This is a genomic window from Leisingera aquaemixtae (genome assembly GCF_019801145.1).
GTDB classification, from domain to species: Bacteria; Pseudomonadota; Alphaproteobacteria; order Rhodobacterales; family Rhodobacteraceae; genus Leisingera; species Leisingera aquaemixtae_A.
The window spans coordinates 1-55,639 of sequence record NZ_JAHVJQ010000015.1; the positions used below are offsets into that span (position 1 = coordinate 1).

At 62.8% G+C, this 55,639-nt stretch carries 52 protein-coding genes and 3 pseudogenes (1 of these 55 cut by a window edge); 34 read left to right on the plus strand and 21 right to left on the minus strand.

Annotation, left to right across the window (positions count from 1 at the left end):
* Positions 1-350 precede the first annotated feature (350 nt).
* The 8 genes from repA to KUW17_RS21800 all read left to right on the plus strand — a co-directional run bounded on the left by repA (position 351) and on the right by KUW17_RS21800 (position 7,307).
* Positions 351-1,538: a plasmid partitioning protein RepA gene (gene repA, locus KUW17_RS21765; protein ID WP_222482412.1), complete on the plus strand. Its 1,188-nt coding sequence runs from the start codon at positions 351-353 to the stop codon at positions 1,536-1,538.
* The gene (repB, locus tag KUW17_RS21770) at positions 1,535-2,554 is read left to right on the plus strand and encodes a plasmid partitioning protein RepB (RefSeq protein WP_222482413.1); all 1,020 of its coding nucleotides are present in this window, start codon (positions 1,535-1,537) and stop codon (positions 2,552-2,554) included. The genes repA and repB overlap by 4 nt, the downstream gene beginning before the upstream one ends.
* Positions 2,555-2,734: 180 nt before the next feature.
* On the plus strand, positions 2,735-3,979 hold the full coding sequence (repC, locus tag KUW17_RS21775; RefSeq protein WP_315899420.1) for a plasmid replication protein RepC: 1,245 nt from the start codon (positions 2,735-2,737) through the stop codon (positions 3,977-3,979).
* A 95-nt stretch (positions 3,980-4,074) separates the two neighbouring features.
* A complete protein-coding gene (locus tag KUW17_RS21780; RefSeq protein ID WP_222482415.1) occupies positions 4,075-5,019 on the plus strand; it encodes a zinc-dependent alcohol dehydrogenase family protein in 945 nt (314 codons plus the stop codon).
* A 15-nt stretch (positions 5,020-5,034) separates the two neighbouring features.
* Positions 5,035-5,298 carry a hypothetical protein gene (locus KUW17_RS21785; protein WP_222482416.1) on the plus strand — a complete coding sequence of 88 codons (264 nt, stop codon included), beginning with the start codon at positions 5,035-5,037 and terminating at the stop codon, positions 5,296-5,298.
* A 116-nt stretch (positions 5,299-5,414) separates the two neighbouring features.
* Entirely contained in the window at positions 5,415-5,924 is a 510-nt protein-coding gene (locus KUW17_RS21790; RefSeq protein WP_222482417.1) for a hydrolase, read from the plus strand.
* A gap of 24 nt (positions 5,925-5,948) precedes the next feature.
* Positions 5,949-6,320: a hypothetical protein gene (locus tag KUW17_RS21795; RefSeq protein ID WP_222482418.1), complete on the plus strand. Its 372-nt coding sequence runs from the start codon at positions 5,949-5,951 to the stop codon at positions 6,318-6,320.
* A gap of 39 nt (positions 6,321-6,359) precedes the next feature.
* Positions 6,360-7,307: a 1-phosphofructokinase family hexose kinase gene (locus tag KUW17_RS21800; protein ID WP_222482419.1), complete on the plus strand. Its 948-nt coding sequence runs from the start codon at positions 6,360-6,362 to the stop codon at positions 7,305-7,307.
* On the opposite strand, the gene ppsA is transcribed toward KUW17_RS21800, so the two are convergent.
* Entirely contained in the window at positions 7,304-9,685 is a 2,382-nt protein-coding gene (ppsA, locus tag KUW17_RS21805; RefSeq protein ID WP_222482420.1) for a phosphoenolpyruvate synthase, read from the minus strand. The genes KUW17_RS21800 and ppsA overlap by 4 nt on opposite strands.
* Positions 9,686-9,886: 201 nt before the next feature.
* Here ppsA and KUW17_RS21810 point away from each other — a divergent pair, with 201 nt between their 5' ends.
* Genes KUW17_RS21810 through KUW17_RS21820 form a run of 3 tightly spaced genes read left to right on the plus strand, consistent with a single transcriptional unit; the run spans position 9,887 to position 11,060 of the window.
* Positions 9,887-10,252, plus strand: coding sequence for a GerW family sporulation protein (locus KUW17_RS21810; protein ID WP_222482421.1), 366 nt, complete (start codon positions 9,887-9,889; stop codon positions 10,250-10,252).
* Positions 10,253-10,254: 2 nt separating this feature from the next.
* Complete coding sequence (locus tag KUW17_RS21815) at positions 10,255-10,794, plus strand: DUF2953 domain-containing protein (protein WP_222482422.1); 540 nt, start codon at positions 10,255-10,257, stop codon at positions 10,792-10,794.
* A complete protein-coding gene (locus KUW17_RS21820; protein ID WP_222482423.1) occupies positions 10,767-11,060 on the plus strand; it encodes a hypothetical protein in 294 nt (97 codons plus the stop codon). The genes KUW17_RS21815 and KUW17_RS21820 overlap by 28 nt, the downstream gene beginning before the upstream one ends.
* 169 nt (positions 11,061-11,229) lie before the next feature.
* Here the strand turns inward: KUW17_RS21820 and KUW17_RS21825 are convergent, their stop codons facing one another.
* Positions 11,230-12,855, minus strand: coding sequence for a Na/Pi cotransporter family protein (locus KUW17_RS21825; RefSeq protein WP_261397352.1), 1,626 nt, complete (start codon positions 12,853-12,855; stop codon positions 11,230-11,232).
* Between the two features lie 140 nt (positions 12,856-12,995).
* Between KUW17_RS21825 and acsA the strand changes: the two genes are divergently transcribed.
* From acsA to KUW17_RS21845, 4 genes are read left to right on the plus strand one after another with little or no spacing between them, the layout of a single operon-like run.
* Positions 12,996-14,726, plus strand: coding sequence for an acetate--CoA ligase (acsA, locus tag KUW17_RS21830; protein ID WP_315899418.1), 1,731 nt, complete (start codon positions 12,996-12,998; stop codon positions 14,724-14,726).
* Entirely contained in the window at positions 14,723-16,720 is a 1,998-nt protein-coding gene (gene pdhA / locus KUW17_RS21835) for a pyruvate dehydrogenase (acetyl-transferring) E1 component subunit alpha (RefSeq protein ID WP_222482425.1), read from the plus strand. The genes acsA and pdhA overlap by 4 nt, the downstream gene beginning before the upstream one ends.
* Before the next feature lies 1 nt (position 16,721).
* Positions 16,722-17,909 carry a dihydrolipoamide acetyltransferase family protein gene (locus KUW17_RS21840; protein ID WP_222482426.1) on the plus strand — a complete coding sequence of 396 codons (1,188 nt, stop codon included), beginning with the start codon at positions 16,722-16,724 and terminating at the stop codon, positions 17,907-17,909.
* Positions 17,906-18,157, plus strand: a complete 252-nt coding sequence (locus tag KUW17_RS21845) for an acyl carrier protein (protein ID WP_222482427.1) — start codon at positions 17,906-17,908, stop codon at positions 18,155-18,157. Before KUW17_RS21840 ends, KUW17_RS21845 begins: the two co-directional genes overlap by 4 nt.
* On the opposite strand, the gene KUW17_RS21850 is transcribed toward KUW17_RS21845, so the two are convergent.
* Together KUW17_RS21850 and KUW17_RS21855 are read right to left on the minus strand one after the other, a co-directional pair.
* A complete protein-coding gene (locus KUW17_RS21850; protein ID WP_222482428.1) occupies positions 18,127-19,125 on the minus strand; it encodes a sodium/calcium exchanger protein in 999 nt (332 codons plus the stop codon). The genes KUW17_RS21845 and KUW17_RS21850 overlap by 31 nt on opposite strands.
* Before the next feature lie 11 nt (positions 19,126-19,136).
* The gene (locus tag KUW17_RS21855) at positions 19,137-19,979 is read right to left on the minus strand and encodes a universal stress protein (protein WP_222482429.1); all 843 of its coding nucleotides are present in this window, start codon (positions 19,977-19,979) and stop codon (positions 19,137-19,139) included.
* Between the two features lie 283 nt (positions 19,980-20,262).
* Here KUW17_RS21855 and KUW17_RS21860 point away from each other — a divergent pair, with 283 nt between their 5' ends.
* A complete protein-coding gene (locus KUW17_RS21860; protein WP_261397353.1) occupies positions 20,263-20,685 on the plus strand; it encodes a CBS domain-containing protein in 423 nt (140 codons plus the stop codon).
* 10 nt (positions 20,686-20,695) lie between these two features.
* Here the strand turns inward: KUW17_RS21860 and KUW17_RS21865 are convergent, their stop codons facing one another.
* Both KUW17_RS21865 and KUW17_RS21870 read right to left on the minus strand, forming a co-directional pair.
* Entirely contained in the window at positions 20,696-21,448 is a 753-nt protein-coding gene (locus KUW17_RS21865) for a Crp/Fnr family transcriptional regulator (RefSeq protein ID WP_222482430.1), read from the minus strand.
* Positions 21,449-21,683: 235 nt separating this feature from the next.
* Complete coding sequence (locus KUW17_RS21870; RefSeq protein ID WP_261397354.1) at positions 21,684-22,508, minus strand: class II glutamine amidotransferase; 825 nt, start codon at positions 22,506-22,508, stop codon at positions 21,684-21,686.
* An 82-nt stretch (positions 22,509-22,590) separates the two neighbouring features.
* Here KUW17_RS21870 and KUW17_RS21875 point away from each other — a divergent pair, with 82 nt between their 5' ends.
* Together KUW17_RS21875 and KUW17_RS21880 are read left to right on the plus strand one after the other, a co-directional pair.
* The gene (locus KUW17_RS21875; protein WP_222482432.1) at positions 22,591-24,015 is read left to right on the plus strand and encodes a hypothetical protein; all 1,425 of its coding nucleotides are present in this window, start codon (positions 22,591-22,593) and stop codon (positions 24,013-24,015) included.
* A gap of 145 nt (positions 24,016-24,160) precedes the next feature.
* Positions 24,161-24,586, plus strand: a complete 426-nt coding sequence (locus KUW17_RS21880) for a DUF2267 domain-containing protein (protein ID WP_222482433.1) — start codon at positions 24,161-24,163, stop codon at positions 24,584-24,586.
* Positions 24,587-24,687: 101 nt separating this feature from the next.
* On the opposite strand, the gene KUW17_RS21885 is transcribed toward KUW17_RS21880, so the two are convergent.
* A complete protein-coding gene (locus KUW17_RS21885; RefSeq protein ID WP_222482434.1) occupies positions 24,688-24,942 on the minus strand; it encodes a hypothetical protein in 255 nt (84 codons plus the stop codon).
* Positions 24,943-24,986: 44 nt separating this feature from the next.
* Positions 24,987-25,514, minus strand: a complete 528-nt coding sequence (locus KUW17_RS21890; RefSeq protein WP_222482435.1) for a universal stress protein — start codon at positions 25,512-25,514, stop codon at positions 24,987-24,989.
* 250 nt (positions 25,515-25,764) lie between these two features.
* On the opposite strand from KUW17_RS21890, the gene KUW17_RS21895 reads away from it, so the two are divergent.
* The 3 genes and pseudogenes from KUW17_RS21895 to KUW17_RS21905 form a co-directional block, all read left to right on the plus strand.
* Positions 25,765-26,205, plus strand: a complete 441-nt coding sequence (locus tag KUW17_RS21895; RefSeq protein WP_222482436.1) for a YeeE/YedE family protein — start codon at positions 25,765-25,767, stop codon at positions 26,203-26,205.
* A 3-nt stretch (positions 26,206-26,208) separates the two neighbouring features.
* Positions 26,209-26,661, plus strand: coding sequence for a DUF6691 family protein (locus tag KUW17_RS21900; protein ID WP_222482437.1), 453 nt, complete (start codon positions 26,209-26,211; stop codon positions 26,659-26,661).
* A 4-nt stretch (positions 26,662-26,665) separates the two neighbouring features.
* Positions 26,666-27,220, plus strand: a pseudogene (locus KUW17_RS21905) (MBL fold metallo-hydrolase); the annotation flags it as partial.
* Between the two features lie 118 nt (positions 27,221-27,338).
* Here the strand turns inward: KUW17_RS21905 and KUW17_RS21910 are convergent.
* The 5 genes from KUW17_RS21910 to KUW17_RS21930 form a co-directional block, all read right to left on the minus strand.
* A complete protein-coding gene (locus KUW17_RS21910; RefSeq protein WP_222482438.1) occupies positions 27,339-28,721 on the minus strand; it encodes an MBL fold metallo-hydrolase RNA specificity domain-containing protein in 1,383 nt (460 codons plus the stop codon).
* Between the two features lie 24 nt (positions 28,722-28,745).
* The gene (locus tag KUW17_RS21915; RefSeq protein ID WP_222482439.1) at positions 28,746-29,576 is read right to left on the minus strand and encodes a universal stress protein; all 831 of its coding nucleotides are present in this window, start codon (positions 29,574-29,576) and stop codon (positions 28,746-28,748) included.
* A gap of 28 nt (positions 29,577-29,604) precedes the next feature.
* On the minus strand, positions 29,605-29,964 hold the full coding sequence (locus tag KUW17_RS21920) for an aldehyde dehydrogenase (protein WP_222482440.1): 360 nt from the start codon (positions 29,962-29,964) through the stop codon (positions 29,605-29,607).
* Complete coding sequence (locus KUW17_RS21925) at positions 29,964-31,235, minus strand: sulfite oxidase (protein WP_261397355.1); 1,272 nt, start codon at positions 31,233-31,235, stop codon at positions 29,964-29,966. Before KUW17_RS21925 ends, KUW17_RS21920 begins: the two co-directional genes overlap by 1 nt.
* A 134-nt stretch (positions 31,236-31,369) precedes the next feature.
* Entirely contained in the window at positions 31,370-32,269 is a 900-nt protein-coding gene (locus tag KUW17_RS21930; RefSeq protein WP_222482442.1) for a DNA-binding protein, read from the minus strand.
* Positions 32,270-32,400: 131 nt separating this feature from the next.
* Here KUW17_RS21930 and KUW17_RS21935 point away from each other — a divergent pair, with 131 nt between their 5' ends.
* The 3 genes from KUW17_RS21935 (at position 32,401) to KUW17_RS21945 (ending at position 35,648) form a co-directional block, all read left to right on the plus strand.
* The gene (locus tag KUW17_RS21935; RefSeq protein WP_222482443.1) at positions 32,401-32,808 is read left to right on the plus strand and encodes an Hsp20/alpha crystallin family protein; all 408 of its coding nucleotides are present in this window, start codon (positions 32,401-32,403) and stop codon (positions 32,806-32,808) included.
* On the plus strand, positions 32,801-35,209 hold the full coding sequence (lon, locus tag KUW17_RS21940; protein ID WP_222482444.1) for an endopeptidase La: 2,409 nt from the start codon (positions 32,801-32,803) through the stop codon (positions 35,207-35,209). Before KUW17_RS21935 ends, lon begins: the two co-directional genes overlap by 8 nt.
* An 82-nt stretch (positions 35,210-35,291) precedes the next feature.
* On the plus strand, positions 35,292-35,648 hold the full coding sequence (locus tag KUW17_RS21945) for an SPW repeat protein (protein ID WP_222482445.1): 357 nt from the start codon (positions 35,292-35,294) through the stop codon (positions 35,646-35,648).
* An 87-nt stretch (positions 35,649-35,735) separates the two neighbouring features.
* Here the strand turns inward: KUW17_RS21945 and KUW17_RS21950 are convergent, their stop codons facing one another.
* From KUW17_RS21950 to KUW17_RS21960, 3 genes and pseudogenes are all read right to left on the minus strand, one after another.
* Positions 35,736-36,038: an SHOCT domain-containing protein gene (locus KUW17_RS21950; protein ID WP_222482446.1), complete on the minus strand. Its 303-nt coding sequence runs from the start codon at positions 36,036-36,038 to the stop codon at positions 35,736-35,738.
* 409 nt (positions 36,039-36,447) lie between these two features.
* Positions 36,448-36,666: pseudogene (locus KUW17_RS21955) on the minus strand (DUF3775 domain-containing protein); the annotation flags it as partial.
* 27 nt (positions 36,667-36,693) lie between these two features.
* Positions 36,694-36,873 carry a hypothetical protein gene (locus KUW17_RS21960; RefSeq protein WP_222482448.1) on the minus strand — a complete coding sequence of 60 codons (180 nt, stop codon included), beginning with the start codon at positions 36,871-36,873 and terminating at the stop codon, positions 36,694-36,696.
* Positions 36,874-37,078: 205 nt separating this feature from the next.
* On the opposite strand from KUW17_RS21960, the gene KUW17_RS21965 reads away from it, so the two are divergent.
* From KUW17_RS21965 to KUW17_RS21980, 4 genes are all read left to right on the plus strand, one after another.
* Positions 37,079-37,498, plus strand: coding sequence for a CBS domain-containing protein (locus tag KUW17_RS21965; protein WP_222482449.1), 420 nt, complete (start codon positions 37,079-37,081; stop codon positions 37,496-37,498).
* 9 nt (positions 37,499-37,507) lie between these two features.
* Positions 37,508-37,966, plus strand: a complete 459-nt coding sequence (locus tag KUW17_RS21970) for a host attachment protein (protein WP_226431203.1) — start codon at positions 37,508-37,510, stop codon at positions 37,964-37,966.
* A 181-nt stretch (positions 37,967-38,147) separates the two neighbouring features.
* Positions 38,148-38,669 (plus strand): Hsp20/alpha crystallin family protein, encoded by a 522-nt coding sequence (locus KUW17_RS21975; protein WP_222482451.1) that lies wholly within the window; start codon positions 38,148-38,150, stop codon positions 38,667-38,669.
* 177 nt (positions 38,670-38,846) lie between these two features.
* The gene (locus KUW17_RS21980; RefSeq protein WP_222482452.1) at positions 38,847-39,560 is read left to right on the plus strand and encodes a response regulator transcription factor; all 714 of its coding nucleotides are present in this window, start codon (positions 38,847-38,849) and stop codon (positions 39,558-39,560) included.
* Here the strand turns inward: KUW17_RS21980 and KUW17_RS21985 are convergent.
* A complete protein-coding gene (locus tag KUW17_RS21985; RefSeq protein ID WP_261397356.1) occupies positions 39,535-41,478 on the minus strand; it encodes an ATP-binding protein in 1,944 nt (647 codons plus the stop codon). The genes KUW17_RS21980 and KUW17_RS21985 overlap by 26 nt on opposite strands.
* Positions 41,479-41,729: 251 nt before the next feature.
* Between KUW17_RS21985 and KUW17_RS21990 the strand changes: the two genes are divergently transcribed.
* Positions 41,730-42,530: a Crp/Fnr family transcriptional regulator gene (locus KUW17_RS21990; protein WP_222482454.1), complete on the plus strand. Its 801-nt coding sequence runs from the start codon at positions 41,730-41,732 to the stop codon at positions 42,528-42,530.
* Between the two features lie 290 nt (positions 42,531-42,820).
* Here the strand turns inward: KUW17_RS21990 and KUW17_RS21995 are convergent, their stop codons facing one another.
* Together KUW17_RS21995 and KUW17_RS22000 are read right to left on the minus strand one after the other, a co-directional pair.
* Positions 42,821-43,471 (minus strand): BON domain-containing protein, encoded by a 651-nt coding sequence (locus KUW17_RS21995; RefSeq protein ID WP_222482455.1) that lies wholly within the window; start codon positions 43,469-43,471, stop codon positions 42,821-42,823.
* Positions 43,472-44,103: 632 nt separating this feature from the next.
* On the minus strand, positions 44,104-45,903 hold the full coding sequence (locus KUW17_RS22000; protein WP_222482456.1) for a PHA/PHB synthase family protein: 1,800 nt from the start codon (positions 45,901-45,903) through the stop codon (positions 44,104-44,106).
* 569 nt (positions 45,904-46,472) lie between these two features.
* Between KUW17_RS22000 and KUW17_RS22005 the strand changes: the two genes are divergently transcribed.
* On the plus strand, positions 46,473-48,239 hold the full coding sequence (locus tag KUW17_RS22005; RefSeq protein WP_222482457.1) for an SLC13 family permease: 1,767 nt from the start codon (positions 46,473-46,475) through the stop codon (positions 48,237-48,239).
* Positions 48,240-48,703: 464 nt separating this feature from the next.
* Here the strand turns inward: KUW17_RS22005 and KUW17_RS22010 are convergent, their stop codons facing one another.
* Positions 48,704-49,261, minus strand: a complete 558-nt coding sequence (locus tag KUW17_RS22010) for an HPF/RaiA family ribosome-associated protein (protein WP_222482458.1) — start codon at positions 49,259-49,261, stop codon at positions 48,704-48,706.
* A gap of 53 nt (positions 49,262-49,314) precedes the next feature.
* Positions 49,315-49,593: a glycine zipper 2TM domain-containing protein gene (locus KUW17_RS22015; protein WP_222482459.1), complete on the minus strand. Its 279-nt coding sequence runs from the start codon at positions 49,591-49,593 to the stop codon at positions 49,315-49,317.
* Positions 49,594-50,066: 473 nt separating this feature from the next.
* Here KUW17_RS22015 and groL point away from each other — a divergent pair.
* From groL to KUW17_RS22035, 4 genes and pseudogenes are all read left to right on the plus strand, one after another.
* Positions 50,067-51,690, plus strand: a pseudogene (groL, locus tag KUW17_RS22020) (chaperonin GroEL).
* Between the two features lie 218 nt (positions 51,691-51,908).
* Positions 51,909-52,409, plus strand: coding sequence for a c-type cytochrome (locus KUW17_RS22025; protein WP_222482460.1), 501 nt, complete (start codon positions 51,909-51,911; stop codon positions 52,407-52,409).
* A gap of 49 nt (positions 52,410-52,458) precedes the next feature.
* Entirely contained in the window at positions 52,459-53,610 is a 1,152-nt protein-coding gene (locus tag KUW17_RS22030) for a cation:proton antiporter (RefSeq protein ID WP_222482461.1), read from the plus strand.
* Positions 53,611-54,061: 451 nt separating this feature from the next.
* A protein-coding gene (locus KUW17_RS22035) for a thymidine phosphorylase family protein (protein WP_261397359.1) crosses the window boundary here: on the plus strand, positions 54,062-55,639 show its 5' portion. The gene runs 63 nt beyond the window's last position; only the first 1,578 of its 1,641 coding nucleotides appear in the window; it begins with the start codon at positions 54,062-54,064; its stop codon lies off the right edge, out of view.

Consider the following 55,639-nt stretch of genomic DNA (forward strand, 5'->3'; position numbering starts at 1 on the left):
GCAGCTCGTTCCAGCCAAACGTCCGCCGCGCCGCCTCAGCCTGCTGCCGCGTCAGCCCGCAAAGCGGCCCGCCGCCGCGCTCCTCAACAGGCTCTCCCATGCTCCGACCTCCGCTGACCAGATGCCCCCGCCGCACCGCCGTGACGGCCAACTGTATCTGCCAACTATAGAAAACACTTGCACGAATCCCGCTCTTTGGCCAATAGTCACGGAAAAGAGGCGGCAAACGCCAAATTCCGTGAACACGGACCGGGCAGGACACACGGTCGGATGCATCCGCACAGCACCGCCCCCGGACCAAACCGCGGAGCATAAAGGCAGAGCGGCGCAGATGGCAGGCACAAGGGCAGATGGATCATACATACACACCTGAGGATCTCAATGCGGTGATCCGGCAGCATTCCGAATGGATTGCGGCGCAGCTGCACGCGCAGCGCGAAAGCCTGTTCCCGCCGAATGCCTCCAAGACCATGCGCAAATTCACCTCCGGCGAGGCCGCGGCCCTGCTCGGGGTGAATGATTCCTACCTGCGCAAGCTGCATCTGGACGGCAAGGGCCCCTCGCCCGAGCTCACTGCCGGCAACCGCCGCCAGTACTCCGCCGAGGACATCCAGGAACTGCGCGAGCTGCTGGAGAAAACCGCCCGCAAGCCCGGCGACTACCTGCCCGGCCGCCGCGAAGATGATCACATGCAGATCATCGGCGTGATGAATTTCAAGGGCGGCTCCGGCAAGACCACCACCTCCGCCCACCTCGCGCAGCGCCTGGCGCTCAAGGGCTACCGGGTGCTGGCGATCGACCTCGATCCGCAGGCCTCCTTGACGGCGCTGCACGGCGTCCAGCCGGAGTTCGACCTCAAGGACGGCGGCACGCTTTACGATGCCATCCGCTATGACGACCCGGCGCCGATCCAGTCGGTGATCCGCAAGACCTACATCCCCAACCTCGACCTCATCCCCGGCAACCTCGAACTGATGGAGTTCGAGCACGACACCCCCCGGGCGCTGGCCCAGGGCAGCGCCGGGCTGTTCTTCTTCCGGGTCAAAGAGGCTCTGACACAGGTCGATTCCGACTATGACGTGGTGGTGATCGACTGCCCGCCGCAATTGGGCTTCCTCACCATGTCAGCGCTGTCCGCCGCCACCGGCGTGCTGGTGACGATCCACCCGGAAATGCTCGACGTGATGTCGATGTCGCAATTCCTGCGCATGACCGCCGACCTGATGGACGTGATCGCGCAGTCCGGCGCCGACATGAGCCACGACTGGATGCGCTACCTGCTCACCCGCTACGAGCCGTCGGACGCGCCGCAGAACCGCATCGTCGCCTTCCTGCGCACCATGTACGGCGACAAGGTGCTGAACGCTCCGATGCTGAAATCCACCGCGATTTCCGATGCCGGCCTTACCAAGCAGACCCTGTACGAGGTCGAACGCAGCGCCTTCACCCGCTCCACCTATGACCGCGCGGTCGAAAGCCTGAACGCGGTCAACGACGAAATCAGCCAGCTCATTCAGGAAACCTGGGGGCGCACATGACCAGCAGCAAGAAATCCCGCCTCTCGATGCTCGACAGCCTGGCCGCGGCCGGCGCGCCGGTGGCCTCCCCTGCCCCGGCGGCGTCGATGATGTCCAGCAACCGCGCCCTGCGCTCCGCCCGCGACGCGGTGGATTCGCACCGGGTCTGGGATCTGGAGCCGCACCAGATCGAGGACACCAGGATTCACGACCGGCTCGACCCGGAAGACGTCCTCGACCTGCGCGACGCGATCGAGGCAAACGGCCAGACCGTGCCGATCCTGGTGCGCCGCCATCCCTCTGAGGCCGACCGCTACCTGCTGGTCTACGGCCGCCGCCGGCTGGAGGCGATCCGCTCCTCGGACAAGGTAACCAAGGTCCGGGCGCTGGTCGCCAATCTGGATGAGGACGCTGCCGTGCGCGCCCAGATTTCGGAAAACATGGCCCGGCGCGACCTGTCCTTCATCGAAAAGGCGCTGTTCGCGCAGGAGCTGGTGGAAAACGGCTTCGGCAACCAGTCACAGGTCGCCGAGGTGCTGACCGTCACCAAATCCTCCGTCTCCATGGCCATCGCCATTGCCGAGGCCATCGGAGGCGACCTGATTCGCGCCATCGGCCCGGCCCAGGGCATCGGCCGCCCGCGCTGGGATGCGCTGGCCAAGGCAATCTCGGAAACCGGCGCCGACCGTGAAGCGCTCATCCGAATTGCCGAGAAGGAATATACCAATTTCGCCGTCGATTCGGTGACCGAAGGCTCAGACGCCGCGCCCGCCGACCCCTCGGTGCTGGCGTTTGAGGCGGTTTTCAAGGCCGCGGTCCCCTCCCCTGCCCCGCAGAAGGGCACGCGGGAGCGCAAGGCCCGGACGCTGGCGCAGCCGCTGACCGTCGGCGGCCGCCGCAGCGGCACCTTGCGGCGCACCGCCAAGGGGGTGAGTCTTGAACTCCCCGGCGGCGGCTTTGCCGACTGGCTGGAGTCCGAGGCCCAAACACTGATCGAAGAGCTTCACGCGCGCTGGCAGTCGCGCGGCGAAGGTTAATATATAACAATAACTTAGGAGGCACAGAGCAGGCAAAAAAGAAGGCCCCGCAAAACCGAAGCTCCACGAGACCAACTTGTTTCTAGCACCCTCAAGTTAGTGGCCGGAGCCTGAAACCGCAAGTCGAAAGCGATTCGCGGGCCGCTCTTTTTTGTCTTTCGTGATGATGACATGGGATATATGCCCCTCACGCCTTTTGGGCGAACGGTGGATGCTGTCCTGCTGAAACATCAGCAGGCCGCCGCCGGCCACTCCCCTATGCACAGCGCCGTCAGCAAATGGGACGCCCTGCGCGAGCTTGCCGCCGCGCGTAAGACCCACGGCCTCAGCGACCGCGACCTCTCGGTGCTGCAGGCGCTGCTCAGCTTCCTGCCCGGCAAGGAGATCAAGCCGGAGCCCGGCGCGACCGTGGTGCATCCCTCCAACCGGGCGATCTGCGAACGGCTGAACGGCATGCCAAACTCCACCATGCGCCGCCACATGGCCAAGCTGGTTGCCGCGGGCATCCTGATCCGCCGCGACAGCCCCAACGGCAAACGCTACGTGCGCCGTTATCAGGGCGAACGGGTGGCCTACGGGTTCGACCTCTCCCCCCTCGCCCGCCGCTTCGCCGAATTCGCGGACGCGGCTGAAGCCGAGCGCGCCCTGGAGGCCCGGATCAAGCAGCTGCGAGAAACCGTCAGCCTGATGCGCCGCGACCTCCTGAACCTGGCGCTCCTCGGCGCCGCAGAGCGTCCTGAACTCTCCGTCTGGGACCAATTCCACGACCTCGCCCATCTGACCGCCCGCGACCTGCGCCGCAAGCTGGGCCTGGCGGAACTGGCAGAGATCCAGGCCCGTCTCGCCGCTGCACTGGACGACACTAAACAGCATTTAGAGCCTGCAATTACAGAAGATCCGAGCACCAACGGCGCTCAAAATGAGCACCACTATCAGAATTCAAAGAAAGACTCTTTTGAATCTGAACAGGCCGTTAAGGCAGCGCACGCACCGGAAACGGAATCGAAAGACGAAACCGGGTATGCTGAGAAACCTTCAGCCGAAAGGCCAGCGCACCGAGAAACACCGCCCCAACCGCCTGAGGCCCCTGCCCCCAGCGGCCCAAGCCTGCCGCTCCGCCTGATCCTCTCCGCCTGCGGCGAGATTCACGGCTATGCCGATGGCGCCATCCGCCACTGGACCGATCTTCTGCGCGCCGCTGACACCGTGCGCCCGATGATGGGGATTTCCGCCGCCGTCTGGGAAGAAGCCAAAACCGCCATGGGCGCGGCAGAAGCCGCAACCGTGGTCGCCGCGATGCTCGAGCGGTTCTCCGATATCCGCTCTCCCGGCGGATACCTCCGGCATCTCAGCGCCAAGGCCAGGATCGAGAATTTCTCCAGCGCCCCGATGGTCATGGCCCTCGCCCGCAAGGCCGCGGCGTAGAAGTTCACAGCTGTGAACTCCACCCCTTTCCTGGGTGATCAGGATCAACCCGGGAGCCGCGGGTTTGGGGTATGCTGAACCACGGGAGTCGCAAGATGCGTGCCATGGTGTTCCGCAAAGCAGGTGAGTCGCTCCGGCTGGAGCACATTGCCCGGCCGGACCCGGGGCCTTGGGACGTGCTGATCCGGGTCGAGGCCTGCGGCGTGTGCCGCACCGATCTCCATATCGCTGATGGCGACCTGACCGAGGCGGCGGTGCCGCTGATCCCGGGGCATGAGGTTGTCGGCCGCATCGTCGCGGTGGGCAGCAAGGTGGAGGGGCTGGAGACCGGCCAGCGGGTGGGCGTGCCCTGGCTGGGCGCCACCTGCCGCCGCTGCCGCTATTGCCGGGAGGCGCAGGAGAACCTCTGCGATGCGCCGGTGTTCACCGGCTACACCCGCAACGGCGGCTTTGCCGAATTCTGCCTGGCCGACGGGCGCTACGTGTTCCGGCTCGACGGGGATGCCGGCCCGGTGCAGCTGGCGCCGCTGCTGTGCGCCGGGCTGATCGGCTACCGCAGCTACCGGATGGCGGGCGAGGCTGCCAGTCTCGGTCTTTACGGCTTTGGGGCGGCGGCGCATATCCTGACCCAGCTGGCGGTCTGGCAGGGCCGCAAGGTGTTTGCGCTGACCCGGCCCGGAGACACCGCGGCGCAGGAGTTTGCCCGCAGCCTGGGCGCGGTTTGGGCGGGCGGCTCTGATGAGAGGCCGCCGGAGGCGCTGGACGCGGCCATTCTCTTTGCGCCGGTGGGCGGCAGGGTGGTTTGCGGCGGCATTCACATGAGTGACATTCCGGGCTTTCCCTATGCCGACCTGTGGGGCGAGCGGCATATCCTGTCGGTGGCCAATCTGACCCGGCAGGACGGCGAAGAGTTCCTGCCGCTGGCGGCTGAGGCCGGTATTGCCACGCAGGGCCGCAGATACGCGCTGGAAGAGGCCAATCAGGCGCTTGCGGACATGCGGCAGGGGCGTTTGCAGGGCGCCGCGGTGCTGGTTCCCTGATGTTGAGAGGATAAAATGATTGAAAAACAAAAGCTTAACGAGTTGAAGGCGGTCCAGCTGCGGCCTGTGCTGCCATCTGAGGGGCTGAATTTCGCGCTGACGGACGAGTTGGACGGCGATCCCGGCTGGCTGGGGCAGGACCGGGCGGTGGATGCGATCCGAATGGGGGCGCTGGCCGCTCATGAGGATATTTCAGGTGCGCATGAAAGCGAGATGGCCGAGGTCTTTGAGGACGCCCGCACGGCGCTGGAGGCAGCGTGCTGTCCGCTGGTGATTTAAAGCTGGGGCTGAGGCGGAGGGGCCGCGGGTCGGCGGGCGGGATTGATGGAGATCATTTCGACCTGCGGCAGCAGGCGTAGACTGACAGCATCTGGGGAGACCGCGAGGGTAGGGGCATGGACACCAACTGCCTGCCAAAAATGGACATGACGGACAACACGACCGGCTGCTGCCCCAAGTTTAACCCGGCAGGATGGGATGGCCGCAATCTGCATTTCGAAAACAAGCCGTTTGTCCGGGCGAAAACACGCAGTCTTCTGCATTTTCCGCTGAACATGGGAAAAGTCATTTCGCGGGTGCAGAGGCATATCGAAGACGCCGGCGTGCAGGATCCGGAAGGGTATCTGGTCCTCAGCCGGGATCTGTCCCACGCGGAAGCAGAGCATTTCTTTGCGGTGACCGGCGGGGTGCCTAATGAAGAAATGACGGAGATTACCGGCGACTTTATCACCCGGGTGTTCGAAGGCCCCTACCGCAGGGCCAAGGACTGGATGCATGACATGGAGGTTGCCGCCGAAGCCAGCGGCAAAAACGCGGGGCGCATTTTCATGTTCTATACGACCTGTCCGAAATGTGTCCGGGCGTACGGCAAGAACTATGTCATCGGAGTTGCCGAAGTCAGTTAACGATTCACTCTGCAGGAGGTGGCTATGCAAGACCCGGAACTGGAAATTCTCATTGACCGGCTGGAAAATGAGGCGGATCTCACCCTGGCGGATTTTGACGGTGTGCTGCATGCGCTGGCCTATTTGCTGCCGGGAGCGGCGCCGGATGACGAACACGCCGCGCAGCACATCGGCACCGCGGATGGGGCCATGCATGTGGCCGACGCGGCTTTCCCGGACTGGGACGTGCATATCCGGGGGCGGGCCTATGGCAAGCATGGCCGCTGGCATTGCACCCTGCGGGAGAACGACAATCTCGACAATGATGCGGCGATCGGCCTGGGACAGTCGCCGGTTTTGGGGCAGGCGATCCTGGCGGCGGTTTTGCGGCTGGCGATGATCCTGAAAAAGGACTGAACAGGTGCGGCCCGGAGGGGCAGCGGGGAAGGAAGGCTGATGTCCAGAATTTTGACAATCACACTGAACCCCGCTGTCGACCTGGCGACGTCGATCGAACGGGTGGCGGCAGGCCCCAAGCTCTATTGCAAGGCGCCGCGGGTGGACCCCGGCGGCGGCGGGGTGAATGCGGCGCGTGCGATCCGCAAGCTGGGCGGCCAGGTGACGGCGCTGGTGGCAGTGGGCGGCGCCATGGGGGAGCAGCTGCTGCAGCTGCTGGCGGCTGAGGACGTGCTGGCGCTGGCAGTCCATGTGGCCGGCGAAACCCGGCAGAGCTTTGCGGTGACGGATGAGACCACCGGCGAGCAGTTCCGCTTCAGCGTTCCCGGTGAGACCATGGACAGCGCCGACGGCGCCCGCCTGCTGAGCGCGATCGCGCAGGCCGCGCCGCGGGACGGCTATGCGGTGCTGAGCGGCGGCGTCACGCCTGGGCTGGACGACGATTTCCCGCAGCAGGTGCTGGCGGCCGTTGTGCCGCGCCGGTGCAAGCTGGTCGTCGATACCTCCAAGGCGGCGCTGGCGCATCTGCTGGCCGCGCCCGGCAAGCCGGTGCATGTGCTGCGGCTGGACCAGCGGGAGGCGGAACAGGCGGCGGGGCACGAACTGGCCACGGTGGCGGACAGCCTGGCGTTTGCCCAGGACCTGATTGCACGCGGCGTGGCGGATATTGTGGCTGGCGGGCGCGGTGCGGAAGGGTCGGTTCTGGCCACCAGGGACCAGCGGTTTTTCTGCCGCGCGCCTTATGTTGAAGTGCAGAGCAAGATCGGGGCAGGGGATGCCTTTACCGGCGCGCTGACGCTGGCGCTGTCGCGCGGCGAGGCACTGGATCAGGCGCTGCGCTGGGGTGTTGCCGCGGCCAGTGCCACGGTTGGCACCGAAGGCACGGCGCTGTTCGGGCGCGGCGAGGTGGAGGCACTGCTGCCGCAGTGCGAGGTAGCGGCGGCCTAGCTTGCCTTTTCGGCCTCGGCGGCGTTGCGCAGGACCTGCAGGAAACTGTCTGGCGTGACGGAGATGCTGTCGATGCCAAACTCCACCAGGCGGCGGGCATAACCCGGGTTGTTGCTGGGCGCTTGGCCGCAAAATCCGACCTTGGACTCTGCCTTGTGCGCCTCGCGGATCACCGTTTCGATCATCCACAGCACCGCCGGGTCATCCTCGCGGAACAGTTCTGCCAGCGCGTCGGAGTCGCGGTCGATGCCGAGCGTCAGCTGGGTGAGGTCATTGGAGCCGATGGAAAAGCCGTCGAAGCGTTCGGCAAATTCCGCCGCGCGCAGAACGTTGGAGGGGATTTCGCACATGACGTAGACCTCCAGCCCGTCCTGGCCGCGTTTCAGGCCGTGCTCTGCCATCACCGCCAGCACCTTGTCGGCCTCCTCGGGCGTGCGGCAGAAGGGGATCATCACGATCACGTTCTTGAAGCCCATCTGGCCGCGCAGCCGGGCAATCGCCTGGCATTCCAGTGCAAAGCCGTCGCGGTAATCCTCCGAGTAGTAGCGGGAGGCGCCGCGGAAGCCGATCATCGGGTTTTCCTCAGCAGGTTCAAAGACTTGCCCGCCCAAGAGGTCGGCGTATTCGTTGGTCTTGAAATCGCTCATCCGGATGATCACCGGCTTGGGGTGGCAGAAGGCGGCGATCCGCGACAGGCCGCGTGCGAGGCGGTCAACGAAGTATTCGGTCTTGGGGTCATAACCTGCGGTCAGCGCCTCGATTGCGGCGCGGGTTTTTGGGTCGGGCACCTGATCGAAGCGCGCCAGCGCCATCGGGTGGACGCGCACCGCGTTGCTGATCACGAATTCCATCCGCGCCAGGCCGACTCCGTCCACCGGCAGCCGCCACCAGCGCAGCGCAGCGCCGGGGTTGGCGAGGTTGAGCATGATCTGGGTCTTGGGGCGGGGCAGGTCCGAAAGGCTGTCTTCGGTCACGGCGATCTGCGACAGGCCCGCGGTCACGACGCCCTGTTCGCCGCCTGCGCAGGAGACCGTGACGTCCTGCTGGTCGTGCAGAACCGCGGTGGCATTGCCGCAGCCGACGATGGCGGGCAGGCCCAGCTCGCGGCTGATGATCGCCGCGTGCGAGGTGCGGCCGCCGTGGTCGGTGACGATGGCGGCCGCCCGTTTCATGACTGGCACCCAGTCGGGGTCGGTGGTGCCGGTCACCAGCACCGAGCCGTCCACGAAGCGGCTGATGTCCTTGGCGCTTTCTATGATCGACACCCGGCCCGCGACGGCGCCGCTGCCGACGCTGAGCCCGGTCAGCAGCAACGGGCCGGGATCCGTCACCGCATAGGACCGGAGGGTGCTGATGGCGGCGCGCGACTGGACGGTTTCCGGGCGGGCCTGCACGATATAGATCCTGCCGCCGGCCCCGTCCCGGGCCCATTCCATGTCCATCGGGCAGCCATAGTGGTCTTCGATCACCTTGGCCTGGCGGGCCAGCATCAGGATCTCCGCGTCGCTGAGGACGTATTGCGCCCGCTCGGCTTTGGAAGCGGGGACGTTGCGCGGGCTGCCGTCCCGGTCCTGGATCATCTTGACGGCCTTGGCGCCCAGCCGCTTTTCCAGGATCGGCGTCAGGCCTGGGGTATCGAGGAAGGGTTTGAAGACCTGGTATTCATCCGGGTCCACGGCACCCTGCACCACGTTTTCGCCCAGCCCCCAGGCGGCATTGATCAGGACGGCATCGGGAAAGCCGGATTCGGTGTCGATCGAGAACATCACGCCGGCGCCGCCGGTGTCGGCGCGCACCATCTGCTGCACCCCGACCGACAGCGCTACCTTCATATGGTCGAAGCCGTGGATCCGGCGGTAGGAGATCGCCCGGTCGGTGAACAGCGAGGCATAGCATTTCCGGCAGGCCTCCAGCAGCGCCTGCCCGCCGCTGACGTTCAGGAAGGTCTCCTGCTGACCGGCAAAGCTCGCCTCCGGCAGGTCCTCGGCAGTGGCGCTGGAGCGCACCGCGACGGGCACATCCGGCTGTCCTGCCGCGGTGCTGAGGCTGCGGTAATGGGCAAGGATCGCCTGCGCGGTCTTTGCAGGCCAGTCTCCGGCCAGGATCATGGAGCGGATCGCCTTGCCCGCTTTTTGCAGCGTCGTCCGCCCTGCGGCCAGCGCGTCCAGTTCCTGGTGAATCCGTGCTTCGAGCTTATTGGCGGACAAGTAGCCGCGGTAGGCATCGGCGGTGGTGGCAAAGCCCGGCGGCACGTGGATCCCCTTGGAGCCAAGCGCCCTGATCATTTCTCCCAGAGAGGCGTTCTTGCCGCCGACCAGGCCGGTATCGGCGCGTTTCACCTTGTCGAAGCTGATGACGGGCGGGGTGGAATGGGCCATGTCCGGTCTCCGGTCCTGCAGGGGTAAACCCATAATGGCAGGAATCCGGCGTTGGCCATTGATGCAGATCAGTGGCCCGGTCCGGCCGCCCCGGGGGCGGCAGCATGGGCGCAGGCGCGGATTGAGCGGCATCAATTCACGCAGGAGGGCGGGCTGATAGGCTCGCCCCGTTGACTGTTGCTTTTATGAAAGGTGAGCGGGATGGAAAACGTCGAACGTCTGCTGAAAGGCACTGTGGAGGAACTGGACCGGCTGCTGAACGCCAAGAACGTGCTGGGGGATCCGATCGAGAAGGGCGATGCGACGGTCATTCCGATTGTCAGCTACGGGTTCGGCTTCGGGGCCGGCGGCGGTGCGGATGCCAAGACCGGCGAAGGTGCGGGCACCGGGGCGGGCGGCGGCATCAAGCCGCTGGGGGCCATCATCATCGACCAGCGCGGCGCGCGGGTGGAATCTGTGCAGGGGGCGATGACGACGCTGGCGGCGGTGCTGGGCGACGCAGCCGGAAAGGCCATTGAAACGGCGGCGCAGACTGGGGGCGCGAAGGGCAGGAAAGGGCAGGGCTGATCATGGCGGGCCTTGGCGCAGCCCTTGCCGCGCTGCTGGCGGTGCTGTTTGCCCTGATTGTTCTGGTGCTGGTTTCGCCGCTCAGGATCGAGCTGGTGCTGCGCAAGGAGGCGGGGCTGGCCTATTCGGCGGCGCTGCGCCCGCTGGGCGGGTTCGGGCCGCGGATCAGGCTCTCCGGCAGGCGGCAACCGCACCCTGCGGCCAAAAAGCCAGGCCGCAGGCGGCAGTTCGATGCACGCAGGTTTATCCCTGCGGCAGCACGGCTGGCAGTTGCAATACTGCGCCGCATCCGCATCCGCGCCCTGATCCTTGACGCGGAATTCGGATCCGGCGATCCGGCGGAGACGGGGCAGATGTTCGGGATGCTGGCGCCGCTGGCATACGCAACCCTTCCGGCCCGGAGGCTGCAGGTCAGCCTGCAGCCGGTCTTTGACCGTGCGGTGCTGTCCGGTCGGGCAGAGCTGGACGTTTCCCTGGTTCCGGCGGCGCTGATCGGGCCGGCGGTGCGGTTCGGATGGGACGCCTTCAGGCCGGTGCGGTGAGCTGGGTGGTCGACCCTCCGGTCCGGGCCGGAGCGCGGGCCTTTGCGGCGGTGTGCCGGGTTGAGCGGTCGCACCACTGCGGCGCGGCAGCAGCCGCCTGCTCCGGGGAGAAGCGGCCCGTGCTTATCCTGGCCTTTCACCGCGGCGGGGTTACGGCAGCGGGTGTTGATGGCAAAAGCTATTCTGCCGCGGAAATCGAAGAGAGGTTTCCGCAGGCCATCGCCAGGACGCTGGCCCGGCTGGAACGGACGCCGGAGGACCGGTGAGGCCTTTTTTGCCGTTGCCAAGGCCGGGGCCGGAGCGTTTCAAGTTGTCAAAGTTGAAGGCAAGACAAGGTAACTTCCGGTCACTGGCCCTGCGCGGTTGATACCGTAAGTGCAGGAAACTGGCTCAGGAGATTGATAAAGACCGGCGGGCCCATTGATGTGGCAGACCTTAGTCCAGTTCGGCATCCAGCTTCGCTTCCTCCCCAGTCACCGCCTTGAGGCCGGGGCCGGCAGCGTCCTTTTCCAGCAGGTTCAAGTGCAACCGGATGCGCCAGAGGTGATAGGCTACCCTGTGCAGCCAGCGGACCGCATCGAGTCTCAGCCAGGCTGTTTCGTCCGGCAAGGTGCCGTCTGTGGCCTCGGAGATAAGCCGGTCTCGTTGCGACTTCCGCTGCTGGCGCATGATGCGGCGGACACGGTTCAACAACTGTTCGCATTCATCAGGGCTGCCGGCGTGCCCGGCATCGGCAGTTGCCAGGGTCAGCACCCCGGTGAGGCGCCGCAGCCGCATGTCATTCGGCAATTCGCTGATCCTGTCCGTTTGCGTGCAGCGGTAAAGCAGCCGGTCCAGATGGTCGAGGATGTGATACATGCCCTTGATCTCGGCAAATTCCGCGCTGGCATTGCCGGACAGTTCAATCTTGTCGAGGTAGGTGCTGGTTTCCGTGACTGCCGAGGAGAGGTGGCCCCACTCGTAATCGCTGTTGCCCGGAACGGGGGCGCCGGTGAGTGTTCTGAGGTGATGAATGGCAGCTGCGGTAACCCGGTTTACCGCAACTTTGGCGGCGGCGGTTGCGGCTGCCGGCTCGCGAAGGATCAGGTGGTCCAGCGATTGCGTCAGTGCAGCGCCCCGGTCCGGGATCAGGAACTCGATCAGCCGCGCAAACGGGCGCGCGAAGGGCAGGATGAAGATCACGCCCAGGAGGTTGAAGAAGCTGTGAAAGGCGACGAGCGCTGTAAGAGAGTCCTGGGAGCCAACCCAATAGGACACGGCGGCAGCAAACGGGCCAAGCAGGAAAAACGCCAGGGCGCCTGTCATCAGGTTGTAGATCACATGCGCAAAACCGGTGCGCCGGGCCATGGTGCCCCCGCCCAGCGTGGCCAGAACAGCCGTGAAGGTTGTGCCGACGTCCATCCCGATGACCAGTGCCGCCGCTTGCGGAAAATTCACCGCCCCGGCGCTCAGGGCCGCCAGGGCGGTGGCAACGCCCGCGCTCGACGACTGGGTGACCAGGGTGATCAGGACACCGGCCGCAACAAGTTTCAGCCTGCCCGCAAGGCTGTCGGAGGGGAAGCTGTCCGGGGTTACGATGCCTTGAAAGGCTTCCAGGCCGGATTTCATCTGCTCGATGCCGATGAAGATCAGGCTGAAGCCCGCCAGGGCCTGGCCGAGATAGGAGATCTTGCGCCTGCCGGAGAGAGCGAGCAGGGCACCCAGCAGGACGACCGGCAGCATGGCCTGCCCGAGGTCGAGCTTGAAGCCCAGGATAGCGACCAGCCAGCCGGTCATCGTGGTGCCGATGTTGGCGCCGAAGATGATCCCGAGCGCCTGCGGAAAAGTGAGAAGGCCGGAGGCGACAAATCCGACCGCAGCGACGGTTGTGGCGCTGGAGGACTGGATCGCCGCGGTTGTCACCGCGCCGGTGGCCGCGCCGGTGGCCGGGGTCGATGTGAACCGGCCCAGAATGCTGCGCAGGCGCGCCCCGGCGAGTGTCTTCAGGCCGCCGGTCAGCAGCAGCATTCCGATCAGAAAGAGGCCGATGCCGCCAAGTGCCGGCAACACATTCCAGTACATCTGAAACAGAGTGCCAGAATTGCCGCCGGCCATCAAATCCGGCGCGCCCCGGCCAGCGCGGCAGCCCTCTGCAGCCGATTGATGCGTATCATAGCGGCGGGGGCGTTCCCGGGGGAACATGGGGCCGGGAGGATGGCATCGTGGATGACCGCAAGACAGGTGATGAGGGCCCGCGCACCGGGGAGGTATCCGCTGCGGGTGGCGAAGGCAGCCGGTGGGCCGGGACCGAGAAACTGGTCAGCGGCCTGAGTGGCGGGCTGAACATTGCGCATGAAGCCGCCGATCGCCACGTGGCCGCGGGCTATGGCGCCCAGACGGCGATCCGCTGGCTGGGCAAGGACGGCAGCCGGAGTGAGCTGAGCTATGCTGATCTGGCGGCATTGTCTTCAAAATTTGCAAATCTGCTGCGGGCGCACGGGCTGCAGCGGGGCGATAGTGTCTATTCCCTGATCGGGCGGGTGCCGGAGCTTTACGCCTGCGCTCTTGGCACGCTGAAGGCGGGGCTGGTCTATACGCCGCTGTTTGCCGCCTTTGGCCCGGAACCGATCCGGACGCGGATGGAGATCGGTGCGGCCAGGGTGCTGGTCACCACTGCGGCGCTGTACCGGCGCAAGATTGCGCCGTTCCGGGACCAGCTGCCGTCCCTGAAGCTGGTGCTGGTGGCCGGCGGCGAGGCGCCCGAGGGCTGCGTGGCGCTGGGGCCGGCGCTGGAGCGGGCAGGGGAGAACTTTGAAACGGTGCGCACCGGTGCCGAAGATCCGGCGCTGGTGCATTTCACCTCCGGCACCACCGGCAAGCCCAAGGGGGTGGTGCATGTGCATGGCGCGGTGGTCTATCACGCCTATTCGGGGCGCATCGCCCTGGGGCTGGAGCCGGGTGCGGTCTATTGGTGCACCGCCGACCCCGGGTGGGTGACCGGCACCTCCTACGGCATCATCGCGCCGCTGGTGAACCGGGTGACGATGATCGTGGATGAGGCCGAGTTTGACGTTGAACGCTGGTACGGCATCATCGGGCGCGAGAGGGTCGAGATCTGGTATTCGGCGCCCACCGCCATCCGGATGATGATGCGGGCGGGGGCGGAAGCGGCGGCGCCTTATGATTTCTCGTCGCTGACGTTTCTGGCCAGCGTCGGCGAGCCGCTGAACCCGGAGGCGGTGGAGTGGAGCCGTAAGGTGTTTCCGCAGCCGTTCCACGACAACTGGTGGCAGAGCGAAACGGGCGGCATCATGATTGCCAACCTGCCGGGCATGGCAGTGAAGCCCGGATCGATGGGCAAGCCCTTGCCGGGGATCACGGCGGCCATTCTGAAACAGGGCAATGGCGGGCTGGCGGAATGCGGGGCAGGGGAGACCGGGGAGCTGGCGCTGCGGCCGGACTGGCCTTCGGTGATGCGGGGGTATCTGGATGAGGAGGAGCGGTTCCGGAAATGCTTTGCCGGGGGCTGGTATCTGTCCGGCGACTTGGCCACCCGTGATGAGGAGGGCTATTACTGGTTTGTCGGGCGCAAGGACGACCTGATCAAGACGTCCGGCCATCTGATCGGCCCGTTCGAGGTGGAAAGCGCGCTGATCGAGCACCCGGCGGTGGCCGAGGCGGCGGTGATCGGTGTGCCGGATGAGACCGCGGGCGAGATCGTCAAGGCCTATGCCACGCTGAACCCGGGCTTTGAGCCGGGCGAAGACCTGGAGCGCGAGGTGCGGGCCCATGCGCGCAAGCGGCTGGGGGCGGCGGTGGCGCCGCGCGCCATCCTGTTCCGCAACACTCTGCCCAAGACCCGTTCCGGCAAGATCATGCGGCGGTTGCTGAAGGCGCGCGAGCTGGGCCTGCCGGAGGGGGACATCTCGACATTGGAGAGCGATGAGACATGAGCACCCATGAGAAAACCCGCCTTGACCGGAGCCATGTTCGCGAACTGCTGACTGCGATGATGCGGGTCCGCATGTTCGAGGACAGCTGTGCCGAGCTTTACACCCAGGAGAAAATCCGCGGCTTCCTGCATCTGTACGATGGCGAGGAGGCGATTGCCGCGGGCGTGATCCCGGTGCTGGAGGAGGGCGACCGGATTGTCGCCACCTACCGCGAGCACGGCCATGCGCTGGTGCGCGGGGTGTCGATGAATGCGGTGATGGCGGAGATGTTCGGCAAGGCAGAGGGCTGCTCGGGCGGGCGCGGCGGTTCAATGCATCTTTATGATGCGGCGGCCAATTTCTATGGCGGCAATGCAATTGTCGGCGGCGGGCTGCCGCTGGCGGCGGGGCTGGCACTGGCGGATCATCTGCGCGGCGATCCCAATGTGACCGCCTGTTTCTTTGGCGAGGGGGCGGTGGCTGAAGGCGAATTCCACGAGGCTATGAACCTGGCCGCCCTTTGGGGATTGCCGGTGCTGTTTGTCTGTGAAAACAACGGCTATGCCATGGGTACCGCGCTGAAGCGCAGCGAGTCCGAGACCGATATCAGCGCCAAGGCCGCCGCCTACGGGGTGCGCGCCGAGGTGGTGGACGGGATGGATGTGGTGGCGGTTGAAGCCGCCGCGCGGCGGGCGCTTGCCGAGATCCGCGAAACTGGCAAGCCGGTGTTCCTGGAATGCCGCACCTACCGGTTCCGCGCCCATTCGATGTTCGATGCTCAGCTCTACCGCGACAAGGCCGAGGTCGATGACTGGCGCAAGCGCGGTCCGATTGTCCGGTTCCGCAACTGGCTGCTGGAGGCCAAGCTGATCCACGAGGACGAGATTGGCGGGATCGAGGCGGGGATCAGGGCGGAGATTGCAGAGGCGGTTCAATTTGCCGAAGACGGCACGTGGGAGCCCGCTGAAAACCTGACGCGTCATGTTCTGGGGCCGCAGCCCGGTCCTGTTGAACCTGCGGCGCCTGGCGGGGAAACCCGGGTGGTGACTTACCGGGAGGCTGTGCGCGAGGCCCTCCGCGATGCAATGACACGCGATGAACGGGTGTTTCTGATGGGCGAGGACGTAGGCGCCTATGGCGGCTGCTATGCGGTGTCCAAGGGGCTGATGGAAGAATTCGGAGAGGCCCGCATCCGCGACACGCCGCTGTCTGAGTCGGGCTTTACCGGCGCCGGGATCGGCGCGGCGATGGCTGGGATGCGCCCAATTGTAGAACTGATGACAGTCAATTTTTCGCTGCTGGCGCTGGATCAGATCCTGAACACGGCAGCCACCGTCCGCCACATGTCCGGCGGCCAGTTCGGGGTGCCGCTGGTGATCCGCATGGCCACCGGGGCGGGTAAGCAACTGGCGGCACAGCACTCGCACAGCCTGGAAGGGTGGTATGCCCATATCCCGGGGCTGAAAGTGCTGGCGCCGGCCACGGTCGAGGACGCGCGCGGGATGCTGTGGACGGCGCTGTGCGATCCCGACCCGGTGCTGATCTTCGAGAATGTGATGCTCTACAACCGCGAGAATCCGCTGAGCAGCATGGCGGGACCTGTGGATATCTCACGGGCCGCAATCCGCCGCGAGGGGACCGATATCAGCCTGATCACCTATGGCGGGTCGCTGTTCAAGACGCTGGAGGCGGCGGAGGAACTGGGGGACACGGGCATCTCGGCGGAGGTTCTTGACCTGCGCAGCCTGCGGCCGCTGGATGAGGCAACAATCCTGGCCTCGGTCGGCAAGACCCGCCGTGCTGTCATCGTCGACGAGGGCTGGCGGTCGGGATCATTGGCAGCCGAGATTTCGGCGCGGATCATGGAGCAGGGGTTCTGGACGCTGGACGCGCCGGTCGGGCGGGTCTGTTCGGCGGAGGTGCCGATCCCCTATCCCAAGCATCTGGAAGACGCGGCAATCCCGCAGGTGCCGGCCATTGTGGCGGCGGTGCGGTCTGTGATGGGAGCCGGGTAAGATGGGTCTCTTCGTCATGCCCTCGCTCGGCGCTGACATGGAAAGCGGCACCCTGGCCGAATGGCTGGTCGCGCCCGGTGACACCGTGGCCCGCGGCGATGCGGTTGCGGTGGTCGAGACCCAGAAGGGGGCGATCGAAATCGAGTGTTTCGAGGCCGGCACGGTGCAGGAGCTGAAGGCGAAGCCCGGCACGGTGCTGCCGGTGGGGGCGCCGATGGCGGTGATCCGGGCTGAGGGGGAAGCGGCGCCTGAGCTGGATGCGGTGCCGGAGCCGGAACAGGAACTGGAGCCGCAAATCAAACCGGAACCTGCTGCTGAAACCGCACCCGCGCCCGCCCGGGGCACTGTGCCTGCCGCGGCAACTGCTGTGGCAGGTACGGTCAAAGCGTCGCCTGCGGCGCGGGTGCGGGCGGCGGAGCTGGGGCTGGACCTGGGCACCGTGACGGGCAGCGGCCCCGGCGGCGCCGTCGTGCTGGCGGATGTGGAACCGGCCGGAAACCGCGATACCGGCGCGCCGGCCTCGCGCCTTGATGAGATGCGCAAGGCGATTGCCGCCGCGATGACGCGCTCCAAGCAGACGATCCCGCATTTCTACCTGTCGCAGACCATGGACGTGCAGGGCGCCCTCGACATGCTGGCGGCACGCAATGCCGGGGTGCCGCCGTCGGAGCGGATCCTGCTGGGCGCAGTGCTGCTGCGGGCGGCGGCGCTGGCGGCGCAGAAGGCGGCAACCCTGAACGGCCATTTCACAGACGGCGCCTTCCATCCCGCAGAGCAGGTCAATCCAGGCCTTGCGGTGGCGCTGCGCGGCGGCGGTCTGGTGGCTCCCGCGCTTGCCGATGTGCCCGCGATGACATTGGACGGGACCATGGCTGCGATGCGGGATATCGTCGCCCGCGCGCGGGCGGGGCGGCTCAAAAGCTCCGAGCTGACCCGCGGCACGATCACGGTGTCCAGCCTGGGCGAGACCGGCGGCGAGGTGATGGCCGGGGTAATCTTTCCGCCGCAGGTGGCGCTGATCGGGATCGGGGCGCCGCAGCTGCGGCCCTGGGTGCACGGCGGCGAGGTCGTGCCGCGCAGGGTCGTCACCGTGACCGTCGCCGCCGACCACCGGGTCAGCGGCGGGCGGCAGGCAGCCCGGTTCCTGAGCGAATTCGAAACTCTGATTTCACAGCCGGAGGCGTTATGACACAGACCGGAATGCGTGCCCTGTTTCTGGAAGAGCTGACGCGGGTTGCTCCGGATATTGACCCCGCTGAGGTGTCGGACACGGATCATCTGCAGGAGGACCTGGAACTGGATTCGATGGATGTGCTGAATCTGGCCGCGGCTTTGCACCAGCGGCTTGGCATCGATATCCCGGAGGCCGATTACGCGCAGATCGCAACGGTGGGCTCAGCCGTGCGCTACCTGTCTGCTGCGGCTAGTGCGGATTGAGGCTGGGCGTGATATCCCGCTGCGCCCGCTAGCCTGCGAGGCGGAAGCCGAAGCGCCAACACGGCACAGGACGACCAAGCCTTCTGCGGGGGGCTCGCCGAGCCACGCGAATTTTCTGTTGTGGACCGCGTCGAGTGCACATTCGGGCCATGCCCTGTCCTTTTCCATCCTGCATTGCGACGAGCGAATACGCCGGTTTTGCCGTGCAGGCCCGCTCGCTTCCCCCGGAAGAACGGAAGTATTTTGGCGAAAAAGTCGCCTTGAAAGGCAAACCGAACAGCGATGCCATCCCGGCATTCATGTACTACATCGCGCCCGACCGCTTCGCAAAACCCGCGTTGCTGCATTTTAGTTCGCGAACCGATCCATGCGGTTTCGTGGAGTTGATCATGACGGGCAATGTATTCTTTGACAGAGAACGGCCCCCTGGGGTCAGCCGATATGGTAGAGGGCGGCGATGGAGCCGAAGTAGACGGCCAGCACCAGCCAGGAATCGAGGCCTGCGCCGAGTATCCTGGGGTGCGGCGGATCAGCAGGCCGGCCACGTAGATCGCGGTGACCAGGATGCCGGCGGCGATGCTGAGCTGGGCGCCGGCGGGCTGCCGGACGAGCAGGAGCACCAGCAGCGCGTGGTTGGGTTTGCGGGGCCAGGAGGTCAGCGCATAGCGCACTGCGAAAATGCCAGCGACCGCCAGGATTGCGGTTTGCATTGTGATGCCGCCGAACATGTTGCCGAGGACCAGTTGGGCAGTGTCCACTTGCGCAGCGGTGGCGGTTGTCACGATTTCCGGCAGTTCGGTGACGGTGGCGAGGAACAGCAGGCCGGCAAATTCCCTGGCCAGGTTGTAGCGCCCTGACAGTTCGTCCCCGGCCATTGCCAGCCGGGTGCCTGCGAACCAGACCACCAATGCGGCAGCGGCAAAGACCGCAGCAAGACCGTAGACGGGCAGGGCATCCGGAGCGGGCATCGCGGCACCGTTCAGCCGGACTTCAGCACCGGAATCCGGGCCTCGCGCAGCACATGTGCAGAGGCGTTTCCGAATATCAGGCGGTGCAGCCGGGAATGGCCGCAGCCGCCCATGATCAGCAGATCGCATTGCTGGCTGGCTGCCTCCATCAGGAGGCGGGTGCCGGTGCCGTACTCCCTATCCTGGATCTGGCGGACCTCTGCCGTCACCCCGTGCCGGGACAGCACCCGGGCGATCTCGTGCCCTTCGGTGGAGAATTCCGCGGCCTCGTGCGGGTGCTCTTCGATGGTGACGATCTCTGCAAATGCGGCGGTTTTCAGGAACGGCAGCCCGTCGTGCAGGGCGCGGGCGGCTTCCCGGGTAGGTTTCCAAGCGGCGAGGATGCGGGTGCCGATGGGCTTATCGCACCAATCGTCCGGAAGCAGCAGCACCGGACGGCCGCTGTGTACGACGAGATCCTTCTGAAACCCCCTCTGATCAAACCGCTCCTGTTGCGAGTCAGGAAACAACGCTATGGCCAGATCGGAGCGGATAGCGGATTCCAGCAGTTCATCCGTGGCATCCGGAGAGCGGGCCGCCTGCGAGCGCCATTCCGCCATGCAGCCGGCCTGGTCTGTCGCTGCTTGAAACTGCATTTCTATTCTATGGTCTTCTTCAGCCACCCTGTTGTTGAAATCCCCGAACGTGACGTCGTCGGCGGCGATGGCGATGCCGGAATAGGGAACAAAGGCTTCCCGGGTGTGGAGGCCGGTCAGGTGGGCATTGAACCGCCGGGCCAAGCCGCAGGCCGCGGGCAGAAGGTGCCCGGCGGTAAATTCCGATGTCAGGCAGGCAAGTATGGTCTTGTAACTCATGGCTCACATATCCTCCCCCGCTTCGGGCCTCCGGCGCGGTATGCGCATACCTTAGCCGCTTATGACATATAGCAGTTTCAAGAGAGGGTACGGTTGACACCGGTCAAGGGCAGATGCGCGGCCGCCGGGTGTGTTAACGCCGGTTAATGCAGCGGCGGCTGCGCTGATCAAGGCTGGAAATGGAGCGGCTCACGCTGGTTCGAGGACAGCTGAGCGGTTCCTTTGGCGCAAGCAGCCCGCTGGCGGCTTTCGAGTGGCTCGCCAGGGGCGGTCCAGAGAGGATATGACCATGCTTGTACAAGAGATCATGACCGTTCCTGCAAGCTACACCAGCCCGCAGGACAGTGCCGCCAGCGCGGCCGAGCAGATGCAAAGCCGTGGCATCGGCGTGCTGCCGGTTGTCGAGGAAGAGCGGATTGTGGGCATTCTGACCGACCGGGATCTGGTGCTGGCGCTGGCCGGGCAGGAGCGCGGGCTGGAGGGGCTGTCCATTGCCGCCGTCATGAGCCCGGGCGCGGTCTGCTGCCGGGCAGAGGACACGGTCGAGGCTGCGGCGGCCCTGATGGGGGATCATCAGGTGCGCCGCTTGCCGGTGCTGGATGACGAAGGGCATCTGGCAGGGCTGCTGTCAGTTACCGACATTGCGGTGAATGCGTCGGAGCAGCTGGCAGGGGAGGCGCTGGGAGAGATTTGCGAGTACCGCTAGGGGCGTGACCCTAGTCCGGCACTGGTGTGATCTCGGCGGCCAGGCGGTCCGGCTCGACGCCTGCCACTTTAGCCAGGGTGGTGAGGTCGTTGATCCGGACGTCCATGTGGTCGGCGGTTTCCACAAGGCCGTTTCTGACAAAGCGGCGCAGGGTGCGGCAGACATGCACCGCGGTGAGGCCGGTGAAGTCGCCGATGCGCTGCTGGGTCAGGGGCAGGTGAAAGGCGCCATTCTCCGAAAGGCCCAACGGTTTCAGCCGCAAGGACAGTTCGATCAAGGCATAGGCGATGCGGCTTTCGGCGCTGCCGCGGCCCAGCCGCAACATGCGTTCGGACAGCCTGCTGCGTTCGGCGGCCTGCACCAGCTCATTGGCCCGCGCCAGCCGCGGAGAGGCGGCCAGCATCTTGTGCCAGACGGGCAGGGGAATGGCGCAGACCTTTGCATCCGTCACCGCCTCGATGTTCAGCCCGGCTGTTTTGCCGTCAGCGGAGGTCGGATCGGCGATATCCCCCGGCAGCAAGAGGTCGATCAGCTGCACCTCGCCGCTGAGGGAGGATTTGGAGGTGGCAAGCCAGCCGTCGGCGACGATGATGATCTTGCCGCTGTCGGCGCCGTCATGCAGCAGGGTTCTGTTGGCCGGGACGCTTTGGAGGCTGTTGCGGAAATTCAGCAGCGCAATGTCGCTGCCGTCAAAATCCATTGCGCCGATGCGCAGGCTGGAAGGGCAGGCAGATTGGCTTGGGATCGGGGTTTGCCGTGTCATCAGAACGTTCCCTGTCAGAAATGACCGCGCGGGCGCAGGGCCAGGTCCCGTACTTTCCACCTATCCGCATTGGAGAAATTTGGTTTCGCGCTGCAATCATCACGATACCGGGGCAGTGCGATTCTGTCGACCTGCCAGGGCTGGCCGGCGCAATGCCGCCTTTCCTGCGGCGCCCTGCCGGATGCGGAACCGGCCAAGGCGGGGGGGACACGGCGCGCAAGCCTGTGGCGGAGTTTTATTGCTGTCCGGCGAGCGGGCGCATTTCCAGGCGGAAATCTTGTGTTGCCTGGAACACCACACCGTTGGGCACTTCCTCCCAGTCCTCGTCGAAGGTGACGGGCTCCGAGGCCACCTCCACCGCCATGTAGGGGGTATCGTGCTTATGCTTCACATGCGTTTCGCCGCAAATCGTGCAGGTATGCAGGCTGCTGCGGCTGAGGTGGAAAAGCGTGCGGTTGAACCTGGAACCCACCAGGTTCTGCCCGTCGGTCAGCACAATGTTCAAACCAGCCGGGCGGGCGGGATCAATTTCCGCGCACCAGGATATGATCTGGCTGAGCCCGAGGCGCACGGTTTCCAGCAGCCCTTTTTCCGGGTGCTGCAGAAACAGGCTCAGCAGGTAGCGGAAGACATGCTCGCTGTCAGTCTGGCCCTGGATTTCTGACCGGTGCAGCGGGTCCATTTGGTCCAACAGGCGGAAGCGGAGCTGCTCGAAGTTGGGCAGCGTTCCGTTATGGGCAAAGATCCAGCGCCCGTGATGGAAGGGATGGGTGTTTTTGACACTGGTGGTTCCAACTGTTGCCTTGCGGACGTGGGCAACAGCAGTTCGGGCATAGACCCGTGCGGCAGCCTTGGCGAAATGTTCGCCGTGGTAGGCTGCCCAAACCTGTTTTTCGATGACCGGAACGCCATCGGGATAATCTGCAACCCCCCAGCCGTGGCCGTGCATCATGCCTTCCATGTCGCCCTGGCTTTGCGCCATGAGCGCATTCTGGGCCTTGACCAGGCCGCATTCGACCCGGGTCGGCTCATTTGCATGCATTGCGTACAAGCGGCACATTTTTCTGCTCCTGTCAGAGCGGTCCAGCAAGCAACTGTGATACTATGGACTGCATTTGCAGCCGTAAAGAAGGGGACCGGCTTTGTATTCGTCGCGGGCTGGGAGCGGACGGGAGGCAGGCATCGACGCGATCGCCAGGCGGCTGGTAAGGGATGAGCCTGCGCTGATCACGTCGCGGGATCTGTGGCCGGGTGTCCGGCAGGGCCGGGGCCTGGGTGCATCCGTGTTCATTGGGGATCAGGTCGGCATTGCGCTGTTCACGCCTGCGATGGTCGGGTTTCACGATCACCGGATGGCCTTGCTGGCTGAACCCGGCGATGCAGTTGTGGTCCGCCAGCGCTGCCCGGAGTTTGAAACCTACCTGTCGGAACACCTTGGCATGAGGCGGGTCCGCTTCCTGGAGGCGCATGGTGCGGATCTGGCCCCGGTGGCCAAACAGTGCCTTTCAGACCCGGGCCTGTTCAAGCATCTGCTGGAGGCGCTTGAGGCCGCGGGTTCGCTGACCCTTTATGCCTATCTGGTGACCGGGCATCTGTGGCATCTTGCGCAGGCCCTGGCAGCCGCCGCGCAGCTGCCGGTTCATGTTGCAGGCCCGTCCCCCCGCATCTCGCGCAGGGTGAATGACAAGCTGTGGTTCTGGGACGTGGCACGGGAGATAGCCGGGCCGGACTCCGTGCCGCCCTCGGCCTTTGCATTCGGCCCCGCTGCGGCGGCGGGCCGGATTGCCCGCCTTGCCAGGACTGCCGCGCAAGTGGTGGTCAAAGTGCCGGACAGTGCCGGCGCTGCCGGAAACATCCGGTTCAGTGCTGCGCAGCTTGAAGGTCTTGGCATTGCCGAAGTCCGCGGCCAGCTGGAACAGCGTTTGCGGGCAACGGGATGGGACGGCAGATACCCTGTTCTTGTGGGGGTTTGGGAAAGCGGGGTGGAGAAAAGCCCGTCAGTGCAAATGTGGATTCCCCATACCGGTGAAGGCCAGCCGGAGGTTCTTGGTGTTTTCGAACAGCTGGTGCATGGAAATGAGGGCAAATTCGCCGGGGCGAGATTTGCCAGCTTGGGCAGCGAAACTGAGCAAGCGCTGAAAAACGACGCCATACGCCTTGGCGCCATGTTCCAAAGGGCAGGCTATTTCGGGCCCTGTTCGCTGGACGCAGTCCTGAGAAAATCCCATTCAGGCGCTGATCAGATCCACTGGATCGAATGCAACGGGCGCTGGAGCGGTGTTTCAATTCCGCTTGCCGCAGCCGGCAGGCTGCTGGGCCGGCGCCCGGAAGGGATCGTTGTTGTGCAGGAGAATCTCGAGGCTGAGGCATCCCTGGACATTGCGCAGCAGTGCAAAGCCGTTGGTGATCTCCTGTTCCGGTGCGGGCAGTCACGCGAAGGCGTAATTCTGATTTCACCACCGCACCCCGGCCGGGCCTCGCTCAATGCAATGGCGGTTGCAGGCAGCCAGGCGCGGGCGGAGAAACTCATGGAAGAAGTCTTTGACCGGATCCGGGCGGGACGCTGAGAATGCCTGCCATCCGTGATGCAGTTGGGATTGTAGGTGCCGGGAGGGCAAGTTCAGCCATGTTCGGCGCCATTGACGCCCATTAATGCGGGGCGGCTGGGCTTGTAGGATCCTGAACGGGTAAACCCAATCCGGAGGGAAAACTATGGCAACCACAGGTATCAAGACCCTCGATCATTCCCCGCAGGTTTTCGCCGAATGGCTGAACCAGCTTTGCGACGATCTAGGCTGGCCAGATAAGTCCAGGGCCTATCTCTTGCTGCACGAAACGCTGCACACTGTACGCGATTTTCTGTCCGTTGACGAAGCCGCCGATCTGGCAGCGCAGCTTCCGGTTCTGGTGCGGGGGGTCTTCTATGATGGCTGGGACCCGTCCAAGACGCCGGTGAAACCCCGCAGCAAGAAAGATATGCTGGCCAGAATTGAGGCGCGGTTCGACAAGGAGCCGCTGGAAGACACGGAGCGCGCAGTGTCCGCGGTGTTCGATCTGCTGCGGCGGCATGTGTCGAAGGGAGAGTTCGACCAGGTCAGGAAAGCGATGCGCAAACCCATACAGGAACTTTGGGATTAGGGGCGGGCCAGTCGCCGTTGCGGAATTCGGAAGGAGCTGCCTTACCAAGGCAGCCAGCGCAGCGCGTGGCGCAATCTTTCGGCAAGCCGGGTCAGGCCTACTCACCAGGGCGGTGTGGCCGGCGGATCCCTTGGGCGCCAGGCTTCGAGCAGGCTGCCGCCTTGGAACACCGGCTGCCGGCCCCGGCGCCCTGCTTGACGCAGCTGCGCGATCAGGGAAGGCGCGACACCGAAGTACCTGGCGATCTCGCCATCATCCATGCCCAGATCTGCAAACACCGTGACCGCGGCAACAGGCCAGGGACCTAACCGGCCGCTGCCCTGGGCCTTGTTCTGGGCGTCCGCGTAAAGACCCATAGCGCGTTCCTTGGACTCCAAACCAAATGTCTGCTGGTTTCCGGCTATTGCGTGACAACCACTGTGCAATTCGCGTGGTGCAGCACCTTCTGGGAGACACTGCCCAGCAGGATCTCGCGGGTCAGACCCAGCCCGCGCCTGCCAATCACGATCATCCCGGCATTCTCGGTTTCAGCGGTTTTCAGAATGGCTTCGGCGTAATCGCCGGCGCAAATATGCGTCTCCACGTCGCGTGCACCGGCTTCCTTGGCACGGTGCGCTGCCCAATCGAGGATTTTTTCGCCGATCGCCAGTGTTGCCTTGGCCCTGTCAGCCTCTTCTGCAGCGCCGGCGAAGAGGCCGAGAAAATTTGCGGGCTGGCCGCGCGGTGTGAGGTTCTGGGCCTTGGCGGCCTGTTCAATGAGATGCTCGGAATCGGCCAGCTGCATCATTTCCGCCGGCGGCCGCCCGTGCAGAAAGACGTGAACGATGCTGAGCCCGCGTCCAAGCTTGCTTGACAGTTCCGCGGCGCAATCGAGCGCGCGGTTGCCTGCTTCCGATCCATCTGTGGCAACGAGAATTCTTCCGGTCATGGCCAGCCTCCTATCATCCCAGCGATTCCCGGAAAGCCTAGCCAAGAGCGAACCTGGCTGCATTGCTTGGCATCAACAGCAGCTGCCCGACCCGAAACTCAGAGGGTTCTTGCGCCGGGTCAATGCGCGGCACGTTCCGGTCAGGCAGGGTGGGCTTATTCTGTGGAGCTGGCAGCAGGGCCTGGCTGCGGAGGCCAGCTTTCGCACCTCGTTCATCACAGCAAGAAAACGGTGATTGGAGGCGTTGCAGATGACCGGAATAGAAACAACCTTCACACCCTGGATGTCCCTTGCCGGAGGCGTGCTGATCGGTGTCGCTTCGGTGCTGCTGATGGCCGTGCAGGGCCGCATTCTGGGGGCCACCGGAATTCTTTCGGGACTCTTGCCGCCATCCGGGGCCGCCGACGCGGGCTGGCGGGTTGCGCTGTTGCTGGGCATGGTCACAGGGCCGGCGGCGGTCATGGGGGTTACTGGTGCGATGCCGGTGGTCCAGGTGCCCGTGCCGGCGGCGATGCTGGCAGTTGGAGGGTTTATTGTCGGCATCGGCGTCACCTTTGGATCGGGGTGCACGTCCGGCCATGGCGTTTGCGGTATGGCGCGGATGTCACCGCGGTCGGCCGTGGCCACGCTGACCTTCATGGCGGTCACCGCCCTGACCGTATTTGTGCTGCGCCACGTTGTCGGAGGATAGGCGATGAAATTGATCTCCAGCTATGCTATCGGCCTGATTTTCGGCATCGGAATATCCATATCGGGAATGGCAAATCCGGCCAAAGTCCTGAACTTCTTTGATTTTGCCGGTATGTGGGACCCTTCCTTGATCTTTGTGATGGGGGGTGCACTGGCCACTGCCTTTATCGGCTACCGCATTGTGTTCGGCTTCAGCCGCCCGCTGCTTTCAGACCGTTTCAACCTGCCGGCACGCCGTGATCTCGATCTGCCCCTGATCGGCGGCGCGGCCGTTTTCGGCGTGGGCTGGGGCATTGGCGGTTTCTGCCCCGGCGGCGCGCTGCCTGCGCTTGGCACCGGCAACTACGAGGTCTTTATCTTTGCCGCCGCCATGGTCGCTGGAATCCTTGCGGCCAAGCGGCTCCAGAGGTGGTCCGGTCAGCGCACATCAGCACAGAAGCACCAGGAAAGGACGTGAAATCATGACCGGCTACCATGTGAACCGCAATGTGAAACCGGCCGTTAAGGGGTTTTTCGATTCTGAAACGAACACGATCTCCTATGTTGTCAAAGACCCGGCGTCGAACGCCTGCGCAATTGTCGATTCCGTGATGGATATCAACTATGCCGCCGGGCGCATCAGCTTTGAACATGCCGATGAGATTATCTCCTTTGTCAGGAGCAATGCGCTGCAGGTGGAATGGCTGATCGAGACGCATGTCCATGCCGATCATCTGTCGGCGGCCCCCTATATCCAGAAGGAACTGGGCGGCAAGCTGGGCATCGGGCGGAACATCACTGTCGTGCAGGAGACCTTCGGCAAGATATTCAATGAGGGCACGGAATTCCGGCGCGACGGGTCGCAGTTCGACCGGCTGTTCGACGATGGCGACAGCTATGAGGTTGGCAGTATGGAGTGCCTGGCCATCCACACTCCGGGCCATACGCCCGCATGCATGACGCATGTCATGGGTGACGCCGCACCTGTCGGAGGTCAAGGGGCCGGTGATGGACCGTCTGCAAAAGACGCATTTCCTCGATGACCTCAACGGCCGGGTGTACCTGTCGCAGTTCCAGACCTGGAAGGATCTTGCGGCAGCCGGATGACGGCGCCGGGCCCGCCAGGCAAGGCGTGCGCCAGGGCGCGCGCCGGGATCATGACGGTTTACCGATGCGGATCGATTCCAGGTGCTCGGGCACCCGCGACGGGCGGCCCAGTTCATGCGCGAGGCGCCGCCGGAGCGCGTCGGAGGCTTCGGGCTCGCCATGTGTCAGATATGTCATGGCAGGTGCCGGGCCGGCTGCCATCCAGCGCAGCAGCTCATCGGCGTCGGCATGGCCTGAAAAGGTCTGAAGCTGGGCGACCTGGGCATTGATGCTGTAATCCTGCCCGAACATGCGCAAACGGCGCTCGCCTGCGGCCAGTGAGGCGCCGCGGGTGCCGCCTGCTTGATAGCCGGAAAGCACGATCATGGTCTGCAGGCGGCTGCCGAAGTTCACCACGTGATGCAGGATGCGCCCGCCGGTGATCATGCCGCTGGCCGAGATAATGACCATCGGGCCTTCGCGGGTGTTCAGGTCCTTGGATTGCGCAACCGTATTGGTCCGGACAGGGAGCTGGAACACCGCCGCGCAGTCCTGCTGGGCAATCCGGTGCTCGGCGCAGTGGCGGGCATATATTTCCGTGGCGTCCGCCGCCATCGGGCTGTCGAGGAATACGGGAACCCGCGGAATGCGGCCGGCCGTCATCAGGCGGGAGAGGAGGTATATGATGCCCTGTGCGCGGCCGACGGCAAAGGCGGGGATCAGCACGATGCCCTTTTGCTTCAGGAACGGGGCCAGGATACCGGCCAGTTCGTCTTCGGGGGAAATGGCAGGGTGCAGGCGGTCGCCGTAGGTCGACTCGCAGACTAGCACATCGGCGCCTGCAAAGGGCTCCGGCGGCGGCATCAGCGGATCGCGGTCCTGGCCGAGGTCGCCGCTGAAATGCACCGTCTTGCCGCCGGCCCTGACCCGGATCTGAGCAGCCCCCAGCAGGTGGCCCGCCCGGATGAATTCGGCGCTCAGGCCGCCGCCAAGATCCAGTTGCTTGCCGAAGGGGTGGGGCCGGAACCGGCGCAGCGCCGCCCAGGCGTCTGCTTCAGTGTAGAGCGGGGCCGGGCGCTTGTGCTTGGAATAGCCTTTGCGCCGCGCATGCTGCGCCTCCTCCTCCTGCAGGCGGCCGCTGTCCGGCAGCAGCAGCCCGCAAAGGTCGCGGGTCGGCGGGGTGCAGTAGACCGGTGCCTGGCAGCCCGAGCGGAACAGCGCCGGGAGGTAGCCGGTATGATCGAGATGGGCATGCGTCAGCAGGATGGCGGTGATGGATCCGGGGCGGACCGGGAATGGCTTGCGGTTGCGCCGCCTGAGATGCTTGTAGCCCTGATAGAGCCCGCAATCGATCAGCACCCGCTGGCGCCCGGATTCGATCAGGTAGCGGGAGCCGGTGACTGTTCCGGTGGCCCCGAGGAAACGCAGCCTGGCATTAATTGGCGGCGGCATGGCACCCTCCTGTCCTGCCGCGGCCTACTTGGAAAACAGGACCGGCAGCTTCGAACGTTCCAGCAGTTCGCGCGTGGCGGCCCCGATCACGAAGTCATAGGCCCAGGAATGCCCGAAGGCGCCCGCCGCCAGCATGTCGGCGCCGCATTCCATTGCCACCTTGAGCAGTGTGGACCCGATATCCTGTGAGGATTTTTCGCGGTCGATCAGGGTCACGGCATGCCCGTGCCTGTCAAAAGCCGCAGCCATGTCCTCGCGGCAGGCGAGCCCAAGGCCGCCGTCGCCGATGTGGAGGATCGAAATACTGGCACCGGGCTGCGCCAGTGCACGGGCATAGTGAGCGGCGCGGATAGCCTCGCGGGTATTGCTCCAGCCGATCAGGATGTTTGTGCCGATGAGGGCGGGGGGCCAGCCGTCCGGGAGGATCAGGACAGGGCGCCCGGAATGGCGGATCAGCTGTTCCTGCAGCTGGCGGTGGCTGTGCCTGGCACCCTGATGCGGGCATTGCCCCGCCAGCACAAGGTCCGCAGCGGCCACATTCTCGAGCAGAAAATTCTCCGCGCTTTCGCTGCCCAGCGGCTGCTGGCGGAAATCGGACAGGAAATCCCGTCCCGCCACAGCAGCCTGAAAGGCCTCGGCGACAGCCACTGCTTCCTGCCGCTGCCATTCGGGGATGAATGCCGCGCCGTAGCTTACCAGGCTGCCTTCGGTGCCGGCAAAGGGCACCTGGGCTTCCATCGGCAGCACGCCGGTCAGATGGGCGCCGGTGCGGCTGGCCATATCCGCGGCTGCAGGGATGAGCCACTGCGCCTCTTCTGCCGAAAACAGCGCAACCGCCAGGGTCTTGATTGTCATCGCTCTACTCCTTGCTGCAGGTTCGCTCTCAGCGGAGCGGGAAATTCGGCCGGTCCGTGTTGTAGTGGGCAGAGAGGTAATCCAGGATGATCCTTCGCTCGTCAGGGTCGAGTTCGGGCATGCCTTGCTCCTCGGTCATCCAGTCCAGCAAACCGCTCCAGCCTTCGCGGGTCTTGCCCTGCTGGGCGACGATCATCTCGGAATGGCAGGCGGTACAGACATAGTAGGTTTCCTCCGCCCCCTCAGCCGCGACCAGCTGGCCGAATTCGCTGTCCTCAGAAGCTTGGGCGTGGGCCTGAGAAATCGCGCTGCACAGGGCGGCACAGGCGGCTGCAAGCCTGAGCAGTGCCTGACGGGAGCCCTTCCCTGATGCCGGATGCCCGGGCATCAGCTGACCCGCAGGCCGACACGGTGCATCCGGTTGTTCAGATACCCCTTGGGATTCCAGTTGATGGCGAAACGCTGCATTTCGCCGGCGCTGTCGATGGCGCGGGCCCAGATCTCGTAATAGCCGGCAACCGGGAAGCGCACGCTGCTGCGCCAGTTCTGCCAGGCGCCTTCGTTGACCGGCGGGTCCAGCTCTGCGGCCTGCCAGCTGGCGCCGAAGTCATAGGAGATGTCGAGCCGGTCCACCGTGCGGTCGCCGGACCAGGCGTGGCCGCGCACTTCTGTCTCCAACCCGGACGCGGCGCCGTTGGCGGGGAAGGTGATCAGCGATTTCACCGGCATCCGCTCGATAATCCGGAAATCCTCCTTGGGCACGTCGTCGCCCGGGGCCACCGGGTACGCGGGCACGCGGTAGGAAGTGCCGGTCATCTTGGGGCCGTCATGCACCTGGTCGCGCAGCTCGATCCGGGTCAGCCATTTCTGCGAGCAGGAGCCGGGCCAGCCCGGCACCACCAGCCGCAGCGGCGCACCGTTCATCGGGTGCAGGTCCGCCCCGTTCATCGCAAAGGCGATCAGCACGTTGTCCGTCAGTGCCTTGGCAATCGGCAGCCCGCGCGAGATCGGCAGCTTGTCCGGATCACCAGAAAGATGCCCGTCCGCCCCGTAGTGCGCGGTATAGACCACGTTGTCCTGGACGCCAGCCGCCTGCAGCACATCGCGCAGCCGCACCCCGGTCCATTCCGAGCAGGCCACCGCGCCGTAGGTCCACTGGTTGCCGCTGGCAGGCGGGTCGAAGAAGGCCCGCCCGTTGCCGCCGCATTCCAGCGTCAGCGCCAGCGTGAGCACCTCGAAGCGGTCTCTGAGGTCCGCAATCGAAAGTTCCAGCGGGCTGTCTACGAAGCCGTCAACCGACAGCATCCAGCCTTCGGGGCTTGTGTCATCTGGCGCGAGCCCGTTGTTGCGGATGAAATGGCGTTCTGTCGGGGTGATCGGATCATCCAGCAGCTCCGGCGGCGTCTCGGCATTCAGCGGGCGGTCATTCAGCAGGGTGAGACCGTTCTTGCCCGCCAGCCCGTTTTCGCTGGCCATCGCGGCCGGGAAAAACCCGTGCGGCAGGTTGCGGTGAAACGGAACCGCCATGCCTGCCACTGCGCCAAGGCCAGCCAGGCCTGCGGTTTTCAGGAAGCGGCGGCGGCCCGGGCCGGGAGCCGCTTCCGTTTCAGCAGTGCCGCCCCGCGCGGCGGCAGGGTTTCGCTTGTGTTCCGAGGTCATGAGTGCACTCCCTTTGCTCATGCCGGTGGCGGCTGGGCCTCCCGGCGCTAACCACGGCATGTTGCTGGCATTTGACCACGCGCTCCTGCCAGGCGCATTGACGGCGGTTAATGGGCAAGGAGCAGTGCGGCCTGTCAGTTCTCCACCGGCTGGCCGGCCCAATAGCGGGCGCATTCGCTCTCGCGGCCGCGCACCACGCGGCGGCCTTCCAACGGCCCCTGCCGCTGTGTCACCACGGTGAACTGCATTTCGGGTTCGTCCTCGAAGTGGCAGAAGACAAGCACCCAATCTGCCGTTCTCCCGAGCGCGTGCGCGCGCGCGGAGTTGGAAAACAGCAGTGTCAAATGCCAGCCGCCGCGCGTCAGGTGGAGGACAGGCAGCCAATCCTTGCCTTCTGGGTTGAACCGGCGCGGTGCTATTGTGCGCAGCTTGCCGGCCGCAGCCCTTGTCCGGTAGATGGCGTCTGCCTCAAGCAGCAGTTGTACAGGAGGCTCGTGCCCGCCGCGGCGCGGAGCCCGGATCCGGCGGATTGCTTCAAGCCTGCCGGACAGCGCGGCAAGAATGGCGCTGCGGCGGCGCGGGCCGAGACCGGAGACCTTCATTCTGGGATTGCGCAATGCGGTTTCCAGGTCCTCCAGCGTCTGGGCATCAAATTGTTCGGTGAATCTGCCTGCCAGGGCTGGCCCTATGCCCGGTACTGTTTGGAACAGGTCTTCCGGTCCGGTTTCCCCCTGCAGACGGTCAAGCTGCTGCCATCGTCCCGTGGTCAGGATTTCTGCAATCGCCGCTGCAATGCCACGCCCGATTGCGGGCAGCCCGATCAGCGCGGCGCCGCCGCCCTCTTGATAGAGTGTGCGCAATGGCTGGCGCAGTTCGGCAACTCTGGCGGCTGCATTCCGGTATGCCCGGACCCGGAAACCGTCGCCGCCCTGCGCTTCAAGAAGGTTGGAATAGAGGTTCAGCTGCTCTGCGATCCGGCTGTTTTCTTGCAGACCCGGACTGTCCTCGGTGCCTATGGCGGGTTTGGTTTCCATGCGGCTGCCTGGCTGTTGGAAGGCGTTACCGGGATTTTCCTTTGTTTGCGGACGGCTGCATTGCGCCCCATCAATGCAGCAGTGCTCTTGTTGCCGCAAACAGGGTGGAAGCAGGTATCAGGACACGGAGAATGCCAAAGGAAACCGCGCAAAACAGGATGCTGTCACAGGCGCTGAGCCTGCTGGCCCGGGCGGAGGAACTGCACCGGGTGACTTTCGGCCTGGGGCCGGTCCCGGCCTGGGAGCCGCCGCTGGACCTGATCGAGACAGACTCTGAGGTTCTGGCCTATGTCGCGCTGCCGGGGGTCGACATTTCCAGCGTGGAGATTTCGGCCGAGAGCGGCTTTCTTGTCCTGCGCGGTTGCAGGCAGCGGCCGCCGGAATGGCGCACCGCAGGGTTTTTGCGCCTCGAGCTGCCCAATGGCCCCTTCGAGCGCAAGGTCAGGATCCCGGACGGGCATTACCAGGTCAGCAGCCGGGAGGGGCAGGGCTGTCTGATTATCCGTATGCGGAAGTTGCGGAGCAGTTGTGATGACTGAGGAAACGGCGGCAAAGCAAACGGCAGAAAATGGAGGCCCGGCTCCGGCGGCAATTTCGTCGCCCTGTGCCGTTGACGGTCTGATACTGCTTCCGGTGCGCAATTTCGTCGCTTTTCCGGGCACGGTTTTCCCGCTTGCGGTCGGCCGCGAGGCCTCTGTCGCCGCTGTCGAGCTGGCCGTCCGCGAGGACCGGCCGCTTGGCGTCATTCTTCAGCGCGATCCTTCCCTGGAACAGCCCGCTGCCGAGGATCTGCACAGAATTGGCTGCACAGCAGATATTCTGCGCTACGTGAGATCGCCGGACAGCGGCAACCACATAATTTGCCGGGGCACCGGGCGTTTCCGCCTGTCGAAACTGCTTCAGGAAAGGCCGTTTGCCGTCGCGCATGTGGAGCAAATCACCGAGCCGGCTGACCACCGGCCTGAGACAGAGGCCCGGTTTCTGCATCTCCGGGATCTGACGGTGGAGCTTCTCGAACTGCTTCCCGACGCGCCTGGCGGGCTGGCCGAGTCGGTGAAGGATATGGCGGAACCGGGCCTGCTGGCAGATCTGGCGGCAGCCTATTCTGATTTTCCGGTCGCGGAGCGGCAGGAGATTCTTGAGACGCTCGGAATCGGGGCGCGCATAGAAAAAACCGCGCGTCTTCTGGCCAGGCGCGTCGAAGTGCTGCGCATTACGAAGGAAATCGGAGAACAGACGCGCGAGGCGCTGGATGAGCGGCACCGGAAAGCCGTGCTGCGCGAACAGCTTGCCGCCATTCAGCGGGAGCTTGGCGAGGGGGAGGGCAGCACCGCTGACGAGTTTGCCGAACTGTCCCGCCGCATCACCGCAGCCGGAATGCCGGAAGACACGGAAAGATATGCGCTCAAGGAGCTTGGGCGCTACAACCGGATGCCGGAAGCCGCAGGCGAGACGGGGATGCTTCGGACCTGGCTTGAATGGATGACGGAAATGCCGTGGCAGCTTCCGGAGGCCCAGCCTGTCGATCTGCAAGAGGCCCGGGGAATTCTGGATGAGGATCACTATGGGCTGGAGAAGATCAAGGCCCGGATCATCGAGTATCTTGCCGTCCGCAAGCTTGCACCTGCCGGCAAGGCACCGATCCTGTGTATCGCCGGGCCGCCCGGTGTCGGCAAGACCTCCTTGGGCCAGTCAATCGCCCGCGCCCTGGGACGGCCCTTTGCCCGGTTCAGCCTGGGCGGGGTGCATAATGAGGCGGAAATCCGCGGCCACCGCCGCACCTATATCGGGGCAATGCCGGGTATGGTGATTCAGTCCATCCGGCGGGCAGGGGCGCGGAACTGCGTGCTGATGCTTGACGAGATTGACAAGCTGGGCAGAGGCCCTGGCGGCGATCCTTCCTCGGTGTTGCTAGAAGTTCTGGATCCGTCCCAGAACGCGGCGTTCCGCGACAATTACCTGGGTGTCAGCTTTGACTTGTCGCATGTGGTTTTTCTGGCAACCGCCAATCTGCTGGAGACAATTCCGGCCCCGTTGCTTGACCGGATGGAAGTCATAACACTGCCCGGGTACCTCGAGGACGAGAAGCTGGAAATCGCCAAACGGCACCTTTTGAAGGGCCAACTGGAGGCCACCGGCCTGGCACCGGAGCAGGCCGCAATCAGTGATGCCGCGCTGCTGGGCGTTATCCGCAGTTACACCCGGGAAGCAGGGGTCCGGAACCTGGAGCGCATGATCGGCGCATTGTTGCGGCACGCCGCCGTCGGAATTGCCGGCGGCAAGGCGGCCAGCGTGCAGATCGGCGCAGACGATCTGAAAGAGATCCTGGGGCCGCCCAGATATGAGGATGAGGTTGCAATGCGCACCTCGGTACCTGGGGTGGCGACCGGGCTTGCCTGGACGCCGTCCGGCGGCAGCATCCTGTTCATCGAGGCCAGCCGCGTTCCCGGCGAAGGCAAGCTGGTGCTGACCGGGCAGCTTGGCGATGTCATGCGCGAAAGCGCGCAGGCGGCCATGACGCTGGTCAAGGCACGGATGGGCGAGCTCGGCATAGATCAAGCCGTGTTCGAGAATTCCGATATCCATGTGCATGTTCCGGCCGGAGCAACGCCGAAGGACGGGCCGAGCGCCGGCACCGCCATTTTCTCCGCAATGGTTTCGCTGCTTGTTGACCGCAATCTCAGGAATGACACTGCAATGACTGGTGAGATTTCGCTGCGCGGCCTTGTTCTTCCGGTGGGCGGCATACGGGAAAAGGTGATGGCTGCAGCCACCGCGGGGCTGTCGCGTGTGCTTTTACCTGACCGCAACCGGCGTGATCTCGATGACATTCCCAAGGCCGCGCGGGACGTGCTGGAGGTCGTCTGGCTGGAAACCGTTGATGATATTCTGACCCATGCTTTTGATACCGATTTGAAAACAAGGGATTTTAACCGTTGACGCGGGTCAATGCCATGCCTGGAGGCCGGGGCATAATGGAGTTGGCGGCGGTGTGCCGCGGAAGAACTCAGGAGGCTCGGGAATGCAACGTATTCATTGGCAGGATGGAGTTACCCTGCTGACAGGGTTTGCGCTGGCAATAGCCCTGTTTTTTTTCAACGTCACCCCGGCGGACGGTGGAAGCCTGACACCGGCGACTTGGAACTTTGTTCTTGTCGGGATTGCGGCGGCGGCACTCGCTGCCACTGCCCTGTTGAACTTCAATATCTGGGAGGAATGGATTGAGATCGTACTTGGTGCCTGGCTGATCATTTCACCATGGGTTCTGGGCTATTCCAGTGTGGCCATTCTGACCTGGATGGCCGTTATCGGCGGTGCGGTCATCGTCGCGATGGGCGCAACGGTTGTGTATGCTGACTGGCCAATGAAACGGCGGTGACACCTGTCCGGACAGGCTGATGGCGGGGCGGCATTCGGTCTGCCCCGTTTTTTTGGGGGGCACGCGCCCTTGATTGAACGGTGCGCTTCAGCCCGCCAACAGCTTCTTGCGGGTGGTATACTCCTCGGGTTCGATTTCGCCGCGTGCGAAACGCATGTCGAGTTCGGCAAGCGCGCTTTCGCGGCTGCGCGAAGCCTTGCTGTCCTCGTTGCGCCGGACAAACCAGATGATGCCGGCAATGATAAGACCCAGCACGGCCAGCCACAGGATGGACCCGAAGATCATGAACAGGCCATGGCCGTAGCTCCAATCCGGCATATGCCTGTAGCCTTCCACGTCCGCCATTGCAGGGGACGCGAGTACAATTAAGGTGAACGCGAAACGTTGCATGACAGCCTCCGCAGAGAAAGTTGCATAGCTGCAGTCTGAAGAGCCGGAAGGACCGGAGCTTTGATACATGGCAATTCCGGGAGCATTTTGCTCTGAAGAGCGCGGTCCGGTATTGGCGCAAGCGGTGCGGATTTCACGGATCCTGACCCCGGTAGCCAGCGACTGAAAACAGCGAAGGATTGCCGGTCCCAGCTTCCACAACAAAGGTCTCCCCTATTGCGCTCGCTGAAATGCCGGCAATCCCAGACCGATGGCATTCATTGCCGCGCCAGTCCATCGTTCCGCAGCTCCGCGCCTTGCGGCGGTTCGCCTGGGACCCTTACTGGTTTTGGTTCCCTCCATCGATGAAAACAGTATTGCTGGGTCCTGGCCGCACGCCATTGACAGCCGTCAACGAAATGCCAGGAAATTACGCGAGGTCATTGCCGCTGAGGCCAAGCCGGTCCAAACCGGCTTGCAGGTAATCGGCGAAAAGCGGGGTTCCGAGCGGATAGTCAGCGGTGAAGTCGTTGTGCTCCAACTCGGCCAGTTCGCGGAGTTCCTGCCAGTCGCTCTCTTCCCGGCGCAGCCACATGAGGGCGACAAGATCGGTTTGCGCTTCCTCATCGAGATCCGAGATCACGGATCTGAGCTCTTCCTCTGCCGGATCCCGGCCTCAGTCTTCCAGTATGTCTGCGGCAGGGTTGTCGTCGTCCCCGGCATCCTCCGGTGCCGTGCTGGCGCTTTTTCCCATCAGGTCCTGTGCCAGTTCTGTTATGAACCAGACCACCTTGGGCGGCACCCGGAGATCTGCGGTATCCGGTTCGGCGGCAGGCGGTGTTTTTTGAGGGTTCATCGGTCTTCCTTTCGAAATGCGGGTCAGCTCCGGACCGCGGAAAGGCGCATAGCTTTCCGTCAGGTGCTGCCTGCCTTTCAACTCTTGCCCTAGCAGTCGGTGTGATTGCATGGACCGCTGTCACTCCGGGCCTGCTTGACAGCCATCAATGCACAAAGGCCCTCGCGGGCCAGAATGGGTCAGAAGCTTTGGCATGGAGGATACAATGAAGATCAGTGAAGCAATGCATGCCCCTGCAGAGTGGGTCAGCGCTGATACACCTGTCAGTGAAATTGCCGCCCGCATGGCAAAAGATGACATCGGGGCGGTGCCGGTTGGGAAGAATGACAAGCTCATCGGCATGATCACCGACCGCGATCTTGCGACGCGGGTTGTTGCAAAGAACCTTAGCGCCAAGAAGACAAAGGCAGAGGACGTGATGTCGCCTGGCATTGTCTTTTGCCGCACCGAAGAATCCGTGGAGGACGCTGTGCACCTCATGGATCAGAAGAAGATCCGCCGGTTGCCGGTCTTGAACGAGGAAAAACGCTATGTCGGCATGCTCAGCCTTGGCGACGTGGCGCATGCTGCCGGCCTGGAACTCACGGGTGAATTGACCTGGGCGGTGGCCGATCATCACAAATAGGACAGGATGATGCCGCCCGGCCCTTCAGAACGGATCTGGTATGTGGTCATGAACACCAGCCGCGCCCGGATAATCCGGGAGTTGCCCGGCGCCCGCAATCAGGCAGCGGCAGAGATAACGATGCAGTCTGCGCGCCGGAACCTGCGCGACATTCTGCACAACAAACCCACCCGCAGTTTTGCTTCGGCCAGAGATGGCCGAAGATCCGGTGTGGAACCGGGCGCTGACCCCTTGCAGGAGGACGCGCGTGCCTTTCTTAGAGAGGTTCTGGGCTTTCTGGACGAACAGTACCGGCTTCATGCCTTCGATGGGCTGGTACTGATTGCGCCTTCTGGCTGCGTCGGCCTTTGGCGGACTGAACTGCCCGGAACGCTGCGCGAATGTGTGCGCCAGGAATTTCAGAAGAACCTCGTGCGGCTGTCGTCCGGGGAGCTGGCAGCGGCGGTGCGGGCGCTGGTTTCCGGTTGACCGCCATCAATGCCTGCACACCGCGATTCTTCCATAATTTTGTTCGCGGACACGACGCGTTGAGCAGTCGCAGGCAGCCACGTCCCTTGTCCTAGTGTTCCGCAAACTTCTCCGCTGGCCGGGGAAAAGGTTTTCCCCTGTGCCCCTGTCAGCGGAGTTCTTTTGACAAAGGAGAATGCCCATGACCAGGAAAGCCAAAGTTCCCGTTGCCCGCGAGACGGCACCGGCGCAGCGTTCACCCGCGCTCAGCCCTTGGGGCGGCTTTGGAACCCTGCGGGAGGAAATGGAGCGCCTGTTCGATGCCTTCGAGCCGCGCTCATGGTTTAGCCGCGAAGGGCCGGATTTCGGATCCTTGCGCACGGAAATGGCCTTGAGCCCGGCTATCGACCTGACCGAGAACGGCACCGAGTATTCCGTCACCGCGGAATTGCCTGGTCTGGACCCGGAGTCCATCGAGGTGAAGACAAGCAACGGCACATTGTCGATCAGCGGCGAGAAGACGGAGGAAAAGCAGGAGGATGAACCCAGCTACCACCTCAGCGAGCGCCGCTGGGGCAGCTTCTTCCGTTCGGTCAGGCTGCCGGACAATATCGACCAGGATAAGATCAGTGCGACGTTTTCCAATGGCGTGCTGACGGTGCACCTGCCGAAATCCGAGGCAGCCATCGCCTCCGAGAAGAAGATTGCTGTCAAGGCGGCGTGACATCTGAATCCTGCGCCGCCAAGGGGAAGTCTTTCGCGGCGCAGCACGTTGTATGCAGCCCCTGAGACCGCCGCCTTGCGGCGAAGGTATTCCGGCGGTGCAGAAATACCGGATTCAATAACGCAAGTGTGATAGGATGTCTTTGGATCACGCAGTGATTGTAAAAGTGCCACTTGCATGCAGCCAATTGAAATTCTTGTCGTAGATGACGAAGCCGGCGTCAGGGCGGCGCTTCGTCAAGGGCTGGAGCCGGAAGGCTGGACGGTCCGTGAGGCGTGGGACCGCAAGGGGCTGTTTGCAGCGCTTGAGACCTATGAGATAGACCTTGTCACGCTGGACATTGGCCTAGGGCAGCAGGACGGCCTGGAGCTGGCCCGGGAATTGCGGCGGCGGCGCAATATTCCAATCCTCATGATTACCGGGAAAGCCCATCCTTTTGACCGGGTGAGGGGGCTGGAATGCGGTGCCGATGACTATATCGTCAAACCCTTCCATATCCGGGAGGTGGTCCTGAGAACCCGCAAGACGCTGGAACGTTACCGCGGGGCCTCTGATCTGGCGGCGGCGGTCCGTTTTGGCCATTGCGAGTTCGATGTGAAGGCCAGGCTGGTCCGGGACTCGGGTGGCAGCCCCATAGACCTGACCGGTACCGAGTTGCAGCTGCTGGAGCTGTTCTTGCACAATCCCGGGCGCGTCCTGAGCCGGGATGAAATCTCGCAAGAAGTGCTGGGGCGGAAGTGGGCACCCCTCGACAGAACGGTGGACGGCCATGTCGCACGGCTGCGCAGAAAAATCGAGCCCGGCGGTGAAGCGCCGCTGTTGATAAGGTCGGTGCGGGGGGTCGGCTATGTCTTCAGCGGCGAGGTCACTCCTCCTGCTGCACGGTCCTGAGTGCCCGCGAAACGGCCTGAGCCAGCACCTTGAGCGTGTAGGGCTTCCGCAAGAGTTCCGGCCGGTTGTTCATTTCCAGCGCGGCTTCCACGGCCCGGGAAAGGTACCCTGAGGTCAGCAGTACGGCAACTTCGGGGAACAGGCGCCTGACCTCTGCCGCCAGCCCGTAGCCCGACATCCCGCCCGGCATCACGACGTCGGAGAACACCAGATCCACGGGTTCTCCTTCCGATAGCTGCTTCAGGGCAGTGGCGGCATCCGCCGCCTCGGTCACGGCATAGCCAATCGCCTCAAGGCGCTGCAGCGTTGCTTCGCGGACCCTCGGGTCATCTTCCACCACCAGCACCAGCTCGCCGTTTCCGAATTGAATGTCCTTCTGGTCTGCCTGCGGTTCAGCGGCCTGCCGTCCGGTGGCAGGCAGGAACAGAGATACGGATGTACCCTGGCCCGGTTCGGAACTGATGTGAACAAACCCCTCTGCCCGGGCAGCGGCAGCAGCAACGCTGGCCAGCCCCAGCCCGGTTCCCAGACCGCTTCCCTTGGTGGTGAAGAACGGCTCCAGCGCGCGTTTCCTGACGTCGTCGGTCATGCCGGTGCCCCTGTCCGACACGGAGAGCCGGACATACTCGCCGGGCCGCCCGTCCGGATAGCGGCTGGCGGCAGCCTCGTCCAGGGACACATCCGCGGTGCGAATATCGATGCGCCCGCCGTCCGGCTGAGCGTCGCGGGCATTGATCACCAGATTGATCACGGCGCCGTCGAGTTCCGGCGGATCAACTCGGACATAGCAGCCATCGGCACCCGGCAGAAAGCGCAAGGTGGTGGACTCGTTCAGCAAATGCTCCAGCATTGCCCATGTCTTGAGTATATGGCTGTCCAGCTGCAAGACTTCCGGATTGCGGCCGTTTTCCCCTGTCAGGGCCAGCAGCTTTGCGTTGAAATTGCCGCCGGCCTCAGCCGCATCAATCGCGCGCTTCAGAAAGTCTTGAGCATCGCCGCCCGGCACACGCAACGCCGCCAGTTCCAGGTTGGCAAGAATGATCGATAGCAGGTTGTTGAAGTCATGGGCGATCACCCCGGCCAGCTGCCCCGCCGTTTCCAGACGCTGGGCCTTGGCCAGTGCCGCTTGCAATTGCTGACGTTTGGTTTGGTCGATGAGAAGACAGACAAAATGCTCCGGCCGGGCGCCCTTGCCCTTGCCGTTGAAAAAAACCTTGCCGAAAACCTGCAGGTGTTTTTCGCATCCGCTGACCAGCGGACGCAGTTCGCTGCTGATCAAGCCATTCCCATTTGGATCAAGCGCCTGATCGCTCATCGCGCGGAACGCGTCCTGGTCAGCTGGCCGCAAAACCTTCGTCCAACCGGTTAACGTTTTCGGAATATCCTGTTCGCCTATTGCCAGCAGGGACAGGAAGCCGTCTGATGCCTTCACTAAGCCGGTGCGGTAATCGAGTTCGAGTACGCCGATTCCGGTTGCATCCATCGCCTGGAGGAAACGGTCCCTGCTTGCGGTTTCCAATATCCCTGGGTCAGTGACTTGCTGGGACCAGACAACCGCCCCGGCGACCGCGCCGCTGGTGTTCAGGACCGGCTGAACCTGCCTGCGCTCCCACGCGGTGCGGCCGCTTGGGTACTGGTAGCGTTCCGCCTCGCAGGAGGTGCTTTCCCCGGCCAGTGCCTGTGCAATGGCCTTGCGGAACTGCGGCGGCAGATCAGGGAGTTCTTCGTGGTAACACCGCCCCTGAAGGCCGGATCCATCTGCGCCATGATCAAGAGCCCATTGCCGTGACCAGGCAACATAGCGCATCTGCCGGTCGAACATGGCCGCGGCCAGCGGAGATTCTGAAATAAAGGTGGACAGGCGGGCAGACAGCGCCTCGGCGGCGGGTTCAGCATCCTGCGGATCAGGATTGGACATAAGCGCACCTCGTTAAAAACACTCAGCCTTTTTTTGCCGTTCCCAGCCCGCACAATTCTGCACAATTTCCCCCCTGCCGCCGCTGCCTCTGTTCTGCGAGGGTTTTTGCAGGAGCCGGCGGTCCGCCGGGACTGTGTGATGAGTAAAACTTTAAACCACGGGGGGGCAAAATGCCAAACTGCGCCTTTTCTCCAACATCTGCAGGCGGCCTTTGCGAAACCTGTGCCTCAAGGGAAAACGGGCTGTGCCACATGCTCGGCAGCGGATCTCTGTCCCATCTGGCGTCCAGAAGTTTCCGCGCGCATTACAAGCAGGGTGCCAGCATATCGGTTCAGGGGGAAGAGGCCGGGAACATCGGCATTCTCGTTTCCGGCCTGGTCAAGGTTTTTCTGATCACGGAGGATGGCGAGGAGCTGTTGCTCCAGATACTCGGCCCCGGACAGCTGATCGGAGAGCTGAACGCGGTGGAAAACGCCTTCTCCTGGGAAGCTGCTGTCCCGGCGGAGGTGTGCTGGGTGGCCCGCAGCACATTCCAGGATTTCGAGTCTGAAAGACCGCAGATCTTCTTTGCCTATCTTTCTGCACTGGAGCATCAGCTGACCGAGCACCGGCTTTGGGCGGCAGCCTTACGGGGCCGCACGTCGCTTCAGCGCATCGCCTACTGGCTGGTTCAGCAGATGCCAATGGGCACCGGAACGGGCGCGCCGGAAATTGAGGTGATCCTGACACGGCCGGATGTCGCGTCCTTTTTGAACATGACCGTGGAAACGCTCTGCCGCGGGCTGCACCAGCTGGCGGACAGAGGTGTCATAAGCTTGCAGGCATCCAATCGCTTCAGAGTTACAAACACGGGTGAGCTGCAGGCCTTGGCGGATTTCGGCCAACCTCGGACCCGGCCGGCTGCCGAGGCGGTCAAACACTTGCTCCGGGCCGTCCCAAGAGCCGGTTCCCGCGAGAAAAAACGGTTTGGCCCGGGCAGGAAGCGGGTTACCTGCCAGCTTCGGAAGCAAGCCGCATCCACTGCCACGGGTATAGGCAGTTGCCGGCAATGACCTCTGTCAAAGGCTCCGATGCACTGTTTCGGTAGAGTGGAAAAGGATCAAGCAACCCGGAATAGGGGTGTGATTGACTTGGCTGCGGAGCCGGACGCATCAGGCTGAATTCTGCCCGGCTGAGCAATTTTCGGGCTCCATGGTTGAGAATACGTTTCAATTGGAGACTTCGGCACGGTGATCAGGACAAGCAGTCTCATCTGCTTTGACAGCAGCCAAGCTGCGGGCGCGCCCACGGCAATGCCCTGTTGTTGCCGGGCGGGCTTCATTCGCCCGGCTTCATGACTGCGTCAGTTGCCGATGGAAATATGGTCAACCACATTCGAGACGCCCGGTGCTGCCCAGGCTGCGCGTTCAGCCGCGTCACGCTCCGCCAAGGTCCGGACCTGGCCTTCAAGTGTGACTTCCCGGTCATGGACATTGATCCGGATACGCTTCGCTTCCAGTTCCGCATCGCGCCTGAGCGCGTCTTCGATGCGCTGACGCACATCGGCCGGCTTGACCGAAGGGACAATCTGGACCTGATTGGAAACAGCTTTGACACCTGCCAACCCTTGAACAGCTCGTTCCGCGGCCTGCTTTTCATAGTACCATCGGACGTTCCCGGTGAGCGTCACGAGCCCGTTCTCGACTTTTACCTTGATAGCATCTCTGGGTATCGAGCTGTCCCAGCGCAGCGAATTTACCGCCCGTTTCGCGACTTCGTCATCTGCTGTCCTGTGGGCTCCAAACGGCCGCACCTCGATTTCCTGTGCAATGGCCCGCACGCCCTTCACCCTTTTGACGATGTTCTCGGCCGCCAGCTTCTGGGAATAGGTCGGGACATGCCCGGTCAAGGTGACTGTGCCATCTTCAACCGCGATGCCGATGTCAGCGGCATCAATGCTTGGATCATAGTCCAGCTCGTCCAAGATGTCCTGCTTGAGATCGATATCCTTCATCTCATTCATCCTTCAGAGAAACGCGAGTCACTCGCAAACACTGCAGCCAATCTTATGGTTCCGGGGGCATAAGGCATTGATAGCCGACAACGGCGTTCCTGAGGAGGCGGGGCAAAATTCAAAATAATTATATATTTTCAGCCCCTTATGCCCTTCCCTCGTGCATTTTAACGCAGGGTGCTAGGCGTGTTTCCGCTGGTGCGGATGATTTGGTGGGGCAGGCGGATTGATCGGCGAGGATGCAAATGTGAATAACCCCGAGTGCTTCCGTGATCGGTGGTCAAACGTGCCCGGATCAATTGGCCGGGCGTCAGGTGCGACAATTGCCAGAAGCAGAAATCCGGTCCGAGAACGGTATTCACGACAGGCCTTGGCGACGTTTCCGATTTCCTCAGCATAGGCAAGTACGCGCTTCTTGCATGCGATGCCGCTCAGAGCTTCTTTGTTCACGCTGGTTTCTCCTTCGGCTGCAAGACAGATCAAAATCTGTCAGCCGAACTCGGAAACTCCACATTAGCCGGGGTCAGAACTGCCACACCCGATCGAAGCCGCTGCCAGTGCCATGGACCTTTATGGGCGGCAGGCCGTCTCCGGCGACAGCGCATTCCAACGCCCCAGGTGTCTTAGACTGTTTATGGGACGCGCACATAGGCGCCGGGTGCCGAGTAAAGCCTTTTCGGCCGTTTGCTGTCTGTCTTCGATAAGTGCGGTTTCGCCCGCTCGCCCGAGCGTCCAGCCAGCCATGCTACCCACTCAGGCCACCACGAGCCCTTCTTGGGTTTATGCGATGCAATCCACTCGTCCGGCGGCTGATAGAGCGCGCCGGCAGGCCGGTGGCCGATCCTGTAGCGTCGGCCGGGATGTCCTGGTTCGCTCAGGATACCGCCGTTGTGTCCGCCTTTCGTCAGGACGAATGTAAGATCGCCGTCAGTAAACAAGCGCATCTTGAAGACCGACTTCCAGGGCGCGATGTGATCGGTCTCGGTCCCCACAACGAACATCGGCACGCGAATATCCTTGAGCGCCACGACCCTGCCTTCGACAGCGAAGCGCCCCGCACTCAACCGGTTTTCAAGAAACAGCCCGCGCAGGTATTCGGAGTGCATCCTGGCAGGCATGCGCGTGGTGTCATTGTTCCAGACCGTGATGTCGCTAGGCAGGTCGTCTTCGCCCAGAAAATAGCGTCGCACTGCGCGTGAGTAGATCAGATCCTCGGCCCGGATTGAGGTGAAGGTGCGAGTCATCTGCGGCCGGTCGAGGTAGCCCTGCAGCCACATCAGATCTTCGACGAAGGCGACCTGGCTGTCATCGATGAAAAGCAGGAGTTCGCCCGCCTCGGCGAAATCGACCTGCGCGGCCATAAAGGTCAGGCTCGCTAATCGGTCGTCCGCATTCCGCGCCATGACGGCCGCTGCGATGGCCAGAAGCGTCCCGCCAAGGCAGTAGCCATTCACATGGACCTTTCGTTCCGGCAGAATGGACCCGATCACATCGAGCGCCGTCATGATGCCCCTGAGACGGTAATCTTCAAGCGACAGATCAGCTTGGCCGGCGCCGGGATTGACCCATGAGATCATGAAGACGGTAAAGCCCTGTTCCACGAGGTAGCGCACCATGGAGTTCCTGGGCGACAGGTCGAGGATGTAAAATTTCATGATCCAAGCCGGGACGAAGAGAACCGGTTCCGGATGCACGAGGTCTGTTGCCGGCTTATACTGTATCAATTCGAAAAGCTCGTTCCTGAAAACCACGTCGCCTGGTGTGCAGGCCAGGTCCTTGCCGATCTCGAAACCTTCGGGCGCCGGCTTATGGTTTTGCGTCACGGTATGGTTGAAATCCTCCCAGAAGTGGTGTGATCCTTCGATGATGTTCCGGCCGCCTTCCTTCATCGTCCGTTCGATGATTTCGGGGTTCGACCACGGGAAATTCGATGGCGAGAAAAGATCAAGGGCCTGGCGCACCTGGAACCGGGCGCGGTCGGCGTCCCGTCTGGCAAGTCCCGGCATCTCTCCCGTTGCCGCTTCCCACCAGTCCTGGGTCGCAAGGAAGGCCTGTTGCCATACGGAGAAGGGCGCCTTCTTCCAGCCATCGGCCTCGAAGCGGTGATCGAAGCTTCGCGGTTTGAACGGTGGCGTGCCGGTCAGGTTCGATGCTGACAACCCGACCTTTGCCGCGTTGTTCAATGCCCGCTCCGCCAATTCCAGCTGCCGGCCGGGAGACCTGCTGAGATGCAGCGCCCAGTCCATCCAAGTGGCCATGATCGAATGAGGCGACACGCCGGCCGTGACGCGCGCCAAGGCCGCGCGGGTTGCACGGTCCAGCTTTTCATAAGGGTGCATAGGCTGCGGTTCTGACGGAGCGGCCACCCGGCAACTTTCAAGCTTGGCAGTTTTCTTTGCTGCCGAAGGGTTCGCTTTGGAGTGTTTGACCATGACTTCTGGTTGCCTAGTGTACGGGAAGGACCGCAAGGCCGGTCCGTCCAGCAAGAATTCGCATGTTGCCGGTCAGCATTTTCTGTCATGCGCGTGAGTGCTCGCAGATGCCCGTGACGACATTGCCAGAGACATTGCGCCGTCAGAAATGATGGAGAGATGCGAGGACTTTGCGCGCGCTGCCGCAGACAATAGCTGGCATCTGCCAGGGACAGACTTCCGGTCGGCCCAGACAGGGAAGGTTGCGTTTTTCATAATCGTGATCCCATGCAGTCAAGGGAATGGTAGCCTTTGACCGCGCGCGCGCCTTGACGGCCATCAATTGTATTCCTGGGTTGCGACGTATCACGAGATTGTTAGGCTGGCCCGTCTGATACAAATGCTGCCAGATTGCCTTCTTCCTTTGATGCGGAAGGCTTCAAGAGGGTCTCTGCGAGATAAGTACGGGAGGTAAAGAGCCGTTGACCCGGATATGACCACCGGAAGATAACTGTCAGGCGGGTCACCTCTTTACAAAAAGACCCGGGTTAGATCTCGGCGGGGAACAGCAAACTGGCACCTGATAGAACATGACTGTCGAAATCATACTGGTTCTGGCCTTTCTTTCATTGACGATCCTTTTCTTCGCGATGGAGTGGTTGCCGGTCGACGTCGTTACGCTGTCCCTCCTTGCGGCTCTCGTCGTTTCGGGCGTCCTGACACCTGCCGAGGCTTTCTCCGGTTTCGCGAACGAGATGGTGATCATTCTGGCTTCGGTGTTTGTATTATCCAGCGCTTTAATCAAATCCGGTGTGATGGAATGGCTTAGCGGCAGCATTCGGAACTTGGGCGGCAAGACGGAATGGCGCGGAATGGGCATGTTGCTGACCATCGCTGCCGCTGCTTCCGCCTTTTTGAGCAACACGGTTGCAACCGCAATACTTATGCCAGCCGTGCTCCAGATCGCAAGAAACGCACAGGCCAGCCCGAGCCGGTTTCTCATGCCGGTGGCATACGCTTCGATCCTTGGAGGAGCTTGCACGTTGGTCGGGACGTCGACGAACATCGCGGGAAGCGCCATGGCAGCACAGTTGGGGCTTGAACCGTTCTCAATGTTCGAATTTCTGGGAATTGGCCTTTTAATGGCGGCCTGCGGCATCGTTTGGCTGGTGTTATTTGGCAGCCGTCTAGTGCCGTCTCGTGCTCCGGTGGAACTTGAGGATGAATTTGGGAAACCTGATTATCTGTCGGCACTCGTGGTTCCGCCAGGGTCACGTGCCGAGGGGCGGACGATTGGCGAACTCAAGCTAGGGGCGTTCAATGTGACCGCGCTTGCAGCTGTTCAGGCCGGCAAGCGCCTGCGCCCTCATCACCGGCGCAAGCTGCATGAGGGGGATCTCCTGATTGTGAGAGCTTCGCGCCAAGACCTGCTTCGCGCCGAAGCGCAACTCGGATTGGTAATTGATGCCACTCAGCATTTCTCCGTGCAGGACCTTCAACCCGAAGAGATCGCTATGGCAGAGGCGGTTCTGCTGTCGCAATCAAACTTAGTTGGCCGAACCCTGAGACAAATAAATTTTCACCGCAGATACGGTGTCACCGTCGTGGCAATTCACCGCCCTGGTCACGCCCGGCCGGCCAAGATTGAAAACCTGCGGCTTCAGGTCGGGGATGTTCTTTTGCTGCAAGGCGCACGGGAGGAACTGGAGAACTTGAAGGGAAACCGCAATCTTTGGGGCCTATTGGAAGTGGAGAGCAGGATCCTCACACATCAGCAAGGAGCGATTGTTATAGGTATAGTAGCAATCGCCGTATTTATTGGTGCATCAGGCTTTCTGCCCTTATCGGTTTCGCTGCTGTTGGCTGCGTTGGTGCTTGTCATGGCGCGGTTTGTCACCATGGAAGAAGCGTACCGGTTCATCGAATGGCGCCTTCTTATTCTAATCGCCGGACTCACCAGTTTTGGAGGGGCCATGGTCAAGACGGGTGCTGCGGCCTATCTGGCGGACTTGATCGTAAGCGCAACCCTGCCGTTCGGTGTCACTGCCTCCATGGCGGCTTTCGCGGTTCTCACCATCCTTCTAACGCAGCCGATGTCCAACGCGGCAGCCGCATTGACGGTGTTACCAGTAGCCACGGCTTCGGCCGAAGCCTTGGGTGTTGATGCGCGATCTCTGGTGGTTCTGGTCACCCTAGCGGCCTCGCTTTCCTTCATCACGCCGTTCGAGCCCGCCTGTTTGCTCGTTTATGGACCGGGACGCTACCATTTCCGGGACTTTGTCCGGGCCGGTCTGCCGCTCACAATAATCTGCCTCACTCTTTTGCTGATACTTGTTCCGGTGTTCTGGCCGCTTTGAATGCTCCCCTGAACTCCGTTTTTTCGGGTGTATGGGTGCTTTCCGGTGGGCATTTCCGATGGGCGCGTAAAGGGCCAAGCCGTCTGCGCCAGCCACAGCAGCAGAATTATCGTTCAGGGGGCATCACGCACCGATGGCCGACAGCAGCTCTTCCGGAGCGACCGGGCGAGACTTTCATTAATGTAATTTTTGCAAATGCTTATGTCTGATTCACTTGTGCTTCGGCGCGTGTTGCGAAGCCTGTCACTGCTGGTCTGCGCGGATCAGTGTTTCCGCTGCCGGCGCCACCGCGGTGGAGTTTCCGAAGGACGGATCGGTGCTGGCCGTTCTCATAGCGGCTGGCGGGCGGTCCGGCGCTGCAACAAAACCGAGCTGACGGATGGCGCCGCCAGCCAGCGATCCTTACTCAGCGCGGGCAGCTGAGGTTACCCGTCAGGCGAGCCCTGGCGACTTTAAAACGGGGATTATCCGGCGCCGGCTAGGGAAACGGCCGTGGCATAGGGGCCTTTTTCACCCTCCATTGCGCGAAACCGGAGCCGCGTGCCCTTAGCAAGCTGGTCCCACACATCCGCAGTCAGCGCATCCTGCTGAAAGTACACCTCGCGCCCGTCGTCAGCGCGGATGTATCCATAGCCAAGCTCCTTTTCCAGCAGCGAGATGCAGCCATGCAGCACTGGCGGATGGTGCTTGACCTTAATGGCCGCCATTGTCTTCTTCTGCCGTTTCAGCAGCTTCTCGGCGGCGGAAAACGCCCGGTTCAAGGCAAGCGCCAAGTCTTCCCTGGCGCTGCCCTTGGCCGATGTCCGGGTTACCGTAATGTCTGGGCCTGGCACACTGAGTGTGAGCCGGACACGGTACTCCCGTCCGGTAACCTTGCGTTTCTGAGGCGCTTCAATGACGGTTTCGCAACCAACGATCCTGTTGTTGATCCGCTCAAGGGCCTCCACCCGCCTGGCGACCAGTGCATCCACCGATGGCGAGGGATCGACATTGCGGTATGTTACAACTGGCTCAGTTTGCATTTCGGACCCCCTTTGCAATTTCAGTGTGCCGCTGGATGGCCGAACACTACTGCTCAATAACAGGGCCGGGTGTAGTAGGTTCCGTCTCCGCGCGCGTAGGCGCACCGCCCGGCTGCATTGTTCTGCGCCACCAAAGTTCCGGCGGCCGCGCCGGCCAGCGCCGCGATCAGCCGCCAATCATCATCTGCCTTCAGCGCATCAGCCGTAATCAGGCCGGCCGCTGCGCCAGCAGTTATTCCGACAACGGTACGCTGTTCGGGAGTGAGATTTTCGCACGCAGGGAGGAGTCCCAAGGCGATCAGCAAGGATGCAATCCTGTTCTTTAGCCGCATTTGCTTACCTCCAACGTATTTCGCATTTGACCAACGGAACAAAAAATTACTGCAGCGCCGGATTACCCCTGCCGTACGCGGCGCTCCAGCCCCGACATCCTTGCGGCCGGCTTTCCAGCCCGGCTATGCCGGGGAAGGGAAATCATCGGCACTTCATAGTGTTGGATGAGGGCTGTGGATTGCAGGCCGCCGCAATCCAAACGGACCTCTTTCGCCGCCGTTGATTGTGAGACACTTTCCGGTCCCTCCTCCTGTCCGGTCTTGGGTCCAGAATGTCCCTTGCCAGTCAGGTGGTCATTGACCGCCGTCAACCTGAGTTCCCGCAGTCGCGGCGGAAGAACGGCCAGGCGGAGCCGCATGTTGCTGCGCATCAATTCGAGCAGGTCCTTGCTGTGATAAACTTAGAGTGTGCTGCGGCTGACGCGGACCATTGTGGCGCTAGTGCATATAGCGGGTGAGGGGGCAATGGAGAAATGACGCACAAGAAAATGCTGTTTCATTCACAGGCACGCGAAAAACTTCTTCGGGGCACAACTGCTCTTGCAGAAGCCGTGCGCGTAACGCTGGGGCCGCGCTCGAAATCCGTTCTGCTGCAAAAGGCATATGGGGCACCGCTTGTTTGCGATGACGGTGTGACCATAGCAAAAGAGGTCGTCTTGGAAGACCCGGAGGAGAACCTGGGCGCGCAGCTGCTCAGGCAAGCCGCCGAGAAGACAGGGGATGCTGTTGGAGACGGTACAAGCACTGCAACACTTCTGGCGCATGCAAATCTTTGCTGATGGCACCCGCAACATCGTCGCCGGTGCCAGCGGCGTTGGCATCCGGCGCGGGCTTGACCGGGGGCTGGCTGCGGCAACCAAAGCGCTGCAAGAACTGTCCCGCCCTGTCAGGTCCCGCACCGAGAAAGCCCAGGTCGCGGCGATTTCGGCGCATAATGATATGGCGGTGGGCGAGATGATCGCCGATGCGATGGAAAAGGTCGGTGATGACGGCATCGTCTCGCTGGAGGAATCGCGGACAACCGAAACCGTTCTGGAAGTGGTCGAAGGCATGCAATTCGACCGCGGCTATATTTCGCCCTATTTTGTGACCGACCCTGACAAGATGGAAGCGGTGCTTGAGGACGCCCTGATCCTGATCTGCGACAGAAAGATCGCCAACCTGAACGATCTGGTGCCGCTGCTGGAAGATATTTCCAAGAGCAGCAAACCGATCCTGCTGATCGCAGAGGACGTGTCGGGCGAAGCGCTTGCGACGCTTGTCGTCAACCAGCTGCGCGGGGTGTTCCGCTGCATTGCCGTCAAGGCGCCCGGTTTCGGCGACCGGCGCAAGGCCATGCTGCAGGACATAGCAACGCTGACCGGTGCCCAGATGATCTCAGAGGAACTGGGGCTGAAACTGAAAAACGCGGGGCTTACTGATCTGGGGGCTGCGCAACGCGTCGTTGCAGACAATGGCACGACCACGATTATTGGCGGGGCTGGCGATCCCAAGGCGATCAGCGATCGGGTGGCGCAGATCCGGGCTCAGATAGGGAAAACAACCAGCGACTACGACCGGGAGAAACTGGAGGAAAGGCTGGCCAAGCTTTCGGGCGGGGTGGCGGTGATCCGGGTGGGCGCGCTGACCGAGGCGGAAATGAAGAACAAGAAGGAGGCCCTGGACGACGCCATCAATGCCACCAAGGCGGCCGTAGCCGAAGGCATCGTTCCCGGCGGCGGGCTTGCACTTTTGCGCTGCACCGGGGCGGTGCAGGCCGAAGAAGCCAATGCGGAAGGCGATGAGAAGACCGGCCTTGAAATCCTGCGCCACGCCTTGAGCGCCCCAACGCGCCGGATTGCAGAAAACTCCGCTGTCGACGGCGGGGTTGTCGTTGCAGAGATGTTGAAGGGCACGGGCAGCCATGGCTATGACGCCGCGCGCAACGAATATGTCGACCTGTTGGAGGCGGGCATCGTGGACCCGACAAAGGTTGTGCGGATTGCATTGGAAAACGCGGTTTCGGTGGCTGGTGTCCTGCTCCTGACGGAGGCGACAATGACGGAAGTGAAAGATCCCGAAGACAAAGCGCAGGTGCCTCAAGGCCTGGCATTTTGAGCGCTGATAGAAGAGCTTGGCCGGAAAGCATGCCGGCAGCCCTGGACAGGTTCCAGCAGCTGCTCAGTTGTGTGTGATAACGTGGCCTTGTTCTTTGCCCGAAAGGAACGGACCTTGATCAAACAAAGATATGAGGATTGCTACGCCAGAATGCGGCCCGAAACTCCGGACTATCGCTCGCGCCCGAAGCCATTGTGCGGATTGACCAACGGCCTGTCATGCACCAGCTATCGAACTGGCCTGTCTGGGCGGAGCTGATCAGGTTTACTACAGATTTTGGCTGCGAGGATCATATGAACCAAATAAATTCTATCATAACAGTTGTTTGCATACAGCTTGCTTTGGTTATCAGCGGGTGTACTCCCAGTCAGACCGTCGCGCGAACGGATGCAAGGCATGGCAAGGCGCTCTTTGCTGAAAAATGCGCGGAATGCCACGGCAGCGGAGGTTTGGGAGCAGGGCCGGCATCGCTTGGACCGGGACAGAGAGCGCCGGCGCTGACATTGCTGTCGGCGCGCAACGGCGGAGAATTCCCTCGCGACTATGTTATGGGGGTCATCGATGGCTACGAGCGGAGGAACCATCCCCCAGCCGCCATGCCTGAGTTTGGCGCCGGAGATCTGGGGCCTGTAATATTGGTCGAGAAAGACGACTTGGCCACGCCCATTCCTGCGGATCTTCTGGCACTGGCCAGTTACCTGCAGAGTATTCAAGAATAAGCGGCCCGAACTGTGGTGTTTCCCAAAGGCAGAAGGCTTCTCGATAAGGATGATCCAATCTGAACTAATAATTTCAGTTGGGGTGTTGTTTACAGTTGGCCTTTTTGCCGACCAAATAGGGCGCAGAAGCAAAGTCCCGCGGGTAACGCTGCTGCTGGCCTGCGGCATGCTTGCATCCGCGTTCGACCTTGTTCCCGAGCAACTGGCAGACCTTTCGGAAACTGCGACGGTGATTGCACTTTCGATGGTTGCATTTTTGCTGGGCGGGTCGTTCAAGGCCGACACGCTGAAAGCGCATGGCGCCGCGATCCTCTGCATCTCATTGGCAATCATTTTGACGACGCTGCTTTTGGTTACATCGGGATTGTTCCTATTGGGCGCGGACCCGGCGCTCGCTTTGGTTCTGGCCAGTGTGGCGACGGCGACCGCTCCGGCGACGACACTTGATGTGATCCGGCAGTCAGGTGTTTCCAACGGGTTTACTCAGACCATCCGGGGGATCGTTGCAGTGGATGATGCCTGGGGTTTGCTGGCATTCAGTATTTGCCTGGCCGTCGCAACCCAGGTGGCGGGGTCTGAAGCGGAATTGCGCGTCTCTGTTGTGCATGAGATCGGCGGTGCGTTGATACTTGGCTGCCTGATAGGCCTGCCGGCCGTGTTTCTTACCGGCCGGATCGACGCGGGCGAGCCTTTGCTTGTCGAAGCACTGTCTGTGGCGTTTCTTACAGCCGGCCTGGCGGTTTGGCTGGGTGTGTCCTTCCTGATCACAGGCATGACTGCAGGAGCGCTGGTTGCAAACTTCGCCCGCCATCACCGCAGAGCGTTTCACGAAATCGAGCATATCCAGTGGCCGTTCATGATTGTTTTTTTCATTCTTGCAGGCGCTGCTTTGGATACCTCCTCAATTTCCAAACTGGGTGTATTGGGGGCGGTGCTTGTCGTTCTGCGCATTGCGGCAAGGCTGCTGGGAGGATGGCTTGGCGCGGCCGTTGCAAAGGTCCCGAAACCCAAGCGCGGGCTTTACGGTGCCGCGCTTCTGCCGCAGGCCGGCGTGGCAATCGGCATGGCGCTTTTGGCCGGACAGGCGCTTCCGCAGTGGAAAGACCAGATTATGGGTTTGACGATTGGGGCCACCGTTGTTTTTGAGATTATCGGACCTTTCGCGACGATGTGGGCACTGAAAAAGTCGGATCAGGTCTGATTTGTCCTAAGTACAGCACTCGCCCATGCGAATGATGCCCAAGCCGCGATCCCTAAGGTTCGGCCCCTAATGCCTGCAAGGTATTTTGAACTGCACAAGGTTTGCCCCCGATGACCGCACTGACGCCTGTGAGCGGCGCCGTGGAGTCTGATCAGAATACCGCCTTGCTATAAACATTTGGCTTCCTGCATTTGCAGGTCCGCCTCAGCCTGCGGGCCGCAAGGTGGGCGGGCAGAAAGTCCTAAAAGCCCCACTGGCAACTTTTTGCGGTCAAGACGGCGGGCCTTGCGATCGTACCTCTGCCAGCTAGTTGGTAACCGGAATGCTTCGTGGATAAGGTTTGATCCATGGTACAAGCCGGTCAAATGCGCCTGCGGTTACTTGGGCCTGCAGATACTGTAACCGGCCCCCGGCCTCAGGTGGAGGTTTGGCAGCTGCTGGTGCCGGCCGTTTGCGGCTTGTTCGCAAGGTACATGAGGTTGCGAACGCACAACCGAAAGTCCTTTCCGGTACGCGCCCGCAATATCGGTGCTGTGCTGCTGTCCCCTCCGCACTTGTGCACCATCCGTCTGGAGCACGTAAGATGAAAACCAGCCCTCACAGATTGCGGCTGATTCCGGCTGGCATCGACACCTACAGCCACCCTGTTGTCTATATGCACGCGGATTGCCACGTTTGTCAGGCCGAAGGTTTCCGGGCGCTTACGCGGGTGCGAATTGACTGCGGCCGCAAATGGGTAATTGCAACGCTGAACGTGGTAACCGGCGGCGGCTGGCTGCCGCCGGATGCTGCTGCTTTGTCAGATGCAGCTTGGCAGGCCTTGCAGCCCGGCCCTGATGCTATGGGACGGCTATCGCACCCGGAACCGCCAGCAGCCGCGTCTTTCATTCGTGCGAAAGTGTACGGCGAACGTCTTGAACAGGCGCAGTTCAGCACCATCATCGGCGATGCGCTGGCCCGCAGGCTTTCGGACCTGGACCTGGCTGCTTTTGTGACGGCCTGTGCCGGCGACCGGCTGGATATCGAAGAAACAATTGCTTTGACACGGGCCATGCAGGCCGCAGGCAAGACGCTGAGCTGGGGCAAGGATCTTGTGCTGGACAAACATTGCGTCGGCGGACTGCCGGGCAACCGGACCACGCCGATTGTGGTAGCGATTGCCGCCGCAGCCGGACACATCATCCCGAAAACGTCGAGCCGGGCCATCACATCACCCGCCGGGACCGCAGATGTCATGGGAGTTATGGCACCAGTGGAGCTGGATTTGACTGCAATGCGCCGGGTGATCGAGGCGCAGGGCGGCTGCGTTGTTTGGGGCGGCGGGCTTCATCTCAGTCCGGCAGATGACGTCGTGATCCGCATTGAACGGCCTCTGGATTTCGACAGCGACGGCCAGCTTGCGGCAAGTGTCTTGTCCAAGAAGGCCGCCGCAGGGGCCGATAGGGTGATCATCGATATTCCTGCAGGACCTACCGCCAAAGTCCGCTCTCCGGCAGCGGCCGCATCTCTGTCAGCGCGATTGAAAGCGGTTGCAGCAGCGATCGGGCTGGAACTCAAAGTCCACGTCAGTGACGGCAGCCAGCCGGTGGGCTGCGGGATCGGTCCGGCACTGGAAGCGGCGGATGTGCTGAAAGTGCTGCGCCGGACACCGGATGCGCCTGCGGATTTGCGCACCCGGGCGCTGACGCTGGCGGGACAATTGCTTGATTTGGGCGGTGCGGCGGGAGCCGGCGCAGACACCGCTGCAAAGCTGCTGGACAGCGGCGCCGCCGAGCAGCGTTTCATGGCAATATGCGAAGCGCAGGGCGGGTTTAGAGAACCGGAAGCCGCTGCGCACCGGACACTTGTGACTGCCGCGCACAGCGGGACAATCACCGCAATCGACAATCGCCTGATTGCCCGGATTGCCAAACTTGCAGGTGCACCGCAGCGCGCGCGCGCCGGGATTCTGCTGCTGGCCCGCCCCGGTGACAGAATTCAACGTGCCGAACCCCTTTTTGAAATCCACTCGGAAACCCCGGGAGAGCTT

Bases quoted from the DNA above. Each gene is read 5' to 3' on its own strand.
- repA (WP_222482412.1), top strand. From the start codon at position 351: ATGGATCATACATACACACCTGAGGATCTCAATGCGGTGATCCGGCAG.
- repB (WP_222482413.1), top strand. From the start codon at position 1,535: ATGACCAGCAGCAAGAAATCCCGCCTCTCGATGCTCGACAGCCTGGCC.
- repC (WP_315899420.1), top strand. From the start codon at position 2,735: ATGCCCCTCACGCCTTTTGGGCGAACGGTGGATGCTGTCCTGCTGAAA.
- KUW17_RS21780 (WP_222482415.1), top strand. From the start codon at position 4,075: ATGCGTGCCATGGTGTTCCGCAAAGCAGGTGAGTCGCTCCGGCTGGAG.
- KUW17_RS21785 (WP_222482416.1), top strand. From the start codon at position 5,035: ATGATTGAAAAACAAAAGCTTAACGAGTTGAAGGCGGTCCAGCTGCGG.
- KUW17_RS21790 (WP_222482417.1), top strand. From the start codon at position 5,415: ATGGACACCAACTGCCTGCCAAAAATGGACATGACGGACAACACGACC.
- KUW17_RS21795 (WP_222482418.1), top strand. From the start codon at position 5,949: ATGCAAGACCCGGAACTGGAAATTCTCATTGACCGGCTGGAAAATGAG.
- KUW17_RS21800 (WP_222482419.1), top strand. From the start codon at position 6,360: ATGTCCAGAATTTTGACAATCACACTGAACCCCGCTGTCGACCTGGCG.
- ppsA (WP_222482420.1), bottom strand. From the start codon at position 9,685: ATGGCCCATTCCACCCCGCCCGTCATCAGCTTCGACAAGGTGAAACGC.
- KUW17_RS21810 (WP_222482421.1), top strand. From the start codon at position 9,887: ATGGAAAACGTCGAACGTCTGCTGAAAGGCACTGTGGAGGAACTGGAC.
- KUW17_RS21815 (WP_222482422.1), top strand. From the start codon at position 10,255: ATGGCGGGCCTTGGCGCAGCCCTTGCCGCGCTGCTGGCGGTGCTGTTT.
- KUW17_RS21820 (WP_222482423.1), top strand. From the start codon at position 10,767: ATGGGACGCCTTCAGGCCGGTGCGGTGAGCTGGGTGGTCGACCCTCCG.
- KUW17_RS21825 (WP_261397352.1), bottom strand. From the start codon at position 12,855: ATGTACTGGAATGTGTTGCCGGCACTTGGCGGCATCGGCCTCTTTCTG.
- pdhA (WP_222482425.1), top strand. From the start codon at position 14,723: ATGAGCACCCATGAGAAAACCCGCCTTGACCGGAGCCATGTTCGCGAA.
- KUW17_RS21840 (WP_222482426.1), top strand. From the start codon at position 16,722: ATGGGTCTCTTCGTCATGCCCTCGCTCGGCGCTGACATGGAAAGCGGC.
- KUW17_RS21845 (WP_222482427.1), top strand. From the start codon at position 17,906: ATGACACAGACCGGAATGCGTGCCCTGTTTCTGGAAGAGCTGACGCGG.
- KUW17_RS21850 (WP_222482428.1), bottom strand. From the start codon at position 19,125: ATGCCCGCTCCGGATGCCCTGCCCGTCTACGGTCTTGCTGCGGTCTTT.
- KUW17_RS21855 (WP_222482429.1), bottom strand. From the start codon at position 19,979: ATGAGTTACAAGACCATACTTGCCTGCCTGACATCGGAATTTACCGCC.
- KUW17_RS21860 (WP_261397353.1), top strand. From the start codon at position 20,263: ATGACCATGCTTGTACAAGAGATCATGACCGTTCCTGCAAGCTACACC.
- KUW17_RS21865 (WP_222482430.1), bottom strand. From the start codon at position 21,448: ATGACACGGCAAACCCCGATCCCAAGCCAATCTGCCTGCCCTTCCAGC.
- KUW17_RS21870 (WP_261397354.1), bottom strand. From the start codon at position 22,508: ATGTGCCGCTTGTACGCAATGCATGCAAATGAGCCGACCCGGGTCGAA.
- KUW17_RS21880 (WP_222482433.1), top strand. From the start codon at position 24,161: ATGGCAACCACAGGTATCAAGACCCTCGATCATTCCCCGCAGGTTTTC.
- KUW17_RS21885 (WP_222482434.1), bottom strand. From the start codon at position 24,942: ATGGGTCTTTACGCGGACGCCCAGAACAAGGCCCAGGGCAGCGGCCGG.
- KUW17_RS21890 (WP_222482435.1), bottom strand. From the start codon at position 25,514: ATGACCGGAAGAATTCTCGTTGCCACAGATGGATCGGAAGCAGGCAAC.
- KUW17_RS21895 (WP_222482436.1), top strand. From the start codon at position 25,765: ATGACCGGAATAGAAACAACCTTCACACCCTGGATGTCCCTTGCCGGA.
- KUW17_RS21900 (WP_222482437.1), top strand. From the start codon at position 26,209: ATGAAATTGATCTCCAGCTATGCTATCGGCCTGATTTTCGGCATCGGA.
- KUW17_RS21910 (WP_222482438.1), bottom strand. From the start codon at position 28,721: ATGCCGCCGCCAATTAATGCCAGGCTGCGTTTCCTCGGGGCCACCGGA.
- KUW17_RS21915 (WP_222482439.1), bottom strand. From the start codon at position 29,576: ATGACAATCAAGACCCTGGCGGTTGCGCTGTTTTCGGCAGAAGAGGCG.
- KUW17_RS21920 (WP_222482440.1), bottom strand. From the start codon at position 29,964: ATGCCCGGGCATCCGGCATCAGGGAAGGGCTCCCGTCAGGCACTGCTC.
- KUW17_RS21925 (WP_261397355.1), bottom strand. From the start codon at position 31,235: ATGACCTCGGAACACAAGCGAAACCCTGCCGCCGCGCGGGGCGGCACT.
- KUW17_RS21930 (WP_222482442.1), bottom strand. From the start codon at position 32,269: ATGGAAACCAAACCCGCCATAGGCACCGAGGACAGTCCGGGTCTGCAA.
- KUW17_RS21935 (WP_222482443.1), top strand. From the start codon at position 32,401: ATGCCAAAGGAAACCGCGCAAAACAGGATGCTGTCACAGGCGCTGAGC.
- lon (WP_222482444.1), top strand. From the start codon at position 32,801: ATGACTGAGGAAACGGCGGCAAAGCAAACGGCAGAAAATGGAGGCCCG.
- KUW17_RS21945 (WP_222482445.1), top strand. From the start codon at position 35,292: ATGCAACGTATTCATTGGCAGGATGGAGTTACCCTGCTGACAGGGTTT.
- KUW17_RS21950 (WP_222482446.1), bottom strand. From the start codon at position 36,038: ATGCAACGTTTCGCGTTCACCTTAATTGTACTCGCGTCCCCTGCAATG.
- KUW17_RS21960 (WP_222482448.1), bottom strand. From the start codon at position 36,873: ATGAACCCTCAAAAAACACCGCCTGCCGCCGAACCGGATACCGCAGAT.
- KUW17_RS21965 (WP_222482449.1), top strand. From the start codon at position 37,079: ATGAAGATCAGTGAAGCAATGCATGCCCCTGCAGAGTGGGTCAGCGCT.
- KUW17_RS21970 (WP_226431203.1), top strand. From the start codon at position 37,508: ATGCCGCCCGGCCCTTCAGAACGGATCTGGTATGTGGTCATGAACACC.
- KUW17_RS21975 (WP_222482451.1), top strand. From the start codon at position 38,148: ATGACCAGGAAAGCCAAAGTTCCCGTTGCCCGCGAGACGGCACCGGCG.
- KUW17_RS21980 (WP_222482452.1), top strand. From the start codon at position 38,847: ATGCAGCCAATTGAAATTCTTGTCGTAGATGACGAAGCCGGCGTCAGG.
- KUW17_RS21985 (WP_261397356.1), bottom strand. From the start codon at position 41,478: ATGTCCAATCCTGATCCGCAGGATGCTGAACCCGCCGCCGAGGCGCTG.
- KUW17_RS21990 (WP_222482454.1), top strand. From the start codon at position 41,730: ATGCTCGGCAGCGGATCTCTGTCCCATCTGGCGTCCAGAAGTTTCCGC.
- KUW17_RS21995 (WP_222482455.1), bottom strand. From the start codon at position 43,471: ATGAAGGATATCGATCTCAAGCAGGACATCTTGGACGAGCTGGACTAT.
- KUW17_RS22000 (WP_222482456.1), bottom strand. From the start codon at position 45,903: ATGGTCAAACACTCCAAAGCGAACCCTTCGGCAGCAAAGAAAACTGCC.
- KUW17_RS22005 (WP_222482457.1), top strand. From the start codon at position 46,473: ATGACTGTCGAAATCATACTGGTTCTGGCCTTTCTTTCATTGACGATC.
- KUW17_RS22010 (WP_222482458.1), bottom strand. From the start codon at position 49,261: ATGCAAACTGAGCCAGTTGTAACATACCGCAATGTCGATCCCTCGCCA.
- KUW17_RS22015 (WP_222482459.1), bottom strand. From the start codon at position 49,593: ATGCGGCTAAAGAACAGGATTGCATCCTTGCTGATCGCCTTGGGACTC.
- KUW17_RS22025 (WP_222482460.1), top strand. From the start codon at position 51,909: ATGCACCAGCTATCGAACTGGCCTGTCTGGGCGGAGCTGATCAGGTTT.
- KUW17_RS22030 (WP_222482461.1), top strand. From the start codon at position 52,459: ATGATCCAATCTGAACTAATAATTTCAGTTGGGGTGTTGTTTACAGTT.